53 protein-coding genes, 1 tRNA gene and 2 pseudogenes (1 of these 56 running past the window's edge) are annotated in these 57671 nt (G+C 65.9%); 43 read left to right on the top strand and 13 right to left on the bottom strand.

Going from position 1 to position 57671, the window contains the following annotated elements:
- On the top strand, positions 1–356 hold the 3' portion of the coding sequence (locus tag ACL02S_RS18990) for a serine hydrolase domain-containing protein (protein WP_412803792.1). It extends 892 nt beyond the left edge of the window; 356 of the gene's 1248 nt are visible here — the last part of the coding sequence; its start codon lies beyond the left edge, outside the window; its stop codon occupies positions 354–356.
- 26 nt (positions 357–382) lie between these two features.
- Here ACL02S_RS18990 and ilvA read toward each other — a convergent pair whose 3' ends face one another.
- Together ilvA and ACL02S_RS18980 are read right to left on the bottom strand one after the other, a co-directional pair.
- Entirely contained in the window at positions 383–1738 is a 1356-nt protein-coding gene (ilvA, locus tag ACL02S_RS18985) for a threonine ammonia-lyase IlvA (protein ID WP_412803791.1), read from the bottom strand.
- Between the two features lie 71 nt (positions 1739–1809).
- Positions 1810–2268, bottom strand: a complete 459-nt coding sequence (locus tag ACL02S_RS18980; RefSeq protein WP_412803790.1) for a nitroreductase family deazaflavin-dependent oxidoreductase — start codon at positions 2266–2268, stop codon at positions 1810–1812.
- An 87-nt stretch (positions 2269–2355) separates the two neighbouring features.
- On the opposite strand from ACL02S_RS18980, the gene ACL02S_RS18975 reads away from it, so the two are divergent.
- Positions 2356–2622, top strand: a complete 267-nt coding sequence (locus tag ACL02S_RS18975; protein ID WP_412803789.1) for a hypothetical protein — start codon at positions 2356–2358, stop codon at positions 2620–2622.
- On the opposite strand, the gene treY is transcribed toward ACL02S_RS18975, so the two are convergent.
- Together treY and glgX are read right to left on the bottom strand one after the other, a co-directional pair.
- Positions 2608–5016 (bottom strand): malto-oligosyltrehalose synthase, encoded by a 2409-nt coding sequence (gene treY / locus ACL02S_RS18970; RefSeq protein ID WP_412803788.1) that lies wholly within the window; start codon positions 5014–5016, stop codon positions 2608–2610. The genes ACL02S_RS18975 and treY overlap by 15 nt on opposite strands.
- A gap of 253 nt (positions 5017–5269) precedes the next feature.
- Positions 5270–7247 (bottom strand): annotated as a pseudogene (gene glgX / locus ACL02S_RS18965) (glycogen debranching protein GlgX); the annotation flags it as partial.
- Positions 7248–7524: 277 nt separating this feature from the next.
- On the opposite strand from glgX, the gene ACL02S_RS18960 reads away from it, so the two are divergent.
- The 4 genes from ACL02S_RS18960 to ACL02S_RS18945 all read left to right on the top strand — a co-directional run bounded on the left by ACL02S_RS18960 (position 7525) and on the right by ACL02S_RS18945 (position 12096).
- Complete coding sequence (locus tag ACL02S_RS18960; protein WP_412803787.1) at positions 7525–8793, top strand: adenosylmethionine--8-amino-7-oxononanoate transaminase; 1269 nt, start codon at positions 7525–7527, stop codon at positions 8791–8793.
- A 141-nt stretch (positions 8794–8934) separates the two neighbouring features.
- A complete protein-coding gene (locus ACL02S_RS18955) occupies positions 8935–10083 on the top strand; it encodes an 8-amino-7-oxononanoate synthase (RefSeq protein ID WP_412803786.1) in 1149 nt (382 codons plus the stop codon).
- 97 nt (positions 10084–10180) lie between these two features.
- Positions 10181–10855 carry a dethiobiotin synthase gene (gene bioD / locus ACL02S_RS18950; RefSeq protein ID WP_412803785.1) on the top strand — a complete coding sequence of 225 codons (675 nt, stop codon included), beginning with the start codon at positions 10181–10183 and terminating at the stop codon, positions 10853–10855.
- A 77-nt stretch (positions 10856–10932) separates the two neighbouring features.
- Entirely contained in the window at positions 10933–12096 is a 1164-nt protein-coding gene (locus ACL02S_RS18945; protein WP_412803784.1) for an alpha/beta fold hydrolase, read from the top strand.
- Positions 12097–12107: 11 nt separating this feature from the next.
- Here ACL02S_RS18945 and ACL02S_RS18940 read toward each other — a convergent pair whose 3' ends face one another.
- Positions 12108–12692 carry a TetR/AcrR family transcriptional regulator C-terminal domain-containing protein gene (locus tag ACL02S_RS18940; RefSeq protein ID WP_412803783.1) on the bottom strand — a complete coding sequence of 195 codons (585 nt, stop codon included), beginning with the start codon at positions 12690–12692 and terminating at the stop codon, positions 12108–12110.
- Positions 12693–12793: 101 nt separating this feature from the next.
- Between ACL02S_RS18940 and bioB the strand changes: the two genes are divergently transcribed.
- The 5 genes from bioB to ACL02S_RS18915 all read left to right on the top strand — a co-directional run bounded on the left by bioB (position 12794) and on the right by ACL02S_RS18915 (position 16108).
- On the top strand, positions 12794–13837 hold the full coding sequence (gene bioB / locus ACL02S_RS18935; RefSeq protein ID WP_412803782.1) for a biotin synthase BioB: 1044 nt from the start codon (positions 12794–12796) through the stop codon (positions 13835–13837).
- 50 nt (positions 13838–13887) lie between these two features.
- Complete coding sequence (gene bsaP / locus ACL02S_RS18930) at positions 13888–14097, top strand: biotin synthase auxiliary protein BsaP (protein WP_412803848.1); 210 nt, start codon at positions 13888–13890, stop codon at positions 14095–14097.
- On the top strand, positions 14097–14882 hold the full coding sequence (locus ACL02S_RS18925; RefSeq protein ID WP_412803781.1) for a DUF2567 domain-containing protein: 786 nt from the start codon (positions 14097–14099) through the stop codon (positions 14880–14882). The genes bsaP and ACL02S_RS18925 overlap by 1 nt, the downstream gene beginning before the upstream one ends.
- Before the next feature lie 94 nt (positions 14883–14976).
- On the top strand, positions 14977–15510 hold the full coding sequence (locus tag ACL02S_RS18920; protein ID WP_412803780.1) for a DUF1353 domain-containing protein: 534 nt from the start codon (positions 14977–14979) through the stop codon (positions 15508–15510).
- Positions 15511–15607: 97 nt separating this feature from the next.
- The gene (locus ACL02S_RS18915; protein WP_412803779.1) at positions 15608–16108 is read left to right on the top strand and encodes a hypothetical protein; all 501 of its coding nucleotides are present in this window, start codon (positions 15608–15610) and stop codon (positions 16106–16108) included.
- A gap of 120 nt (positions 16109–16228) precedes the next feature.
- Here ACL02S_RS18915 and ACL02S_RS18910 read toward each other — a convergent pair whose 3' ends face one another.
- Entirely contained in the window at positions 16229–16978 is a 750-nt protein-coding gene (locus ACL02S_RS18910) for an NUDIX hydrolase (RefSeq protein WP_412803778.1), read from the bottom strand.
- 79 nt (positions 16979–17057) lie between these two features.
- On the opposite strand from ACL02S_RS18910, the gene nadA reads away from it, so the two are divergent.
- The 10 genes from nadA to hisH all read left to right on the top strand — a co-directional run bounded on the left by nadA (position 17058) and on the right by hisH (position 28914).
- Positions 17058–18101: a quinolinate synthase NadA gene (nadA, locus tag ACL02S_RS18905; protein WP_412803777.1), complete on the top strand. Its 1044-nt coding sequence runs from the start codon at positions 17058–17060 to the stop codon at positions 18099–18101.
- 16 nt (positions 18102–18117) lie between these two features.
- The gene (locus tag ACL02S_RS18900) at positions 18118–19692 is read left to right on the top strand and encodes an L-aspartate oxidase (protein WP_412803776.1); all 1575 of its coding nucleotides are present in this window, start codon (positions 18118–18120) and stop codon (positions 19690–19692) included.
- Positions 19693–19769: 77 nt separating this feature from the next.
- Entirely contained in the window at positions 19770–20639 is an 870-nt protein-coding gene (nadC, locus tag ACL02S_RS18895) for a carboxylating nicotinate-nucleotide diphosphorylase (RefSeq protein WP_412803775.1), read from the top strand.
- A 113-nt stretch (positions 20640–20752) separates the two neighbouring features.
- Complete coding sequence (locus ACL02S_RS18890) at positions 20753–21625, top strand: arylamine N-acetyltransferase family protein (protein ID WP_412803774.1); 873 nt, start codon at positions 20753–20755, stop codon at positions 21623–21625.
- 425 nt (positions 21626–22050) lie between these two features.
- Positions 22051–23052, top strand: a complete 1002-nt coding sequence (locus ACL02S_RS18885) for an alpha/beta hydrolase family protein (protein ID WP_412803773.1) — start codon at positions 22051–22053, stop codon at positions 23050–23052.
- 302 nt (positions 23053–23354) lie between these two features.
- Complete coding sequence (locus ACL02S_RS18880; RefSeq protein ID WP_412803772.1) at positions 23355–24974, top strand: serine/threonine-protein kinase; 1620 nt, start codon at positions 23355–23357, stop codon at positions 24972–24974.
- Between the two features lie 180 nt (positions 24975–25154).
- Positions 25155–26492 carry a histidinol dehydrogenase gene (hisD, locus tag ACL02S_RS18875; RefSeq protein ID WP_412803771.1) on the top strand — a complete coding sequence of 446 codons (1338 nt, stop codon included), beginning with the start codon at positions 25155–25157 and terminating at the stop codon, positions 26490–26492.
- 8 nt (positions 26493–26500) lie between these two features.
- A complete protein-coding gene (locus tag ACL02S_RS18870; RefSeq protein ID WP_412803847.1) occupies positions 26501–27619 on the top strand; it encodes a histidinol-phosphate transaminase in 1119 nt (372 codons plus the stop codon).
- Between the two features lie 42 nt (positions 27620–27661).
- Positions 27662–28282: an imidazoleglycerol-phosphate dehydratase HisB gene (gene hisB, locus ACL02S_RS18865; protein ID WP_412803770.1), complete on the top strand. Its 621-nt coding sequence runs from the start codon at positions 27662–27664 to the stop codon at positions 28280–28282.
- Entirely contained in the window at positions 28279–28914 is a 636-nt protein-coding gene (gene hisH, locus ACL02S_RS18860) for an imidazole glycerol phosphate synthase subunit HisH (protein ID WP_412803769.1), read from the top strand. The genes hisB and hisH overlap by 4 nt, the downstream gene beginning before the upstream one ends.
- A gap of 144 nt (positions 28915–29058) precedes the next feature.
- On the opposite strand, the gene ACL02S_RS18855 is transcribed toward hisH, so the two are convergent.
- Positions 29059–29580 carry a nuclear transport factor 2 family protein gene (locus ACL02S_RS18855; protein WP_412803768.1) on the bottom strand — a complete coding sequence of 174 codons (522 nt, stop codon included), beginning with the start codon at positions 29578–29580 and terminating at the stop codon, positions 29059–29061.
- 97 nt (positions 29581–29677) lie between these two features.
- Between ACL02S_RS18855 and ACL02S_RS18850 the strand changes: the two genes are divergently transcribed.
- The 5 genes from ACL02S_RS18850 (at position 29678) to hisI (ending at position 32916) form a co-directional block, all read left to right on the top strand.
- Positions 29678–30127 (top strand): MarR family winged helix-turn-helix transcriptional regulator, encoded by a 450-nt coding sequence (locus ACL02S_RS18850; protein ID WP_412803767.1) that lies wholly within the window; start codon positions 29678–29680, stop codon positions 30125–30127.
- A gap of 74 nt (positions 30128–30201) precedes the next feature.
- Entirely contained in the window at positions 30202–30933 is a 732-nt protein-coding gene (gene priA, locus ACL02S_RS18845) for a bifunctional 1-(5-phosphoribosyl)-5-((5-phosphoribosylamino)methylideneamino)imidazole-4-carboxamide isomerase/phosphoribosylanthranilate isomerase PriA (protein ID WP_412803766.1), read from the top strand.
- Positions 30930–31745 carry an inositol monophosphatase family protein gene (locus ACL02S_RS18840; RefSeq protein ID WP_412803765.1) on the top strand — a complete coding sequence of 272 codons (816 nt, stop codon included), beginning with the start codon at positions 30930–30932 and terminating at the stop codon, positions 31743–31745. Before priA ends, ACL02S_RS18840 begins: the two co-directional genes overlap by 4 nt.
- Before the next feature lie 4 nt (positions 31746–31749).
- Positions 31750–32523: an imidazole glycerol phosphate synthase subunit HisF gene (hisF, locus tag ACL02S_RS18835; RefSeq protein ID WP_412803764.1), complete on the top strand. Its 774-nt coding sequence runs from the start codon at positions 31750–31752 to the stop codon at positions 32521–32523.
- 45 nt (positions 32524–32568) lie between these two features.
- A complete protein-coding gene (hisI, locus tag ACL02S_RS18830) occupies positions 32569–32916 on the top strand; it encodes a phosphoribosyl-AMP cyclohydrolase (RefSeq protein ID WP_412803763.1) in 348 nt (115 codons plus the stop codon).
- A gap of 9 nt (positions 32917–32925) precedes the next feature.
- Here the strand turns inward: hisI and ACL02S_RS18825 are convergent, their stop codons facing one another.
- The 3 genes from ACL02S_RS18825 to ACL02S_RS18815 form a co-directional block, all read right to left on the bottom strand.
- A complete protein-coding gene (locus ACL02S_RS18825) occupies positions 32926–33447 on the bottom strand; it encodes a MarR family winged helix-turn-helix transcriptional regulator (RefSeq protein ID WP_412803762.1) in 522 nt (173 codons plus the stop codon).
- Positions 33448–33556: 109 nt separating this feature from the next.
- Positions 33557–34126, bottom strand: coding sequence for a permease (locus ACL02S_RS18820; RefSeq protein WP_412803761.1), 570 nt, complete (start codon positions 34124–34126; stop codon positions 33557–33559).
- Positions 34127–34216: 90 nt separating this feature from the next.
- Positions 34217–34672 (bottom strand): peroxiredoxin, encoded by a 456-nt coding sequence (locus ACL02S_RS18815; RefSeq protein WP_412803846.1) that lies wholly within the window; start codon positions 34670–34672, stop codon positions 34217–34219.
- Positions 34673–34820: 148 nt separating this feature from the next.
- Between ACL02S_RS18815 and ACL02S_RS18810 the strand changes: the two genes are divergently transcribed.
- From ACL02S_RS18810 to ACL02S_RS18770, 9 genes are all read left to right on the top strand, one after another.
- On the top strand, positions 34821–36380 hold the full coding sequence (locus ACL02S_RS18810) for an anthranilate synthase component I (protein WP_412803760.1): 1560 nt from the start codon (positions 34821–34823) through the stop codon (positions 36378–36380).
- Positions 36377–37204, top strand: a complete 828-nt coding sequence (locus ACL02S_RS18805) for a TIGR02234 family membrane protein (RefSeq protein WP_412803759.1) — start codon at positions 36377–36379, stop codon at positions 37202–37204. The genes ACL02S_RS18810 and ACL02S_RS18805 overlap by 4 nt, the downstream gene beginning before the upstream one ends.
- Positions 37205–37435: 231 nt before the next feature.
- Entirely contained in the window at positions 37436–38254 is an 819-nt protein-coding gene (gene trpC / locus ACL02S_RS18800) for an indole-3-glycerol phosphate synthase TrpC (RefSeq protein WP_412803758.1), read from the top strand.
- Positions 38254–39534: a tryptophan synthase subunit beta gene (trpB, locus tag ACL02S_RS18795; protein WP_412803757.1), complete on the top strand. Its 1281-nt coding sequence runs from the start codon at positions 38254–38256 to the stop codon at positions 39532–39534. The genes trpC and trpB overlap by 1 nt, the downstream gene beginning before the upstream one ends.
- Before the next feature lie 49 nt (positions 39535–39583).
- Positions 39584–40384, top strand: coding sequence for a tryptophan synthase subunit alpha (trpA, locus tag ACL02S_RS18790; RefSeq protein WP_412803756.1), 801 nt, complete (start codon positions 39584–39586; stop codon positions 40382–40384).
- 281 nt (positions 40385–40665) lie between these two features.
- Complete coding sequence (gene lgt / locus ACL02S_RS18785) at positions 40666–41811, top strand: prolipoprotein diacylglyceryl transferase (protein ID WP_412803845.1); 1146 nt, start codon at positions 40666–40668, stop codon at positions 41809–41811.
- A gap of 232 nt (positions 41812–42043) precedes the next feature.
- On the top strand, positions 42044–42574 hold the full coding sequence (locus ACL02S_RS18780) for a TM2 domain-containing protein (protein ID WP_412803755.1): 531 nt from the start codon (positions 42044–42046) through the stop codon (positions 42572–42574).
- Positions 42575–42871: 297 nt separating this feature from the next.
- A complete protein-coding gene (gene pyk / locus ACL02S_RS18775; RefSeq protein ID WP_412803754.1) occupies positions 42872–44293 on the top strand; it encodes a pyruvate kinase in 1422 nt (473 codons plus the stop codon).
- Positions 44290–45189 (top strand): acyl-CoA thioesterase, encoded by a 900-nt coding sequence (locus ACL02S_RS18770; RefSeq protein WP_412803753.1) that lies wholly within the window; start codon positions 44290–44292, stop codon positions 45187–45189. The genes pyk and ACL02S_RS18770 overlap by 4 nt, the downstream gene beginning before the upstream one ends.
- Before the next feature lie 20 nt (positions 45190–45209).
- On the opposite strand, the gene ACL02S_RS18765 is transcribed toward ACL02S_RS18770, so the two are convergent.
- The 3 genes from ACL02S_RS18765 to ACL02S_RS18755 all read right to left on the bottom strand — a co-directional run bounded on the left by ACL02S_RS18765 (position 45210) and on the right by ACL02S_RS18755 (position 46876).
- Positions 45210–45635 (bottom strand): hypothetical protein, encoded by a 426-nt coding sequence (locus ACL02S_RS18765; RefSeq protein WP_412803752.1) that lies wholly within the window; start codon positions 45633–45635, stop codon positions 45210–45212.
- 139 nt (positions 45636–45774) lie between these two features.
- Positions 45775–46395: an arsenate reductase/protein-tyrosine-phosphatase family protein gene (locus tag ACL02S_RS18760; RefSeq protein ID WP_412803751.1), complete on the bottom strand. Its 621-nt coding sequence runs from the start codon at positions 46393–46395 to the stop codon at positions 45775–45777.
- Between the two features lie 394 nt (positions 46396–46789).
- Positions 46790–46876 (bottom strand) — tRNA-Leu (locus ACL02S_RS18755).
- Positions 46877–47098: 222 nt separating this feature from the next.
- Here ACL02S_RS18755 and ACL02S_RS18750 point away from each other — a divergent pair.
- From ACL02S_RS18750 to ACL02S_RS18720, 8 genes and pseudogenes are all read left to right on the top strand, one after another.
- The gene (locus tag ACL02S_RS18750) at positions 47099–47716 is read left to right on the top strand and encodes an ANTAR domain-containing response regulator (RefSeq protein ID WP_412803750.1); all 618 of its coding nucleotides are present in this window, start codon (positions 47099–47101) and stop codon (positions 47714–47716) included.
- 184 nt (positions 47717–47900) lie between these two features.
- The gene (locus ACL02S_RS18745; protein WP_412803749.1) at positions 47901–49142 is read left to right on the top strand and encodes a branched-chain amino acid ABC transporter substrate-binding protein; all 1242 of its coding nucleotides are present in this window, start codon (positions 47901–47903) and stop codon (positions 49140–49142) included.
- A gap of 90 nt (positions 49143–49232) precedes the next feature.
- On the top strand, positions 49233–50270 hold the full coding sequence (locus ACL02S_RS18740; protein WP_412803844.1) for a branched-chain amino acid ABC transporter permease: 1038 nt from the start codon (positions 49233–49235) through the stop codon (positions 50268–50270).
- Complete coding sequence (locus ACL02S_RS18735; RefSeq protein WP_412803748.1) at positions 50267–51706, top strand: branched-chain amino acid ABC transporter permease; 1440 nt, start codon at positions 50267–50269, stop codon at positions 51704–51706. Before ACL02S_RS18740 ends, ACL02S_RS18735 begins: the two co-directional genes overlap by 4 nt.
- Positions 51707–51747: 41 nt before the next feature.
- Positions 51748–52647, top strand: a pseudogene (locus ACL02S_RS24410) (ABC transporter ATP-binding protein); the annotation flags it as partial.
- Positions 52648–52845: 198 nt separating this feature from the next.
- Positions 52846–53559, top strand: a complete 714-nt coding sequence (locus tag ACL02S_RS24405; protein ID WP_503129066.1) for an ABC transporter ATP-binding protein — start codon at positions 52846–52848, stop codon at positions 53557–53559.
- A gap of 479 nt (positions 53560–54038) precedes the next feature.
- Positions 54039–56726, top strand: a complete 2688-nt coding sequence (polA, locus tag ACL02S_RS18725; protein ID WP_412803843.1) for a DNA polymerase I — start codon at positions 54039–54041, stop codon at positions 56724–56726.
- Between the two features lie 433 nt (positions 56727–57159).
- Positions 57160–57597 (top strand): alpha-isopropylmalate synthase regulatory domain-containing protein, encoded by a 438-nt coding sequence (locus tag ACL02S_RS18720; RefSeq protein WP_412803746.1) that lies wholly within the window; start codon positions 57160–57162, stop codon positions 57595–57597.
- Positions 57598–57671: the final 74 nt, after the last annotated feature.

Below are 57671 nucleotides of genomic sequence, written 5' to 3'. Positions count from 1 at the left end.
GTTCCCCGGACGAGTGCGGGTATCTCGGCAGCCGGACAATGAAGGCATTGCGTCGTATCGAGACCTTCCAGCTCGATCGCGCGCTGTTCTATGCGCCGATGCTATGGCGGCTCGGTTATCATTCGATCCCGATACCGGGCGCGCGGGCCGGATTCGGGCATATCGGGATCGGCGGCTCGTTCGGCTGGGCCGAACCCCGGCTCGGACTCTCGGCCGGGTTCGTGCACAACCGGTTCTCGGCCACTCAGCTCGGCTCCGACCAGTCGGCAGCGTTCTGGTTACTGCCGCTTGCCCTGAAATGCCTGCGTAACACCCGTGTGGAGGCACCACTGAGGAGAACGGCGCAGGCGGCCTGAGTGGTGGCCCGGTCCGGCCGAAGCGGTCAGGTCAGATAGCGGTAGGCCGGTGAGCCGGGCTCCAAGCGCTCGCACTGGATCGGAGAGTGCCGCATCCGTTCCAGGAGCGGCGCCAGCCCGTCCGGCGCGCCGAGTTCGATGCCGACCAGCGCCGCGCCTGTTTCCCGGTTGTTGCGCTTGACGTACTCGAACAGTGTGATGTCGTCCTCGGGGCCGAGCACTTCATCGAGAAAGCGGCGCAGGGCGCCGGGTTCCTGCGGGAAGTCCACCAGGAAGTAGTGCTTGAGACCGCGATGTACGAGCGAGCGCTCGATGATCTCCCCATAGCGGGATACATCGTTGTTGCCGCCGGATACCAGGCACACCACCGTAGCGCCCGGTTGCGGCGTGAGCTCCGCGAGTGCCGTTACGGCGAGCGCACCCGCCGGTTCGGCGATGATTCCTTCATTCTGGTACAGATCGAGCATGGCTGTGCAGAGCGCGCCCTCATCGACCTGCATCATCTGAAAAGCTCCTGCGCTACCACTGGATTCGGTGGTGGTCAGTAACGGTAGCGAGGCGTGCGAGACCACTCGGCCACCGAATCCGGACACCGCGGCGAACGGTACGGCGCCGATCCTGCGCACCGCGGCACCGTCGACGAACGGATCGATCTCCGGCAGCGTCACCGGGCCGCCGGCCACCAGCGCGGCGGTCATCGAGGCCGCGCCGGCGGGTTCCACGCCGAGAATGCCGGTGCGCGGCGACCGCGCGCGCAGATAGGTGCCGATACCAGCGAGGCAACCGCCGCCGCCCACCGGCACGATTACCAGGTCGGGGGCGGTATCGAGCTGCTCGATGAGTTCTGCGGCGATAGTGCCCTGACCGGCCGCGGTACGCGCGTCGTCGAAGGGTGGAACCATGGTCGCGCCGGTGCGCGCCACATCGGCGGCGGCGGCTGTTGCCGCGGCGTCGTAGGTCTCGCCGACGGCGATCAGTTCGACGAACTCCCCGCCGTGCGCCCGGATGCGATCACGCTTCTGTCTCGGTGTCGTGGTCGGCACGTAGATGCGGCAGGCGATCTCCATCGCCTGGCAGGCGAACGCGACGCCCTGCGCGTGATTGCCCGCACTGGCCGCTACCACGCCCGCGGCGCGCTCGGCCTCGGTCAGCTGCACTACCAGGTTGTAAGCCCCGCGCAGCTTGTAGGAGCGGACCGGGCTGAGATCTTCGCGTTTGAGATAGACGTTCGCCCCGGTCAGCGCGGACAGCCGCGGGCTGCGCTGTAGCGGGGTCGGAGCGATGACGTCGGCAATTCGCTTGTGCGCGGCATCGATCTCGTCCACGGTGAGCGTGGGACGAGAAGCGGGCAGTGCGTCGAGGACCTCGAGCGGATCGGACATCTGAAATATGCTGCCACCCGGTGTGCTGCTGCGTTGCGGCGGGTAGCGGCTATTCGGCGGCCACGTAGGTGCTACTCGGGGGCCGGTGGCGCGGGCTCTCGCGGGGTGAGGACGAAGACGGGGATCTGCCGATCGGTCCGCGTCTGATATTCGGCGTAGTCCGGCCACACCGCGACCGCGCGATCCCACCACAGCGCCTTCTCGTCACCGAAGACCTCCCTGGCGGTGTAGTCCTTGGTGACCGGGCCGTCCTGTAATTCGACGTGTGGTTCGGCCTTGATGTTGTAGTACCAGACCGGGTGCTTGGGCGCACCGGCCAGTGAGGCGACGATGGCGTAGTCACCTTCGTGTTCGACTCGAATCAATGGAGTTTTGCGCAGTTTGCCGGTTTTGGCGCCTTTGCTGGTCAACAGCACAACAGGCCGGCCCTGTATGGTGGTGCCCTCGGTGCCGCCGGAAGATTCGTATCTCTCTGCTTGTCCCCTGGCCCAGTCGGAGGTGCTCGGTGCGTACTCACCTGTCAATGGCATATCCGCGATAACACTGCACCGGGCCGATGTGTTCCCGGCGATAAAAGTTCGCTGGCCCGAACTTCGTTTTCCGAATACCCTGATGCTATGGCAGTCGGCTCTCCCTCGGCGCGCGCCGCGACACTCGATATCGCCGGTAGCGCGTGGCCGGTGTACAAACTCGACGCATTGGTCATCGGGCTGGCGACCTGCCTGGTTCTGGTATTGATCACCGGTTCACCGCAGATCGCGGTACTGGTCGCGACCGGGGCGGGTGCGGTGCGGTGGCTCATCGGGCAGGTGGCCGACGTCGGGCGTGGACCGGACGACACGGTGTGCATCGTGTCACCGCGCGAACCGTCAGCGGACCAGTAGCGCGACCGGCAACCGGGCGAACACGGTGTCGAGCCGGGTTTGCCCCTGGCAGGTGAGGCCGGTCAGCCGGTCGGTCCACATGCCCGCAGGCAAATCGAGAACGGTATCTCCCCAACCACTTTCGGCCAGGCGCAGACTGTGCCGGGTGGCGACGACGATCACCTCGGGCACCTCGCCCACCCGGCCACGCGCATAGGACACCACGTTGTTCGCCTGCGCGCCTGCGGCGAACAGCGGCAGGTAGCTGCCGCCGACGAAGCAGCCGGGACGCTCACGGCGCAGCCACAGCGCATAGGCGACGATCCACATCTTCGCGGCACCGGTGGTGTCGAGTGCCGGTGTTCCGGTGAGTGATTGGAGCATGGCGGCACGCGCGGCGAAGTCCACCGGTCGGCGATTGTCCGGGTCGACCAGAGCGTCCTCCCACAGTTCGCACCCCTGGTAGACATCAGGGATTCCTGGGCCGCACAGCTGTAACAGCTTCTGCGCCAATGCGTCCGACCACGCGTGCGGGGCGAGTTCGTGCACCAGGTCGCCGAGCTCTATACCGACGGGTCCATCGATCACCGCGTCCAGCCACGCGTGCACAGCGGTCTCGAACTCGGTGTTCGGCTCCTCCCATGAGGTCTCGGTATTCGCCTCCCGCAGCGCTTTCTCGGCGAACCCGTGTAGGCGTTCACGCAGGCCAGGCACCGATGCGGCGGGCCGCCCGTCCGCGGGCCATACGCCGAACATGTTCTGCAGCAGGAACAGCGCGGTCGCGCCATCCGGGGCCGGGGTGGTCGCCAACCAGGCTTCCACGCTGTGCGCCCAGGTCTCGGCAGCCTGGGACAACACGCCGATGCGGGCTCGTACGTCTTCGCCACGTTTGGTGTCGTGCGTCGACAGCGTCGTCATGGTTGTAGGCCAACGTAGTGCGCGCTGGCTGTTGCACAGGTGGAATTCGTTGAGCGAGTGGCCGAACCGGGCCGGGTTGCCGCCGACTTCCTGCAATGAGACCAGCCGCGCGGCCTGATAGAACATGGTGTCCTCGACCGCCTTGGCGGTGATGGCGCCGCACACCTGGCTGAACCGCGTCGCCGCGGTGCCATCGGCGGCCAGTGCTGTGACCAGTACCGACAGCGGCGCGGCCAGTTCGCTGTCGCGTTTCTCCACCTCGGCGATCACCGCGCCGGTTGTTCCGGTCAACGGGGCGTAGTCGGCTCGGTATACCGGCATGAACGCCAGTACCTCGATGGTGGCGTCGGTCAGTGCCTTGGTATCGGTGTGCTCGGCGTTCGCATCCCGTTTGATCGCCGCCACCAGCCGCCGGACTTCCGGGACCAGAATGCTTTCCGCGATCGCGCGTTTGATCCGGTGGCCGGTTTCGTCGATCCACGCCTGGTCGCTACCGTGCCCGGCGACGCGCCGGGACAGTTCGGTGAGCGCTGTAGCGCCGTTCGGATCGATCAGTACGCCGCCGAAGCAGGCCAATGCCTCGTAACCGGTGGTGCCGTCGACCGGCAGCGTCGCGTCCAGCGGTTCCCGCTCGGCCAGGACTTTCTCTATCAGCAGCAGCCTGCGTGGGCCGATGAGCCTGCGCAGCCGGGCGAGATAACCCGCGGGGTCGGACAATCCGTCCGGATGATCGACCCGTACGCCGTCGATCAAATCGTGCTCGCACCAGGCGGCGAGTTCGCGGTGGGTGATATCGAAGACCTCGGGGTCCTCCTGGCGGATCGCGGCCAGGTCACTGACCGCGAAGAACCTTCGATACGTGCACAACCCCGCGCGCCAGCTCACCAGACGGTAATGCTGCTTATCGTGGATACGCAGGGCATTGTCGCCGTCGGTGCCCGGTGCGATGGGGAACCGCAGATCATGCAGTGCCAGCATGGGCTCGGTGCCGGATCGGTCGACGGTCAACAGGGCCGGGTCGTTCTCACTGTGCAATACCGGCAGCGCCAGCCTGCCACCCGCACCGTTTCCCTGGCTCCAGTCGATATCGAAACAGTGCGCGAACCTGGATTCCCATCCGTTCCGCAGCACATCCCACCACCAGGGGTTCTGCTGCGGATCGGCGACACCGACATGATTGGGCACCAGGTCGACGATCAGTCCCATACCGCGGCTACGCACCTCGTCGGCCAGCGCTTTGAGCCCTGCGGGCCCACCGAGGGCCGCGGAGACCGTGGTCGGATCGGTGACGTCGTAGCCGTGCGTCGAACCGCGCGTCGCGGTCATGATGGGCGAGAGGTAGAGGTGTGAAATGCCGAGCTGCTGCAGATATTCCGCAATACCGCGAGCATCGGCGAAGGTTATCGAGTCCGGTCGTAACTGCAGCCGATAGGTGCTGCGGACCGCTGTCCGGCGGGCAGGCTTGCGGCGCAGGGATACCGGGTCGGTCACGTGCATTTCGGGAGAATGGGGTGGGTTCATCGGCATTCGGGTCGGGTGGCCTGGTGGAGGACGAGCAGACAACGAGCCTCGACGGTGACAGTGTCGCCGCCGCTGTAGCAGACATCGGCGTGAGCGGTCAGGCCCGGAGGAGGCAGCGGAGTGTTTCCATGGAGGGCCACGCTCGCGCGAAGGGTGGGCACAGCCGGGACGGCCGGCGTCGAGCAGTCCAGTGCTACCGACCATTCCATAGCTTCGGGGGTGTTCGGTAGCGTGAATTCGAGGGGCTCGTCGTGCGCGTTGAAGCACAGCAGGAACGAGTCGTCGGTGATCCGTTCGCCGCGCGGCCCCGGCTCGAGGATGCCTGCGCCGTCGAGGTAGACCGCCAGCGATTTGCTGAATCCACTGTCCCAGTCGGCCGCGGTCATCTCCGCTCCGGCCGGGGTGAGCCATGAGATATCGCGCGCGTGGTCGGCCGACCGGATCTGCCCGCCTGCCAGGAAGCGCCTGCGGCGGAAGACGGGGTGCGCGGCGCGCAGCGCGATCACGGTACGGGTGAATTCGAGTAAGTCGGCATTTGTTTCCCGCAGCGACCAGTCCATCCACGCCAGCGGCGAGTCCTGGCAGTAGACGTTGTTGTTCCCGTGCTGGGTGCGTCCCATCTCGTCACCGTGCGCCAGCATCGGCACACCTTGGCTGAGCACCAGCGTCGCCAGCAGATTGCGGCTCTGGCGGTCGCGTAGCGCGAGGATCTCCGGATCGTCGGTCGGCCCTTCCACACCACAGTTCCACGACCGGTTCCAGCTTTCGCCGTCACGGTTGTCCTCGCCGTTGGCCTCATTGTGTTTCTCGTTGTAGGACACCAGATCCCGCAAGGTGAATCCATCGTGCGCGGTGATGAAGTTGATACTCGCGCTCGGCCTGCGCCCAGTGGCTTCGTACAGGTCGGAGGAGCCGGTGAGCCGGGAAGCGAATTCACCGAGTGTCGCCGGTTCACCCCGCCAGTAGTCGCGCACGGTGTCGCGGTACTTGCCGTTCCACTCCGTCCACAGACCGGGGAAATTGCCGACCTGGTAGCCACCCTCGCCCACGTCCCACGGTTCGGCGATGAGCTTGACCTGGCTCACCACCGGGTCCTGTTGCACCAGATCGAAGAACGTCGACAGCCGGTCCACATCGTGCAGTTCGCGGGCCAATGTCGCGGCCAGGTCGAAGCGGAATCCGTCGACGTGCATATCCACCACCCAGTAGCGCAGTGAGTCCATGATCAGCTGCAGGGTGTGCGGGTGGCGCACATTGAGACTGTTGCCGGTGCCGGTGTAGTCCATATAGCGCGAGGGGTCCTTGTCGACCAGCCGATAGTAGGCGGCGTTGTCGATACCGCGGAAGCCGATCGTCGGGCCGAGGTGATTACCCTCGGCGGTGTGGTTGTAGACCACATCGAGGATCACCTCGATCCCCTCGGCGTGCAGGGCCCGCACCATGGCTTTGAACTCGGTGACCGCTGAGCCTGCGCGGCCGGATGCCGCGTACTCGTTGTGCGGCGCCAGGTAGCCGAAGCTGTTATAGCCCCAGTAATTCCGCAGGCCTTGATCCAGCAGCACCCGATCGTGCAGGAACTGATGGACCGGCATCAGTTCGATCGCAGTGATGCCGAGTCTCTTCAGATGGTCGATGACCGCGGGATGCGCGATACCGGAGTAGGTACCGCGCAGTTCCTCCGGCACCTCGGGGTGCGTCATCGTCATGCCCTTGACATGTGCCTCGTAGATCACTGTCTCGTGGTAGGGCCGTTTCGGCGCGCGGTCGGCGCCCCAGTCGAAATAGGGATTGATCACCACGCTGGTCATGGTGTGGCCGAGCGAGTCGAGCCCATGAGTGTGCAGCGAGGGGTGACCGTCGAAGGTGCCGTCGAATGCTTTGCCATAGGGATCGAGCAGCAGTTTGTGTGGATCGCAGCGCAGGCCACGGGCCGGATCGTAGGGCCCGTGCACCCGGAATCCATAGCGCTGGCCCGGATCGACGGAGGGAAGGTAGGCGTGCCAGACATAGCCGTCGACCTCGTCGAGTTCGATCCGGGACTCGGTGCCGTCCCTGGCGATGAGACAGAGTTCGACCGCATCGGCGACCTCGGAGAACACCGAGAAGTTGGTGCCTGCGCCATCGTAGGTCGCTCCGAGAGGGTAGGCGGCGCCGGGCCAGACATCCAGAGATGTTGTGTCGCCGGGAACTGCGTCGGGCTGAGCCATGGCAACGACAGTAGCGGGCCGCGCGGTATCTGCCATGGTCAGTGGTGGCGGCCGGGCGCATCGACGGCGGCAGGAGCCGTCCCATCGGCCGGGCGCGGGTGATGTGATCGGACACGGCGGCCACTGCCACACTATGGAACCCGGAGTATCGGTGGGTGCCGGATCATCGGATATCCGCGGCTTTCGTGCCCGGGGATGGCCGTTGCACAGTGCGAATGTTAACTTGAACAGCGTTCAAGTCGCCCCGGACGGCCGGGGCCGAGACGCGAGGATTCCTGTGGCACCGACCCTTGACGAGATCACCGCTCTCGATGCCGAGCATGTCTGGCATCCCTACGGGGGATTCCCCGCGACAACCGAGCCATTGGTGGTGGCGAGCGCCGAGGGCACCAGGCTGACTCTGGCCGACGGGCGGGAACTGGTCGACGGTATGAGCTCGTGGTGGGCCGCCATCCACGGCTACCGGCATCCGGTGCTCGACACCGCGTTGACCGCCCAGGCGCAGCGGATGAGCCACGTGATGTTCGGTGGTCTCACGCATGAGCCCGCGGTCCGGTTGGCCGAGCTGTTGGTCGAATCGTCCCCGGCCGGGCTGGACAAGGTGTTCCTGTGTGACTCCGGCTCGGTGTCGATCGAGGTCGCCGTGAAGATGTGTCTGCAGTATTGGCGTTCGCTCGGCAGACCGGATAAGCGGCGGTTGCTCACCTGGCGCGGCGGGTATCACGGCGACACATTCACCCCGATGAGTGTGTGTGATCCGGAGGGCGGCATGCACTCGCTGTGGACCGACGTCCTGGTACCGCAGGTGTTCGCGCCGGTTCCGCCGCGGGAGTACCTACCCGAATATGTCGCGCAGTTGCGCGATGTGATCAGCGCGCACGCCGATGAGCTCGCTGCGGTCATCGTGGAGCCCGTCGTACAGGGTGCGGGCGGGATGCGCTGGCACCACCCGGGCTATCTCGCCGATCTGCGCAGACTGTGTGACGAACACGGCGTACTGCTGGTCTTCGATGAGATCGCGACCGGATTCGGTCGCACCGGAACGTTTTTCGCGGCCGAGCAGGCCGCGGTGAGCCCGGATGTTCTGTGTGTGGGCAAGGCGCTGACCGGCGGCTATCTCACGCTGGCCGCCGCACTGTGCACCACGCGGATCGCCGAGACGATCAGCGCGGCGCACGGCGGTCTCATGCACGGGCCGACCTTTATGGGTAACCCGCTGGCCTGCGCGGTCGCGGTCGCATCGATCGAGTTGTTGCGCTCGCGAGACTGGCGAGGAGAGGTGCGGCGGATCGAGACCGAGCTGGAGGCAGGGCTCGCCCCGGTGCGCGGGATGCCGGGGGTGGTCGAGGCACGGGTACTCGGCGCGATCGGGGTGATCGAGCTGGATCATCCGGTGGATATGCGTGCCGCGACCGACGCTGCCATAGCGGCCGGGGTATGGCTGCGGCCATTCCGCAACCTCGTATACACCATGCCGCCGTTCATCAGCACGTCCGACGATATCGCGATGATCACCGCCGGAATGCGGGCGGCGGTCGCCGCGTAAAGCGCGGGTGCCGTCGTCGTGGCGCCGGATGCCGCGCCGACGATGCCTGCGCTGGGCACTGCGGCCATCGACGCTGATCAGCGGCACCGTTCTAGTCTGCGGCTAGCCGACCTGAACACTGTTCAAGTATGCTCCCCTGCCGTGACTACCGATCCGCTGGCCTGGCTGGATTCCCATGCCGTCGCCCGTGTTGCCGCGGGACTCCGTCGTGAACTGCGCCCGCGCACTGCCCGGAGGTCGTCGATCGACCTGGCTTCCAACGACTATCTGGGGCTGGCCCGCCATCCTGAGGTGGTCGAGGGCGCGATCGAGTCGGTGCGCCGCTGGGGTGCGGGATCGACCGGTTCACGCCTGGTCACCGGCACCACCACGGAGCACGAACTGCTGGAAAGCGAACTGGCCGAATTCGTCGGTGCCGAAGCCGGGCTGGTGTTCTCCTCCGGGTACGCGGCCAACCTCGGCGCGGTCACCGCACTCGCGGGGCGGGGCTCGCTCGTCGTCTCCGATGCGGGCAGTCACGCCTCGCTGGTCGATGCCTGCAGGCTCTCCAGGGCCAGGGTGGAGATCGCGCCACATTGTGATGTAGCCGCGGTCGACCAGCTGCTGTCGGAGCGCACCGAGGACCACGCGGTGGTGCTCACCGATTCGGTGTTCAGCGCCGACGGTGATCTGGCACCGCTGATCGAACTGCACCGGGTGACCAGAGCCAATGACGCGGTGCTTCTCGTGGACGAGGCGCACGGTCTCGGCGTGCGTGGTGCCGGTGGGCGCGGACTTGTGCACGAGCTGGGGCTGGCCGGGACACCGGACCTGGTGATCACCGCGACGCTGTCGAAATCCCTTGCCGCGCAGGGTGGTGTGGTGCTGGCCGATGCGCGGGTGCGGTCCCATCTGATCGATACCGCGCGCACCTTCATCTTCGATACCGGTCTCGCGCCTGCTGCGGTCGGCGCGGCCAGGGCCGCGCTGCGTCTACTGCGCGGCAGGCCCGAGCTGGCCGGACAGGTGCTGGAGCGTGGTGCGGATATCGCCAGGATCGCCGGTGTGCCCGCTCCGGATTCGGCAGTGGTTCCGGTGGTGCTCGGTCCCGCGCAGGTGGCTTTCGAGGCAGCGCAGGCATGCCGGGCACGCGGGCTGGAAGTGGGCTGTTTCCGTCCGCCGTCGGTTCCGGAGGGTACTTCCCGGCTGCGCCTGACTGCGCGCGCCGATCTCACCACAGCCGAAATAGATACCGTCGCAGCAGTACTCGGCGAAGTACTCGCTGAAGCAAGAGCGTTCGCAGTCGCGTAAGCGGTCAGGTCCGGAGGAGGTAGCGGAGTGTTTCCACGGAGAATCCCGCTCGCGCGAGGGTTGGGTACAGCGTGAGCGGTCGGGCTCGAGGAGATATATGACCATTCTGTTGATCACCGGAACCTCCACCGATGTCGGTAAAACTGTCGTCACCGCGGCTCTCGCTGCTATAGCGGCGGGGGAGGGGCGGTCGGTAGCGGTGTGCAAGCCGGGGCAAACCGGTGTCGAGGTCGGCGCACCCGGCGATCTCGCGGAGATCCAGCGACTGTCCGGTGTTACCCGGACGGTCGAACTCGCCCGGTATCCGGATCCGCTGGCGCCGGATACCGCCGCCAGGCGCGCCGGGCTGCCGGAGCTGACGCTGGCCGAGACCACCGCTGCCGTCGAGGCCTTGACCGACGCCGATCTCGTTCTCGTCGAGGGTGCGGGTGGGTTGTTGGTGCGCCTGGGCGACTTCACGCTGCTGGATCTCGCACAGCGACTCCGAGCGCCGGTCCTGCTGGTCACCGCGCCCTGGCTCGGTACGCTCAACCACACCGAACTGACCACTCGCGCACTGTCTTCGGCGGGTGTGCGGTGTACCGGTTTGGTATTCGGCGCATGGCCCGCCGAGCCGGATCTGGCTGCCGAGTGCAACCGGACCGACCTTCCCAGAGTCACCGGTGTCGACTTGGTCGGCGCGGTGCCGGCTGGGGCAGGTGGCTGGGATCGGGCTCGGTTCACGGCCGCTGCCCCTGGCTGGTTCAGCCCCCACTGGTCGCCTTTCGGCTGATTCCGCGCCCAGCTCGGGCGGTAGCACCGATCCCGTGGTCGTAGCGACTCCAGGCGTGGGTGCTTACAGTGGAATGGGTGTCGCCCTTGGTCGAAAGGCACCCGTCTACCGTCTCCGACTGGAATGACGCGCGGCGCCGGGCCCGGCTACGGGACACTCGCCTCGGGCACGGGTGGAAGACCTTGCGGCGCACCAGGATGACGTTGCTGCGCACCGTTGTCCTGCTGCTGGCCGGACTCGTACTGTTCGCGCAGTATTGGAAGTATGACGTTGTGCCGGAACAGGTGCGGTTGGCGCGCACTGTCCCGGCCATCCTTCCGGTCGCGCCGCCACTCGATCCGAAGAACTGGGACACCGTCGTGGTGGATCTCGTGGGGCTCGGTGGCTTGGACGCCAGTGACACCGCCGCGGCGTTGCCCGCGCTGCGCACGATGGGCATGGTGTGGGCGATCCGGTACGACAACCGCGGTATCGACACCAAGGTGATCGCCGATCTGATCATCCGAGCCGCGGAGTCGTCCGGGTTGACGAATGTGGTGTTGGTCGGGCACAGCATGGGGGGTGTGATCGCGCTGGAGGTCGCCGCGCATATCCATCTGGACAGCGATCGCAGAATGGTCGGCGTGATCCTGGATTGCACGCCGATGGACCTGGACGCGGTTCGTCCGGAGAGTCGAGGTCGTGGCGAGGAGATGCTGCGTTGGATGGGTTGGTTGCCAGGGGCGAGGGAGAGCCGCCTGTTGCGGCTGATCGTGGAGACCTCCGCGCGTCGGGACCGTTTCCTCGACCGCGGCCATGGAGTGCCCGGTATTCGGTTCGGCGTCGCGCGAGACGCGCTGGCCGAGGTGATGCGGGAGAAGATCTTCTCCACCGAGGCCGCGAGCAACGGCCTGATCGAGTCCCAATTCACCGCCATCGTCGCGGGCGGTGCCTACGACGATTTACGGGCATTGGCCGAACGCGCGGGCCGGAAGCCGCGTCCGGCCATTGTGTTCATCCGGCCACGCGATCCTGGGCGTGACCGGGTGGTCGATGTCGAGTATTCCCATCGGGTACTGATCGAGCAGTCCGGCGGGGTGAACGGCACGTTGCTGGTCGTGCTCGCGCGCAACATCGGGCACGCCAATCCGAGGCAACGGCCCGACGAGTACAACAGGCTGATCGAGCAGCAGATTCTGCCGTTCATCCAGCGTTATCAGCAGCAGGTGAGGGAGCTGGTCGTAGCGGCGCCTCCCCGCTGACCGGGGTGTGGTCAGCGGGCGCCGGTACCGAGCAGATGGCGTACCCCGGCGACGAAGACGCGCAGACCGAAGTCGAACCGTGCTGTGGCATCGGGGGTCAGTTCCAGCGGGGCCGTGGCATCGGGAAGCGCGCCTGCCGAGTCCATCTGCATTCTGGACTGCTCGTCCACGGTCTGGCCGAGGACGTAGTACAGCAGGGTGAATGCCGCGAGTTCGGCCTCCTGCCGTGGCATACCCGCACGGATCATCGCGCTCACCATGCGCTCTCGTCCCTTGTTCGTGGTGAGCCTGGAGGCGTAGGTCGCCGAGACCAGTTCGGCGCCGTCACGGTAGGTCAGCAGGCAGTCACGCAGCCGATGCGCCAATTCGGTGATCTGTCCGGACCAGTCGCTTGCCTCGATCGGGTCGGACATGGGGGCGAGAATCGTGTCCGCGACCGCGCCGAGTAATGCCTGCTTATTGGGGAAATGCCAGTACAGCGCGCCCGGCTGGACCTGAAGGGATCCGGCCAGCCTGCGCATCGTGAGGTCGGCGAGGCCGTACTGGTCCAGAATCGCGATGGCCCCGTCGATCACGTCCGCCCGGTGCAGCTGCACTGGAAACCCTTCCGCGTGTTTTGACTCACTCTGGTTGCTACCCTAGCCTGAACGGTGTTCAAGTTGCACGGCCACCTCGGCCGGACGAAGGGATGCGTGCAGTGACCCAGGCCCCAGTCGACTCCGCAGCGCCGCAGGCTCCTGTCCCGGCGCCGGACATCCTGTCGATCGCCCGCGAGCAGGTGCTGGAGCGTGGTGTCGGACTGGATCAGGACCAGACCCTCGAGGTGCTCCGGCTCGATGACGACCGGCTGGAAGAACTTCTGGCTTTGGCCCATGAGGTGCGCATGAAGTGGTGTGGCCCCGAGGTCGAGGTCGAGGGCATCATCAGCCTCAAGACCGGCGGCTGTCCCGAAGACTGCCACTTCTGCTCGCAGTCGGGTCTGTTCCAGTCACCGGTGCGCGCCGCCTGGCTGGACATCCCCAGTTTGGTCGAGGCCGCCAAGCAGACCGCGAAGACCGGTGCCACCGAATTCTGCATCGTTGCCGCCGTCCGTGGTCCGGACGAGCGGCTGATGGCCCAGGTAGCCGCCGGCGTCGAGGCGATCCGTAACGAGGTCGACATCCAGGTCGCCTGTTCGCTGGGCATGCTCACCCAGGAGCAGGTCGACCAGCTCGCCGCCATGGGTGTGCACCGCTACAACCACAATCTGGAGACCGCCCGCTCCTACTTCCCGAACGTGGTCACCACGCATTCCTGGGCCGAGCGCTGGGACACCTTGCGGATGGTCCGCGAAGCGGGCATGGAGGTGTGCTGTGGCGGCATTCTCGGTATGGGGGAAACCCTGGAGCAGCGTGCCGAGTTCGCCGCGAACCTGGCCGAGCTGGAGCCCGATGAGGTACCGCTGAACTTCCTGAACCCGCGTCCTGGCACCCCGTTCGGTGATCTCGAGGTACTGCCCGCCGCCGAGGCGCTGCGAGCTGTTGCCGCGTTCCGGCTCGCGCTGCCGCGCACTATGCTGCGTTTCGCGGGTGGCCGGGAGATCACCCTTGGCGACCTCGGTGCCGAACAAGGCATCCTCGGCGGCATCAATGCCGTTATCGTCGGGAACTACCTGACCACCCTCGGCAGGCCGGCGGAGCGGGATCTGGATCTGCTCGGTGAACTGAAGATGCCGATCAAGGCACTCAACGAAACCCTCTGACCGGGAGCGATGTGGTACACGAGGCTCCGGCCGTGAGTACTGTCATGGATATGGATGAGCGCTACAACCCGTTCACCGGCAAGCGGATCGTGCCGGGGCTCGATGACGCGGTCCCCGCGGCTGCCGCGTTGGGTCTGGAGCCGCCGCGGTTCTGCGTAGACTGCGGCCGTCGCATGATCGTGCAGGTCAGTCCGGATGGCTGGTGGGCGAAATGCTCCCGGCACGGGGTACTCGACTCGGCGCAGCTGGAACGCCGCTAGTGACTTCGGCAGCGGCGTCGCCGTCGCGGTGGGTTCGTCGAGAGGTACGTGCCGCGACGGTGGTCGCCATCGTGGTGCTGGTTGTCAGCGCGATCGCCGGTGTGGGCTGGGGTTTTCTGGCGCCGACCCAGCAACTGCTGGTGCTCCGGCCGGGACGCGGCGCCACACTGACCGGCGAGAGCCTGCATCAGTTCGATGCGTTGGCGTTGTTCGTGCTCATCGGTGCGGTGTCCGGTCTGCTCTCGGCTGTGGCGGTATGGCGGTGGCGCTCGATGCGCGGGCCACTGGTACAGCTCGGACTGTTGATCGGCTCGGGGCTGGGAGCGCTGGCGATGGCCGGAGTCGGTGAACAGGTTGCCAAGTGGTTGCATCCGCGTCCGCACAACCCGCCGGTCGGCCAGATCGTCGAGTTGCCCACCGTGGACAGTGTGATCGATCTGCCTGCGGTGATAGGCAAGGTGAGCGAACTGCGCATCGTGGACATCGTGATCGATCGGCCTGAGGTGACGGCCAAGGTGAGCGAACTGTCCACGATGGTCAGCGTGAGCGCTCTGATCGTGCAACCGCTGATCGCATCCTTCGTCATACTGTTCCTCGCCGCGTTGAGCGCATCGGAGGATCTCGGCACCGGCCGCCGAGCGTTCGGGAACGGTGGTGAATCCCGTAGCGCCACAGGTATTCTCCCGCTCTCCGGTGACACCGCGCCAGAGGGAGAACTGCCAGGGTCCGGTTACCGGCCTGTCGCCGAAGAACATTCGCTGCCGGAGTTCCGGCCACGCCCCTGACGTGGTGTCCGAACTGTTGCCGTGGCGACAGCAAAGGGCTATCCGCGCCGCCCTACCATGGGGAAACAGGTAATGGGTGGGGAAGGAACAGGCCGTGAGTTTCGTTGGTATCGGGCCGGTTGTCGAGGGCATCGACGCCGAATTCTGGCGGGTGACCGAGCCGCTGATCTATCGGGGCGCCACCGAGGAATTCGTGGTGCCCGTCGGGTTTCGCACCGACTTCGCTTCGGTGCCGCGCGCGTTGGTCTGGCTGATTCCGCGGTACGGCATCTATACGCGCGCGGCGATTCTGCACGACTATCTGTTGCGTTCACAGGTGGTGAGCGTGGCCGCCGCCGACGGTATCTTCCGGCGGAGCATGCGTGAACTCGGGGTATCGATGCCGCGTCGTTGGATGATGTGGGCGGCGGTGCGCGCGGCGCACGGATTGCGTGGCGCGAGTATCGCGGATATCGCCCGATTCGTTCTGGTGGCTGTGCCTTCGGTGCTCTTCCTCGCTGTCCCCGCGGTCGTAGTCACCGTGTTCCTCATCCTGTTCTGGATGGTGGAACTGGCGTTCTGGGCGGGCCGTAGATTGGCGCGGCGGACCGACGCGCCGCCACCTGATCCGCAGATGAACACCGCCTGATCCGGTGCCGATACACGGGCAGAGTGGTTATCGACACCGCATCTAACGCCGAAAGTCGCTGGTAGCAATGCTGTTTCATGGTCTATGTTGCTGAGTGATGAAAAATGTTTCACCGCAACGGCTCGGTGTCGATTTCGGCCGGGTCATTCAGGGCGCTGCCCTCGAACCGGGTGCCGAGGATACGACGTTCCTTTCCGGCGGCCCCGGCGAAGCGCTGCGAACTCCACCCAGTGACCATGCCTTCGATGTGCTGGCCCGGCTGGTGCCGCGCTTCGGGGACGCCTGGATCATCTCGAAGTGTGGCGAGGAGGTCGAGCGCCGCACCAGGAAATGGCTGGATTACCACGAGTTCTTCGACCGCACCGGAATTCCCCGCGACCATATCCGGTTCTGCCGTGCTCGCGCCGATAAGGCGATCCACTGCGCGGAATTGGGGATTACGCACATGATCGATGACCGCCTCGACGTTCATATCGCCCTACGCGGTCTGGTGCCACATCTGTTCTTGTTCGGTATGCAGCAACAGCCTGCCCCGGAGTGGGTTCGGCACACGATCGACTGGCTCGAGGTCGAACGATCGGTCGCCGAGACCCTGTGAGGCGGTGCGATGTGCGCCGGGCTCGCAGTATCGCCGAGGTCGGATGACGCACGGCGCCATGCGGATCGGGGCAGCCTCGACCGTGGGTACCGCATCGCAGTGCGACTGCCAACGATCGGCTCAGCTCGGCGGACGCAGCGCCGCGAATTCGTCGGTCACCCGCAGTTCGGAGTCGGTGAAGCGGTAGACCGCGGCGGGGCGGCCGCCCGCGCGTCCTGGTGCGGTCGTAGCACCGGTGGGGCTGATCACCTTGCGGCGGGTGAGAACTCGCTGCAGATTTGTCGTATCCACCTCATATCCCAATGCCGCGCAATATATTTCGCGCAATGTCGACATGGTGAACCGGTCCGGCGCCAGCGCGAAGGCGATGTTGGTGTACGACAGTTTGGAGACCAGGCGGGTGCGGGCGTGGTCGACTACCGTGCCGTGATCGAAGGACATCTCCGGCAGCGCGGAAACCGGATGCCAGGTGGTATCCGAGGGTAGTTTGGGGTCGGCGGTCAGCGGTACCAGGCCGAGATAGGCCGAGGCGATCCGGCGTGGGCTCGGTACCCGATCCGGGGCGCTGAATACCGAGAGTTGCTCGAGATGGGTCAGTTCGCGCACATCGACCTTCTCGGCGAGCTGGCGACGCGCGGAGGTATCGAGATCCTCGTCATCGCGCAACCGACCGCCGGGCAGCGACCAGGTGCCTTTCTGCGGGTCGAGCGCGCGTTCCCATAACAACACCGCGAGTTCGGTCCGCTCATCGGCCCGCCGTATCCCTTCCGTGCGTCCTTCCTGGCTTCGACCTGCGGTGATATCGACCGGGAAGTGGCGAACTTGGAACACCGCGGTGAGCGATTCGTGAATGGTGCTACCATGGGGCATAGTTTTCGATTATAAGTCGAAAACCGGATTTGGTGCGAATCGGCGGTGCAGTCGTTTCGCACGAGGAAGGGAGCCAGCCATGGCGATGACGGGTGCGAAACTGGCGCCCCCGCTGATGGGGCAGGTGTTCGACGGACCCTCCGGGTTCGCCGGGGTCGAGGCGACACCGGAATGGGCGCAGGAGGTCAAGCGACTGGCCGCACAGCGCAACGCGACCATTCTCGCGCACAACTATCAGCTACCCGCGATCCAGGACGTGGCCGATCATGTCGGCGATTCGCTCGCACTGTCCCGGATCGCGGCCGAGGCGCCGGAAGACACCATCGTGTTCTGCGGTGTGCACTTCATGGCCGAAACCGCCAAAATTCTCAGCCCGGCGAAGACGGTTCTCATTCCGGACCAGCGGGCAGGCTGTTCGCTGGCGGATTCCATTACAGCCGAGGAGTTGCGCGCCTGGAAAGCCGAGCACCCGAACGCGGTGGTCGTCTCGTATGTGAACACCACCGCCGAAGTCAAGGCGCTCACCGATATCTGCTGCACCTCCTCCAATGCGGTCGACGTGGTCGAATCGATCGATCCGGACCGCGAGGTGCTGTTCCTGCCGGACCAGTTCCTCGGCGCGCATGTCAAGCGGGTGACGGGCCGGGCGAATATGCACATCTGGGCGGGAGAATGCCATGTGCACGCGGGGATCAACGGCGATGAGCTGACCGAACAGGCGCGTACCCATCCGGATGCGGAGCTGTTCGTGCACCCCGAATGCGGCTGTGCCACTTCGGCGCTGTACCTGGCGGGTGAGGGTGCGTTCCCGGCCGAGCGGGTACACATCCTGTCCACCGGCGGCATGATCGATGCGGCCAAGGCTGCGACATCGAATCAGGTGCTGGTGGCCACCGAGGTCGGCATGCTGCATCAGCTGCGCAAGGCAGCCCCCGGTGTCGACTTCCAAGCCGTGAACGACCGGGCCTCGTGCAAGTACATGAAGATGATCACCCCGGCAGCGCTGCTTCGCTGCCTGGTCGAGGGCCGTGACGAGGTCCATGTCGATCCGGAAACCGCCGCGCTCGGACGAAATTCGGTGCAGCGGATGATCGCGATCGGCAATCCCGGCGGCGGCGAATGAGCTCCGGCGCGCATCGATGAGCACCGGAGTCTCGCCTGGTTGGGAGGCGGCAGCCGATCTGGTCGTTATCGGCGGTGGCGTGGCAGGCCTTACCGCTTCCCGCGCGGCATCGCTGCGTGGTCTGCGGGTGCTCACGCTGAGCAAGGGCGGGCCGACCGATACATCGACGCAGTACGCGCAGGGCGGTATCGCCGTTGTCGCACCGCATGGGGACTCGGTCGACTCGCATGTGCACGATACGGTGGCAGCGGGCGCCGGGCTGTGTGCGGTGGACGCCGTGCGTTCCATCGTCGAGGGCGGTCAGGCGGCGGTAGACGCGCTGACCGATCTGGGCGCGGTATTCGATCTCGGTCGCGACGGCCGGATCTCACGGACTCGTGAGGGCGGGCACAGTACTCGCCGGATCATCCACGCAGGCGGCGATGCCACCGGCGCTGAGATACAGCGGGCCCTGAACCAGGCCGGTCTGCCGGTGCTGTTCGGCGCCGCGGCCGAGCAGATCATCACCGGGCCGAAGGGCGTATGCGGTGTGGTCGTGTTGTCGGATCAGGGCATCGGCGTTATCCACGCGCCCGCGGTGCTGCTGGCCACCGGCGGGCTCGGCCAGCTGTACGCGCTCAGCACCAACCCGCCCGGAGCTACCGCCGACGGCATCGCGCTCGGGTTGTGGGCGGGTGCGACCGTCGCCGACCTCGAATTCGTGCAGTTCCACCCGACCGTGCTGTACACCCCTGGTGGTGTGGGGCGAAGGCCGCTGATCAGCGAAGCGGTGCGTGGCGAAGGCGCGATATTGCTCGACACCGAAGGCAATTCGCCGACCGAGGGGGTGCATTCCCGCGGTGATCTCGCGCCACGTGATGTGGTCTCGCGTGCCATCGCGGTGCGCATGCGGGCGTTGGGTACCGAGCATGTCTATCTGGACGCGCGCTCGATCGACGGTTTCGCGCAACGATTCCCGACGATCACCGCGTCGTGTCTGGCCGCGGGCATCGATCCGGGCACGGAACTGATCCCGGTCGCACCGGCAGCGCACTATCAGTGCGGCGGAATCGTCACCGATATACATGGTCGTACCGGGGTGCCCGGCCTGTACGCGGCGGGTGAGGTCGCTCGCACCGGCTTGCACGGGGCCAATCGGCTGGCTTCCAACAGTTTGCTAGAGGGGCTGGTGGTCGGCGAGCGCGCCGGGGTCGCCGCGGTCGAGCGGTGCGACACACCGGCCGAGGTGACCGAGATCCCGGTGCGCGGTGTCGAGCGCGCCGACCGCACGGTGGTGCAGCGCGTGATGACCGCGCATGCTTCGGTGGTCCGCGACGGCGCCGGTCTGGCAGGAGCGCTCAAACAGCTCGATGATGTCGTCTCCCCGCATGACCCGCGCGGCGCAGGCGCCCTTTCGGTCACCGAGACAGCGGATGCCGCGCTCACCCTCACCGCGCGTGTCCTGTTGCTGGCCGCCCTCGCCCGCACCGAAAGTCGCGGTTGTCATACTCGGTCGGATCATCCGGACTCCCGGCCCGAGTTCCGCCGCAGTATCCCGGTCCGCCTGAACGGTGACGGCGTCCCCGAATACGCACAACTACCCACCCCTTGAGCCAAGGCGCTGAGCCGGGCCTGTGACAGTGCCACGCGCCGTCCACCCGACAGCCCGGCCGGAGAGGAATGCTTCCGATGACTTCGATGACACTGAACGCCGGACTGGAGCGCGGCGAGGTGCTGCGGATCATCCGCGCGGCGCTGGAAGAGGACCTGCGCTACGGTCCGGATATCACCACGCTGGCCACCGTGCCCGCCGATGCGGTGGTGCGGGCCTCTGTGGTGTCGCGGCAGCAGGGGACAGTGGCAGGCCTCGACGCCGGGTTGCTGGTGCTCGACGAGGTGATCGGCGCCGAAGGCTACGAGATCCTCGACCGGGTCGCCGACGGGGCCAGGGTGGTGCCGGGACAGCCGGTGCTTACCGTGACAGCGCCGACCCGCGGCCTGCTCACCGCGGAGCGCACCATGCTCAATCTGGTCTGTCATCTGTCCGGTATCGCGACCACGACGGCCGCCTGGGTCGACGCGGTCGCGGGTACCCGCTGCCGGATCCGGGACAGCCGCAAGACCCTGCCCGGACTGCGCGCCGTGCAGAAGTACGCCGTCCGGGTCGGTGGTGGCCACAATCACCGTATGGGTCTCGGTGATGCCGCACTGATCAAGGACAACCATGTGGTTGCCGCAGGGTCGGTGGTTGCGGCCCTGCAGGCGGTCCGGGCCGCTGCTCCCGATATCACCTGCGAGGTCGAAGTCGATAGTCTCGAACAACTCGATGCCGTGCTCGCTGAGAATGTAGAACTCGTTCTGCTGGACAATTTTCCGCTCTGGCAGACCCAGGCAGCCGTGCAGCGCCGCAATGCCGTGGCCCCACAGACGAAACTGGAATCCTCCGGTGGCCTGAGCCTCGATACCGCCACCGACTACGCCCGTACCGGTGTCGACTATCTCGCCGTCGGCGCGCTCACCCACTCGGTCCGAGTCCTCGATCTCGGCTTGGACATGTAAGAGCGACCCGTAACGTCCGGCAGACAGTCGGCTCCAGGGATGGCTTGTTGACCTCGAGTGGACTTGGGGTTCGATACTGCTCTCGCGAGAAACGATGATGAAGCGAGGTAGTGATGAGCAAGCCGACCGACCCGGCCTACCACTGGGGCAGTGCGGATCTAGACCTGGACGCCTATCTGACCCGAATCGGCTTCGATGGCGAGCACGTCGCTACCGTGGCGACGCTGCACGAATTGGTACGGACGCACACCACGTCGATCCCATTCGAAAACCTGGAAATCATTCTCGGCCGCTCGATCGACCTGGATCTGGCTGCGTTGCAGGCCAAGATTGTTCGGCGCAGGCGAGGCGGCTACTGCCACGAGCATGTCGTGTTGTTCGCGGCGGCATTGGAGCGGTTGGGGTTCGGTGTCACCGGCCTCAGCGGTCGGGTGAACATGGGCGCACGCGCTGGATTACGACCTGCTACCCACGCACTACTGCGTGTGACCACTGCCGAGGACGACCGGATCTGGTTGTGTGATGTCGGTTTCGGCTCAGGCCCGCTCGTGCCGTTCGAACTGTCCTCCGACACCGGTGTGTTCGAGGCGGGAGGGTGGCAGTTCCGGCTGGAGCGTACGCTCGGGGAGCTGGACTCCGAGCTGTGGGTGTTGCACCAGTTCGGCACCGAAGGCTGGGTCGACCGCCACAGCTTCACTCTGAACCCGCAGTACCGCATCGACTTCGTCGTCGGCAATCATTTCGTGTCCACCTCGCCACGGTCGCCCTTCACCACGAGGCCGTATGTGCAGCGTTTCCATCCAGACGTGCACTATGTGCTGGACGGCACCGAGTTCGTCACGCAGTATCCCGACGGCACGAGTGAGACGCGGGAACTGCGCCCGACCGAGTTGCCCAAGATGCTCGTCGAGGTGTTCGATATCGATCTCACCGACGCTGATGCCGATGTGTTGACCGCCGCGCAGTGGTTACGCGACGAGCGATAACTCACGTCTGCATGTGTTGTCGACACCGCAACCGTGCTGTGGCGATCTTGGTTCGGCGGCGAGGGTGTACCGATCTGGTGGTGAGTTCGCGTTCCAGCGGTGCGACGAACATGGTGCGGCGCATCGCCAGCATGCGCAGCAGCAAACGGTCGTGATAGAGGGCTTGTTCGACATCCGAGGGGTGAGACCGTCGCCGCGGGCCGCGACCGAAAGGAAGACGGTGGCCGGAGCGGTCGCGTGCAGCGCCGCCGGTGATCCGGCGATCTCGGTGACCGCCGTGGACCGGTAGGGCAGCGCGAGCCGGTGCCGCACCGCCAATCGGGCCCGGCGTTCGGCCACAGTAATCGAACGCACAGGCGAACCGTAACCTGCGCGCAAACGGATCGGCCGAAGAACGCGCCTGGTGCGCATGTCATCATCCGGGGATGAGGCGCTGGTATCCGGTGATCGTGGTGTGCTGTGCCCTGGTGAGCGTATTGCTGACCACATCGGCTGTGCCGAAACAGGTTTCGGCGCAACCGGGCTGCACTGCCGGGGTGGTGGTGCGACCGGTGGCGCTGACCGTCGACGGCGAGACCGCGACCGGCCGGGTCTACGAGCCCTACCGGTGCGCCGCAGGTGATGTGACCGCGCAGGCGCTCGTGGTCGCGGTGCACGGGCATGCGGGGTCATCGGCGGACTTCGCCGAGTATCTGTCCGCGATCGCGAGCCGTACCGTCACCCCCGTGCTGGCGATGGACCTGCGCTCGGCGCACAGCGTATGGCGCACGGGAGAGTGGAACCTCTGGGCGGGCTGGCACGATATCGTCGCCGCGACCGCCTGGTACCGGGACACTCATCGCACGATCAGCCGGACGGTGCTGTGGGGCTGGAGCCAAGGCGGTATCACGAGCGGTCTCGCGGTGGCATACGGCCCGCGCGGGATGTTCGACTATTGGGTGGACACGTACGGTCCCGCCGACGATTTCACGATGTGGCTGCACGGGGCCGCTATCGATCCGGCGCTTCCAGAGCAGATCGAGCGCGATGCCGGTGGATGCCCGCCCACGGCCTGCCCTGCGGCCTACGCCGAACGCTCGCCCATGCTCTTGGCCGATCGGATGGATATGCGCCGTGCCTTCCTCATCCACGGTGTCGCCGATGAGGTGGTGCCGTACACCGCCGGTATGCGGATGCGCGCCGGGCTGCGTATCGCGGGCAAACCCACTTCGATGTACACCGTTGTCACCGGTCGGGATCTGGATGGGCGGGTGGTCCCAGGTGATCACAGCATCGGCCCGGCCTTCTTCGAAGGCGGCTGCGTCGTCGAGCGCCTGCTGCTCGGGACCGAGCCGGTGGATGGCCCGGATCGTGATTACCTCGTCGATGTCGCGCGGGGTGTCGTCACCGCACCATCCGCCCCACCGGACGCCAAATGCGCGGCGTGAGGGCACACGGTGGAGCGCCGGATATGCGCTATGTGCGCTGTGCGCCATCTGGTGCGGCGAGTGCCGCAGTGATGTACGCGGGTCGGTACCCGTGGTGCATACGGTGCCTGTGGTGTCGGTGGTGAAAATGGTGCCGTTGGTGCACCTGGTGAACGTGATGAGTATAGTGAACATTGCATGTCGCGGCTGTTTGTGTTCTGATGGCCCGTTCGGGCGAGCCGCGCTCGGCACAAGGTCCGGCTGAGGCGTGCGAACATTCCGGCGCCCGCTACACTCATCCCCGGACCGCGTGAGTAATCAATATGCGGGATGTCACGATTTCGAGAAGGTTCGGAGTAGGCGCCATCGATACCGGTCAGTTGATCGCGGAACATTACCGCCTGGTCGAGCGGATTGGTAGCGGCGGCACGGGTGTGGTCTGGCGTGCCGTCGACGAGCGCCTGCAGCGTTCCGTGGCCGTCAAGCAGATCCATATCCAGCCGAGCCTGCCCGAGTCCGAGCGCGCTATGGTGCGCCAACGTGCGATACGGGAAGCTCGCAACGCGGCCCGCTTCCAGCATCCGAACGCGATCGTTGTATTCGACATCACCGAGCATGAGGGCGATCCCTGCCTGGTGATGGAGTATTTACAGTCCAAGAGCCTCGCCGCGGTGATCGCGGCCCAGGGCACCCTGCCACTGACCCAGGTCGCACGGATCGGTGAGCAGGTCGCTTCGGCGCTGATCGCCGCGCACCAGGCCGGCATCATCCATCGTGATGTGAAACCGGGCAATGTTCTGCTCGATGATCACGGTACGGTAAAGATCACCGACTTCGGTATCTCTCGCGCGACCGGCGATGTAACGCTCACCGAGACCGGGCTGATCTGTGGTACGGCCGCCTATCTCGCGCCGGAGGTCGCCCGTGGTTCCGGCCCCTCGCCCGCGTCGGATGTATTCGCTCTCGGTGCCACGCTGTTCCACGCACTGGAGGGTGAACCACCTTACGGTGGGGGGTCCAATCCGCTCGCAGTGCTCTACGCCGCTGCCAACGGTCAGCTGAGTGAGCCACGTAACGCCGGTCCGGCGACGGATTTCCTGCTCGCTCTGCTCAGTCCCGATCCGGCGGAACGGCCGAGTATGCGTATGGCGCGTGATCAGCTCGCCGCGCTCGCCGATGCCGGTGCCGCTCCGGTCGCCGCGGGCTTCGTTCCGGCCAGCGAGGCCTTCGCCAGGCGGGGTGCGGGCAGGGCCGAATCGGCGACGCGCGCGCCGCGTCCCACTGCCGCGTCGCCCACGCCCTATCCGCCGACCGAACGGCAGCCTCGCCAGGTACCGGCCCGCTCCGCCACCGCGGCGCATCCGCGCACCATGGCGCAGCCGCGCCCGGAACCGGCGCGGCGACCGCCGGGCGGCAAACGGCGCGCGGTGCTGATCGGCGCGGCGGGTGGCGGCATCATCGCAGTGGTCGCCGGGGTCATCGCGCTGAGCTCGGGCGGGTCTCCGTCCCCTCCCGCCGCGCAGAGCGGTCCGCCTTCGGTGACCACCTCGGCGCCGAGCGGAGGCAGCACAACCACCTCCGCCCCTTCGGTGGGGCAGACAGAGAGTGTCGGCACTGTGGATGTCCGGCAGTCCATCGATCGCGTGGTGGACTTCTACAACAATCTCACCTACTTGCGGCTCGCCGATGCCTGGCGCCAGCTGACCCCGGCTGCCCAGCAGGTCTACGGCAGTCAGCAGGCATTCCAGGAGTATTGGACACAGAATCGGGTCACGGCTTTCAATACCGTGGATGTGGCCGGGGATGGTTTCGGTGCCAATTCGGATGGTTCGGTGGACGTCAGTGTGGCCAGTGTCACCTATGGCGGCCGCAGCAGGCCTGCCACGCTTCGGCTGATCAGCTCCGGCAGCGGGTCTCTGCTCATCGACAGCGATATCCGTTGACCGCGTCGGCTCCACCCCGCGCAATGCGCTGAGCAGCGTAGCGGCGAGCCGAGCCGGGGGATCCGGCCCGCGGCGCCCGAGCCGCGCTCACCACGTCGATAACCACTGGCCTCGGCCCATTAGGCTGGTAGCGCCAACTTTCCCATTGTGGAATCCGCTGGAGACAAGGACCGACACCACATGACAACCCGCATCGAGCTCGCTCGCGTCGATCTGCGCGGTCGTACTCCTTCCATTGCCGAGCTGCGTACCGCGCTGCCGCGTGGGGGAGTCGACGTGGATTCGGTGTTGCATCAGGTGCGGCCGGTGGTCGAGGCAGTCCGGGATCAGGGCGTATCGGCGGTGCTGGAGTACAGCGAGCGATTCGACGGGGTGATTCCGGCGGCGGTGCGAGTACCTGCCGCCGAATTGGAAGCCGCGCTGAACACCCTTGACCCGGCGGTGCGCGCCGCGTTGGAGGAGTCCATTGCCAGGGCCCGCACCGTGCACGCGGATCAGCGTCGCACCGATAAGACCACCGAGGTGGTTCCCGGTGGCACGGTGACCGAGCGCTGGGTGCCTGTCGATCGGGTCGGCCTGTATGTGCCTGGTGGCAACGCCGTCTACCCGTCCAGTGTCGTGATGAACGTGGTACCCGCGCAGGCCGCGGGTGTCGGCTCGCTCGTGGTGGCCTCGCCACCGCAGGCGCAGTTCGGCGGGCTGCCGCACCCGACCATCCTCGCCGCCGCGCAGCTGCTCGGGGTCGAGGAGGTGTGGGCGGTCGGTGGCGCCCAGGGCATCGCGTTGTTGTCCTACGGTGGTGTCGACACCGATGGCGCGTCGCTGGAACCGGTCGACCTGATCACCGGGCCCGGCAATATTTACGTCACCGCGGCCAAGCGGTTGTGTCGTGGCCTGGTCGGCATCGATGCCGAGGCGGGTCCTACCGAGATCGCGATCCTCGCCGACACGACCGCCGATCCGATGCACGTCGCCGCCGATCTGATCAGCCAGGCCGAGCACGATGTGCTGGCCGCCAGTGTGCTGGTCACCGACAGCCCGCGGCTGGCCGATGCGGTGGACGCGGCGCTGACCGCGCAATTGACCGTGGTCAAGCACGCCCACCGGGTGCGTGAGGCACTGAGTGGTACACAATCCGGCACGGTCCTGGTCGACGATCTCGAGCAGGGTTTGCGCGTGGTGAACGCCTATGCCGCCGAGCATCTGGAGATCCAGACCGCCGACGCGCCCGCGATCGCGGCCAGGGTGCGTAGCGCGGGCGCGGTGTTCGTCGGCGCGTACGCGCCGGTCAGTCTCGGCGACTATTGCGCGGGTTCCAATCACGTCCTGCCGACCGCGGGCTGTGCCAGGCATTCCTCGGGCCTGAGCGTGCAAACCTTCCTGCGTGGTATCCACGTCGTCGAATACACCGAGGCAGCGCTGAAGGACGTCGCGGGCCATGTGGTCGCGCTGGCGAACGCCGAAGACCTGCCCGCGCACGGCCAAGCCGTGCGGGCACGTTTCGAGGCGCTGTCGTGACGGAGGCGATGAGCGTGCCCGGCGCGCGAGTGACCCTGGACGAGCTGCCGTTGCGGACGGAACTCCGCGGCAAGAAACCCTACGGCGCACCGCAGCTGACGGTCCCGGTCCAGCTGAACACCAACGAGAACCCGCATCCGCCGAGCCGGGCCTTGATCGACGATGTGGCCGAATCGGTGCGCGCGGCCGCCGCGGACCTGCACCGCTACCCGGACCGCGACGCGGTCGCGCTACGTACCGATCTGGCGCGCTACCTATCCACCCAGACCGGTATCGCGGTGGATACCGGCAATGTCTGGGCGGCCAACGGTTCCAACGAGATCCTGCAGCAACTGCTGCAGGCGTTCGGTGGGACCGGTCGCAGCGCACTGGGTTTCGTGCCTTCGTATTCGATGCACCCGATCATCTCCGAGGGCATCGACACCGAGTGGATCGAGGCGAAACGTAGCGCCGACTTCTCTCTCGATATCGACTACGCGCTGGCCGTCATCGCCGAACGCGCTCCCGATGTGGTCTTCGTGACCAGCCCGAACAATCCCACCGGACACAGCATTCCGCCGCAGGACCTGGCGCGTATCCTCGATGCCGCGCCCGGCATCGTTGTGGTCGACGAGGCATACGGTGAGTTCTCCGCGCAGCCGAGCGCCATCGGGTTGCTCGACCGGTTCCCGGCCAAGCTCGTGGTGACCAGAACTATGAGCAAGGCGTTCGCCTTCGCTGGCGGTCGCCTCGGCTATCTGGTCGCCGCGCCCGCGGTGATCGACGCGCTGCTGCTGGTGCGGCTGCCCTATCACCTGTCGGTGGTCACCCAGGCCGCCGCCCGTGCGGCCCTGCGGCACGCCGATGAAACCCTCGGCAGTGTCGCCGAACTGGCCGCGCAGCGCGATCGAGTCGCGGTGGCCTTGCGGGAGCTGGGATTCGAGGTGATTCCCAGCGATGCCAACTTCCTGCTGTTCGGCCGCTTCACCGATGCCGCGTGTACCTGGCAGCGCTATCTGGACCGGGGTGTGCTGATCCGCGATGTCGGCATCCCCGGCTACTTGCGCACCACCATCGGCCTCGCCGCCGAGAACGACGAACTGCTGAAGGTCAGTGCCGCACTGGCAGGTACCGACCTCGTACCGTGATGAACCAGCGCCGGGAACCCCTCGGTGACAATTCGATTGGATATGAGCATGAGTAGGACCGCCAGGGTGGAGCGGGTCACCAAGGAATCCAGCATCATCGTCGAACTGGATCTGGACGGCACCGGCAAGACCCAGATCGCCACCGGCGTCCCCTTCTACGACCACATGCTGACCGCACTCGGCGCGCACGCGAGTTTCGACCTGACCGTCCGCGCCGAGGGCGATATCGAGATCGAGGCGCACCATACGGTGGAGGACACCGCGATCGTATTCGGCCAAGCGCTGGGGCAGGCGCTGGGCAGTAAGGAGGGCATCCGCCGGTTCGGCGATGCCTATATCCCGATGGACGAGACGCTGGCGCATGCCGTCGTCGACGTGTCCGGCCGCCCCTATTGTGTGCATACCGGTGAACCGGAGCACCTGCTGCACGCGGTGATTCCCGGCTCAGGGCCAGGCGCGCCGTATTCCACCGTGCTGAACCGGCATGTCTTCGAGTCGATCGCGTTGAACGCGCGGATCGCCCTGCACGTGCGGGTGCTCTACGGACGCGATCAGCATCACGTCACCGAAGCCGAATTCAAAGCGGTGGCGCGGGCTTTGCGCGCCGCGGTGGAACTCGACCCGCGGGTGCGCGGAGTGCCCTCGACGAAGGGAACCTTGTGAGCACGAAGTCCGTCGTCCTGCTCGACTACGGTTCGGGCAATCTGCATTCGGCCGAACGGGCATTGACCAGGGCGGGCGCTCGGGTCGATGTGACAGCCGATCCCGAGGCCGTACTTGCCGCCGACGGTTTGGTGGTACCAGGGGTCGGTGCCTTCGCCGCGTGCATGGCCGGGCTGCGTGCGGTGCGGGGCGAACGCCTGATCGGCCAGCGGTTGGCCGGTGGGCGCCCGGTGCTCGGCATCTGCGTCGGTATGCAGATCCTCTTCGAACGCGGCGTCGAGTTCGGCGTGGAAACCGATGGGTGTGCCGAATGGCCGGGCACCGTCGAACGTCTGCCCGCTCCGGTACTACCGCATATGGGCTGGAACATCGTGTCCCCCTCGGCCGACAGTGTCCTGTTCGCAGGCCTCGATGCCGAGACGCGCTTCTATTTCGTGCACTCCTATGCCGCGCAGACGTGGGATCTGCCGCCGAGTGAGCATTTCGCCGCGCCCAGACTGACCTGGTCCGAGCACGGAGGGCCGTTCCTGGCCGCGGTGGAGAACGGCGCGTTGTCGGCGACCCAATTCCACCCGGAGAAATCCGGTGACGCGGGGGCGCATCTGCTGCGCAACTGGGTGCACTCGCTGTAGGTCAGGTGGTCCCGCGCTCGCAGGGCGCGGGACCATTCTTCTGCGCAGCACAAAGAGATGCGGCATATCCTGCTGTTCGGCGAGTCACCGCCTGCTCATGGCGAGTCGCAGCCCGACTCGTAGCGAGTCATTGCCGAGTGGTGATCACGGCCGGGTGCCGATCGACCAGATCGGGATGCTCTGTACCCGGGACAACCGCCAGCCCTCCGGCGTGTGGACCGCGTCGAAGCGGTAGATCTCACCGAGGGTGAACTGCGGCTGTGGAGGTGCGCCTTCGGACTCCACTGGGGTGAAGGTGGCGATGAGGTTGGCCCGGACTTCCGCGGTATCGCCGTGCAGATCGATCAACACGTTGCTGATGGCGTGCTGGATGTGCAGGTCGCGGCGGGTATGTATGCGGCCTGCTTGTGCGATCAGCGCGTCGCGGCCCTCGGCGGTGCCGCCGGGTGTCGCCGCGGTGGCGTCGGATGTGTAGATCGTCAGCAGCTCGTCGAGTTGTTTCTCGTCCAGCGCGCGGCCGAGCCGGTCGACCAGCGCGGTGATCTGTTGGCGGTCCAGCAGCTCGCGTACCTCCGGCGCGGGATCCGGCACACCGGATGCGCAGGCGGCAGTGAGCGCGAGCAGCGGGAAGGACAGCAGGAGCAGGGGGAGGCGGATCATGCGCATCAGCGTTCCTCTCAGCAAAATGTTGGTATTACCAACGTTGGTTATGCCAACGTATCAAACTGTGGGTGTGACCAACAACCATTGGTAGGGTGACCGCATGGATATCGCGCAGGAGGGCGCTGCGAGCAGGCTTCGGGGTCTGCCGACCCGGCTGGTCAATCAAGCTGCGCTCGTAGCGAACCGGGTGACCGAGCGGGCCCTCGAGTCCACCGGCTCCCGCAGGCACCACTACGCCCTGCTGGCAACGCTCGCGGAGTTCGGCCCGGTCAGTCAGGCCGAATTGGGCAGGCGCACCCGTATCGATCGCAGCGATATCGTCGCCGCGGTGAACGATCTCGCCGAGCGTGGTGCGGTCGAGCGCAGCCCCGACCCGGCCGATCGGCGGCGCAATATCGTCACTCTCACCACCGAGGGTTCCCGGCACCTGGACGAACTGGACGCACGGCTGGCAGGCGCGCAGGACGAACTGCTCGCCGGTTTCTCCGTCGCGGACCGCGGGACCCTGGTCGCGTTGTTGACCCGCATCGTGGATACGCACTCGGGCTGACCTGCCGGTGATCGAGATCGCATCAGTTCCGGCCCGAGGCCGGGACATGGCCGGGTAACTACTAGGCTGCTCTCGTGAGTCTTGTGCTGCTGCCCGCCGTCGATGTCGCCAATGGGGAGGCCGTGCGCCTCGTGCAAGGGGAGGCCGGTAGCGAAACCAGCTACGGCTCACCGCGCGAGGCAGCGCTGGCCTGGCAGGAAGCGGGCGCGGAGTGGGTGCATCTGGTCGACCTCGACGCCGCTTTCGGACGCGGCTCGAACCGGGAGCTGCTCGCCCAAGTGGTGGGTGAACTCGACGTCAAGGTGGAACTGTCCGGCGGCATCCGCGACAACGAGAGCCTGGCGGCGGCGCTGGCCACCGGCTGCGCCAGAGTGAATCTCGGTACCGCGGCGCTGGAGGATCCGGTCTGGTGTGCCGAGGCCATCGCCCGCCACGGTGAGCGCATCGCGGTCGGCTTGGATGTGCGCATCGTCGATGGCGAGCATCGTCTGCGCGGTCGTGGCTGGGTCAGTGACGGCGGCGACCTGTGGGAGGTGCTCGAACGCTTGGAACGCGATGGGTGCTCGCGCTATGTGGTGACCGATGTGACCAAGGACGGCACGCTCACCGGCCCCAATCTGGATCTGCTGCGCGAGGTCTGCGCGGCCACCGACGCACCGGTCATCGCTTCCGGAGGCGTTTCCACCCTCGCGGACCTGGTCGCGATCGCCGAGCTGGTGCCGGACGGTGTCGAGGGATCCATCGTGGGTAAGGCGCTGTACGCGGGCCGGTTCACGTTGCCAGAGGCACTGGCCGCGGTGAGATGACCAAGGAGCTGTCGACACTGCTCGCGGTGGCGAGCGAGGTCCTCGACTCGGTGTCCGCGCGATTCGTCGAGGGGATCGGTGCGCCGAGTGCGGTGGCCAAGGGCCGGACCGACTTCGCAACCGAGCTCGATCTCGAATTGGAGCGCACGGTCTCCGCCGAACTGCTGCGGCGCACCGGAATCGAGGTGCACGGGGAGGAATTCGGCGGTCCACAGCTCACGTCGGGAACCACATGGGTGCTCGATCCGATCGACGGCACATTCAACTACTCGGCCGGACACCCGCTGTCGGGCATGCTGCTCGCACTGGTGCGCGATGGTGAGCCGGTGCTCGGTCTGACCTGGTTGCCGCTGCTCGACCGCCGTTATGCCGCGATGGCCGGTGGCCAGGTCCTGCTGAACGGCCGTGCGCTGCCGCCGCTGCCCCGTGGCACCTTGGCCGAGTCGATGATCGGGTTCGGGGCGTTCAACGTGGACTCGCACGGTCGCATACCAGGACAGTTCCGTTTCGATCTGCTCGGCCCGTTGAGCAGATTGTCCTCGCGGGTACGGATGCACGGATCCACGGGCATCGATCTGGCCTTCACTGCTTCCGGGGTGCTCGGTGGTGCGATCGTCTTCGGACACCATCCCTGGGACAATGCGGCGGGCGTCGCGCTGGTGCGGGCGGCGGGCGGGGTGATCACCGATCTGACAGGTGCGCCGTGGACCATCACGTCCGGATCGGTGCTGGCCGCCGCGCCTGGTGTGCACGAAGAACTGCTCGACATGATCTGCACGGTCGCCGACCCGGAGGCGGCGGAGAAAGGGTGAGGCAATGACGGTGGCAGTACGGGTGATTCCGTGCCTGGACGTCGACGCGGGCCGGGTGGTCAAGGGCGTCAACTTCGAGAACCTGCGGGATGCGGGCGATCCGGTCGAGCTGGCCGCCCTATACGACGCGCAGGGTGCCGACGAGCTGACCTTCCTCGATGTGACCGCGTCCACCGGTGACCGCGGCACGATGATCGATGTGGTGACGCGCACCGCCGAGCAGATCTTCATCCCGCTCACCGTCGGCGGCGGGGTACGCACTGTCGAGGATGTGGATCGGCTGCTGCGCGCGGGGGCCGATAAGGTCTCGGTGAACACCGCGGCGATCGCCAGGCCCGAGGTACTGCGCGAGATGTCCGAGCGATTCGGATCGCAATGCATTGTGTTGTCGGTGGATGCGCGGACAGTGCCGGACGGTAGACCGGATACCCCCTCCGGCTGGGAGGTGACCACGCACGGCGGTAAACGGGGCACCGGCATCGATGCCGTGGAGTGGGCGGTGCGCGGCGCTGAGCTCGGTGTCGGGGAAATCCTGCTCAATTCGATGGACGCCGACGGCACCAAGGCAGGCTTCGATCTGCCGATGATTCGTTCTGTCCGGGCCGCTGTCACGGTTCCGGTGATCGCCAGTGGCGGCGCGGGCGCGGTCGAGCACTTCGCCCCGGCTGTGCACGCCGGCGCCGACGCGGTGCTGGCGGCCAGTGTGTTCCACTTCGGTGAGCTGACCATCGGCCAGGTCAAGGCGGCGATGCGGGAGGAGAAGATCGTTGTCCGATAGCGTCCGATCCGCCGGGCGGCGCACCACCCTGTTATAACGGTGCTTATGAGCCTCGATCCCGCCATCGCCGCCCGTCTCAAGCGCAACGACGCCGGATTGGTATCGGCCGTCGCGCAGGAAAAGACCACCGGTGCGGTGCTGATGGTCGCGTGGATGGACGATGAGGCACTGGCGCGGACGCTGGAAACCCGTAAGGCGACGTATTATTCGCGCTCTCGGCAGCAGTACTGGGTCAAGGGGGAGACCTCCGGCCACACCCAGTACGTCCATGAGGTGCGGCTCGATTGCGATGGCGATACCATCCTGCTCGTCGTCGATCAGCAGGGCGCTGCCTGCCATACCGGCACACACACCTGCTTCGATACCGATGTGCTGCTGGCCGCTCCGGCCTGAACGGGCAGATCAGGCCTCGGACGGGCCGGGCGGGTACTGGTAGTTCTTGCCCGCCGTGGTGAGCCCGCCGCTCGGGTCGAGCGCGTCGGTGAGATGGGTGGCAAGTAGTTCGCTCAGTTCGGCGAGCCGGGCTTTCTGTCCGGTATCCAACCCATCGAAGATCAGCTGCCGTACCGCGGCCAGATAGTGCGGTGTGGCCGCGGTGAGCCTCAGGTAGCCGTCATCGGTGAGCACGGCGTGGACACCACGCCGACCGGCGGTTGCCGAGCGTTGGGCCCAGCCCATGCGCTCCAGCTTGGACACCACATGCGACAGCCGTGATAGCGATGCGTTTGCCTTATGGGCGAGCTCGTTCATTTGCAACCGGTGATCCGGTTGTTCCGACAGCAGAGTCAGCACCCAGTACTCGAAATGTGTCATTTCGGACTCACGCTGTAGTTCGGTATCCAAAGCGCCAGGTAGGCGGGTCAGTACCGCCACCATCGCACGCCATGCTCGCTGTTCGACGGGATCGAGCCACTTCGTCACCATGCGCCCTCTTTCAAGCCACGTGACGTTTTTCCGGTATGGGTACCCGTGTCAATGAGTTTGCCATGACTTCACTCAGCAGTCATAGAGATGGTCTATGACGTGATCTGCATCACATATTCTCGGAGTGGCTGGTGTCGCGGGTGGATTTCTGATCCCGCGCAGTGCGTGGATGTGTGCGGCGCCACCGGCGCAACAGGAGCAGACCGACCACGGTGAGGAACAACAGCAGCGCCATGAGTGCGCCTGCCAGGGTAGCGCCGCGGAACGCGGGCGCGTCGACATCCAGGATTCGCTCGCCCGCATGAGCGGCGCCACTGGCGCCGAGCACGATGGTCAGCGTCATCAGGTTGGGGATCGTGAACAGGATCGCGATGACCACAGCGGCACCGGCCAGGAACCGGCCCGCTGCGCGGCGCCAGATCAGCACGGCGAACAGCAGCAGGAAGAGTGTTATAGCGGTACATAATCCGCCGTAGCCCAGCCCCAAGGCGATGCCCTTGGTGAAGCTTCCGTCGACCGTCGCCCCGACGCGCTGAGCCCACCAGCGCGGGATGAACGCGGACAGGACGAAGTAGCTGATCACGAGGGCAGCGAGGACCGCGACGCCGCCGATGATCCGGACGCGCCAGACGGTGGTCGTGCCGGAGCGCTCGTCCGGTGGAACCCCGGTCGAAGTCATGGATTCAGCCTAAGCCGCGTTCCTGGTCCGCATCCGCCACCTCGATCCGGCGCGTCGCCGCGGCGATCCGGCCGCGTGGATACTGCCGGATCATCCGGTGCGCAGATACTTCAGCGCCTCGTCGGCATGAACCGTGGCGCGTAACTCGCCGGTGATGACCTTGCGGATGGTGCGGTCGGTGTCGATGACGAAGGTCTTGCGCTTCACCGGTGCCAGCGCGCCGAGCAGGCCGCGTTTCACACCGAATCGGGCAGCGACGGCGCCGTCGGTATCGCAGAGCAACGGATAGCCGAGGCGCTGTTTTTCGGCGAACCCGGCCTGGGTCCGCACATCATCGGTGCTGATACCGGCGCAGCTTGCGCCGACAGCGGCGAATTCGGCGGCAAGGTCGCGGAAGTGGCAGGCTTCGGCCGTGCATACCGGGGTGTTGGCCGCGGGATAGAAGAAGAGGACCAAGGGACCGCCGGTCAGTAAGTCGCTCAGTGAGCGGGGAGTACCGGATTGATCGGGAAGCTCGAAGTGCGGAGCGAGCTGTCCTGGTTGCATAGTCGAGCAACTTACCGGGTGCCCGGCCGCATCGGATATCCGGTCCGGCTCGGTGCGCTCGCGGCTTCGGCGCCGGGTTCCGCACCCGTGCGGTGTCGGCAGCGGCACCGCTGCCCGGCCCGCCGATCCGGCCTGGGATGATGAGTGCATGTCAGGCACGTCCACTCCCACCACCACAACCCGCGAACAGTTCCACCAGCTCGCCGCGGAGCACCGGGTGGTCCCGGTGACCAGGAAGGTACTGGCGGACTCGGAAACTCCGCTGTCGGCCTACCGCAAGCTGGCCGGTGATCGGGCGGGTACCTTCCTGTTCGAATCCGCGGAGAACGGACGCTCGTGGTCGCGGTGGTCGTTCATCGGCGCGGGCAGCCCTTCGGCGCTGACCGTCGTCGACGGCGAGGCGGCGTGGCTGGGGAATATCCCGGCCGACGCGCCCTCCGGCGGCGATCCGCTGCGCGCGCTGCACGAGACCCTGGAGCTGCTGCGTACCGAGCGCTTGCCCGGATTGCCTCCGTTGACCGGAGGCATGGTCGGATACCTCGGCTATGACGCGGTGCGCAGAATGGAGCGGCTGCCGAATCTGGCGCTGGACGATCTGGAATTGCCCGAGATGGTGCTGCTGCTGGCTACCGATCTGGCCGCGTTCGACCATCACGAGGGTGCGATCACGCTGATCGCGAACGCGGTCAACTGGAACGGCACCACCGAGCGGGCCGACGAGGCGTATGACGACGCGGTGGCTCGGCTGGATCGGATGACCGCCGCGCTCGGCGCACCGGCCGACTCCACCGTGTCGGTGTTCGACCGGCCCGAACCGCATTATCGCCGCAGACGTACCCCCGAAGAATTCGGTGCCGGAGTTCGCCGCCTGGTCAAGGAGATCGAGGCGGGTGAGGCGTTCCAGGTAGTGCTGTCGCAGCGGTTCGAGATGGATTACGCGGGCGCGCCGTTGGATGTGTACCGGATGCTGCGTGCGTCGAACCCGAGTCCGTACATGTACCTGCTGCACATCCCGGACCGGGACGGCGGGACCGCGTTCTCCATCGTCGGTTCCAGTCCGGAAGCACTGGTGACCGTGCAGGACGGTGTGGCGACGACTCATCCGATCGCGGGCACCCGCTGGCGCGGCGGTACCGAGGAAGAGGATCTGCTGCTGGAGAAGGGCCTGCTCGCCGACGAGAAGGAGAACGCGGAGCACCTCATGCTCGTCGACCTCGGCCGCAACGATCTGGGCCGAGTGTGTGAACCGGGAACCGTGCGGGTCACCGAATATCGCCACATCGAGCGCTACAGCCATGTGATGCACCTGGTATCGACGGTATCGGGACGATTGGCACCAGGCAGGATCGCGTTGGACGCGGTGCGGGCCTGCTTCCCGGCGGGCACCTTGTCCGGTGCCCCCAAGGTGCGGGCGATGGAGTTGCTCGAAGAGTTGGAGCAGACCCGGCGCGGCATCTACGGAGGTGTGGTCGGTTATCTGGACTTCGCCGGTGACGCCGATACCGCGATCGCCATCCGTACCGCGTTGCTGAAGGACGGCACAGCCTATGTGCAGGCAGGCGCTGGTGTCGTCGCGGACTCCGAGCCGGAATACGAGGAGCTGGAATCGCGCAACAAGGCGATGGCGGTATTGAAAGCGATCGCGGCCGCGGGGACGGTCCGGGCTTATGGCACCCAACCAGGTGTGCCGGACGGCGAAGCGCTGTGACGGCGCCGGGTCAGGAAGGCGAACCGAGGCAGGCTCGCGAACCCGCTCCCGCGGACGGTGTCCCGGCGGACGCGCTCCAGGTTCCCGCGGGCGGGTCGGGTGACTCCGCGCCTGCCACCGATTCCCGCCGCGGGTATCCGGTAGGGCCCGTCGTCCTGCTCGCCATCGCCGCCGCCGCGCTCTGGGGATCGTCCAGGATGACCTGGGTGACGGTCGACTCCTCCGATGGTCTCACGCAGCCGCGTACCGACCGGCTGGTCGGCGGGGTGTGGTTCGGTGCGCTGACGCCGTTGGCATTGGTGTTGCTCGCCTCGATAGCGGCTGTACTGGCCACAAGAGGCTGGCCGCGTCGCGCGGTCGGGGTGTTGCTCGCCCTGGTCGCCGCGGTGGCCGCGGTACCAGCGTTCGCGCTGTTGACCACGTCGGGCACGATCTCCGAACGGGCCGCGCAACTGGCCGAACTCCCGGCCCGCGCGCAGGTTGCGGAGGTGACTACGGCGCCGTTCCCCGCTGTTATCGCATTAGCGGGCGCGATCGCCGCCTTGGGGGCAGGCGTCCTGTTGGCGCGGATGCCCTCGGAAACAGCGCGGTTGTCCGGCAAATACGACAACCCGGTTTTCCGGCGTGCCGCGGCCACGGCGCAGGTCACCCAACGGCACACGCAGCCGGAGCGGAGCGGAGCGACCCCCCAGCTGTCCGAGCGGGTGCTCTGGGACGCGCTGGACGCGGGCACCGATCCGACCGACGAACCCGTGCGCGGACCACTGCCACCGGATGATCCGGATGCTCCGGCCCAGGATGAGGCGGGCAGGCGTGGACGCTGAAGGGCCCCTACACGGCGGTGCTGGAGGGCCTCTACGTGGTGGTGCCGAAGAGTCCCTATGGGGCGGTTGTGGTGCTTCCCACCTTGCGCTGAGCCCGTGCACATGGTTCAACTCGAGCCCCGGCGCGAACGCGCCCGGTAGGTCCATTTATTCTTTGTCAGCACCGGTGAGACAGCGCCTGGGGGGATTCTCAGGTAGCAAGTCCGTCTCCCCAGAAAGGATTCGAGCCAGATGACGGTACTCGACTCGATTCTCGACGGGGTCCGCGCGGATGTGGCCGCTCGGGAAGCCCTTCTCGATTTTCCCTCGGTCAAGGCAGCGGCGGCCGCCGCCGTCGCACCGCTGGACGCCCGCGCCGCACTGCTGGAGGATGGCATCGGCGTCATCGCCGAGGTCAAACGAGCCAGTCCTTCCAAGGGGGAACTGGCGACGATTCCGGACCCGGCGAGTTTGGCCAAGGCCTATGAGGACGGTGGCGCCCGGGTTATCAGTGTGCTCACCGAAGGTCGCAGGTTCCACGGATCGCTGGATGATCTGGACGCCGTTCGCGCCACGGTGAACATCCCGATCCTGCGCAAGGACTTCGTGATCGGTCCATATCAGATCCACGAAGCCCGTGCCCACGGCGCGGACGTCATCCTGCTGATCGTCGCCGCCCTGGAACAGGACGTACTGACCTCGTTGATCGATCGCACCGAATCGCTCGGGATGACCGCGCTGGTGGAGGTGCATACCGAGGAGGAGGCCGATCGTGCGCTCGAGGCAGGCGCCTCGGTGATCGGGGTGAACGCCCGCGACCTCAAAACGCTAGAGGTCGACCGCGATGTGTTCGCCAGGATCGCGCCGGGACTGCCTACCGAGATCATTCGGATCGCCGAGTCCGGCATCCGCGGTACCGCGGATCTGCTGGCCTACGCCGGTGCGGGCGCGGACGCCGTTCTCGTCGGTGAGGGACTGGTGACCAGTGGCGACCCCCGTTCCGCGGTATCGGAGCTGGTGACCGCGGGCACGCATCCGTCCTGTCCGAAGCCGGCCCGGCGGGGCAGGTGATGGACGTGACGACAGCACCGCAGGCCAGCGCGGGGGTAGCCCAGCGCAGCGCGCATGAGCCGGATGCGGGCGGGCATTTCGGCGTTTACGGCGGCAGGCACGTTCCCGAGGCGTTGATGGCCGTGATCGAGGAGGTCACCGCCGAATACGAGAAGTCGAGAATCGACGGGACCTTCCTCAACGAACTCGACCGGTTACAGCGTGACTACACCGGCCGCCCTTCGCCGGTGTTCGAGTGCACGCGGCTGGCCGAGCACGCGGGCGGAGCCCGCATTCTGCTCAAACGCGAGGACTTGAACCACACCGGCTCGCACAAGATCAACAATGTGCTCGGTCAGGCATTGCTCGCCAAGCGGATGGGCAAGACCAGGGTGATCGCCGAGACCGGTGCGGGCCAGCACGGTGTGGCCACGGCGACCGCCTGCGCGCTGCTCGGCCTGGACTGTGTCATCTACATGGGTGCGGTCGATACCGCTCGCCAAGCGCTGAACGTGGCGCGGATGCGGCTGCTCGGCGCCGAGGTGATCGCAGTGACCTCAGGTTCGCAGACGCTGAAGGACGCCATCAACGAGGCGCTGCGTGACTGGGTGACCAATGCCGACGACACCTACTACTGCTTCGGCACCGCCGCGGGACCGCATCCGTTCCCGCTGTTGGTGCGTGATTTCCAGCGCATCGTCGGGATGGAGGCGCGCGAGCAGGTGCAGGCAGCGACCGGTGCGTTGCCCGACGCGGTGGTCGCCTGTGTCGGTGGCGGCTCCAATGCCATCGGCATCTTCCACGCGTTTCTCGATGACGCCGACGTCCGGCTGATCGGTTACGAGGCAGCCGGTGACGGCGTGGAAACCGGCAGGCATGCGGCCACATTCACCGGTGGGACACCCGGTGCGTTCCAGGGCGCGTACTCCTATCTGCTGCAGGACGAAGACGGCCAGACCATCGAATCGCATTCGATCTCGGCTGGTTTGGACTATCCGGGCGTCGGCCCCGAGCACGCCTATCTCAAGGACACCGGTCGCGCCGAGTACCTGCCGATCACCGATACCGAGGCGATGGACGCATTGTTGCTGCTCAGCCGCAGCGAGGGCATCATCCCGGCGATCGAGTCGGCGCATGCGGTGGCGGGCGCGTTGCAGCTGGGCAAGGAGCTCGGCCCCGGTGCGATCATCCTGGTGAACCTGTCGGGCCGGGGTGATAAGGATATGGACACGGCTGCGCGGTGGTTCGGGCTGCTCGACGCCGAGCAGCAGGAGGCCGAGCAGCAGGAGACGGACCGGTGAGCGAGTCGACAGCGGGCACGGTCGCGACCGAACAGAGCGGAGCGGTGTCATGAGCCAGCAGTCCCGTCTGGCGAATACCTTCGCCGCCTGCCGCGCCGAAGGGCGTGCCGCACTGATCGGCTACCTGCCCGCGGGCTTTCCCGACCTCGCCGGTTCGATCGAGGTCGTGCGCGCGATGGTCGAATCCGGGTGCGACATCATCGAAGTCGGTGTCGCCTACTCCGACCCCGTGATGGACGGACCGACCATCCAGGCCGCCGCCGAACAGGCGCTGCGTGGTGGTGTACGGGTACATGATGTGTTCTCCGTGGTCGAGGCGATCACCGAGGCCGGTGCCAAGGCTGTGGTGATGAGTTACTGGAACCCGGTGCTCAAGTACGGTGTCGATCGCTTCGCGCGCGATCTGGCCGCCGCCGGCGGTGCGGGCATCATCACCCCCAATCTGATCCCGGAAGAGGCCGACGACTGGTTCATCGCCTCGGCCACGCACAACCTGGACCGCATCTTCCTGGTCGCGCCGTCGTCCACGGAGGAGCGGCTGGTGAAGACGCTAGAGGCCAGCCGCGGTTTCATCTACGCGGCCTCGACCATGGGTGTCACCGGCGCGCGTGATGCGGTGTCCTCGGCCGCACCCGCGCTGTGCGCGCGTATCCGGGCCCACTCCGATATCCCGATCGGGGTCGGCCTCGGCGTGCGCTCAGGGCAGCAGGCCGCCGATATCGCCGCGTACGCGGACGGGGTCATCGTCGGATCGGCGCTGGTGAGTGCCGCTGGACAGGGGCTGGACGCGGTCCACGCGCTCACCGAGGAACTCGCCGAAGGCGTACGCTCGGCGACCGTTGCCTCATAGGCCGCTCCGATACGCGGGCACCCGCAGGCCTGCGGTGTGGTGTGCGACCGTATGAGCGCATACCGGGTCGAGTGTCGCGCAGGCGGGGCGATTCCGCTGATCTCTCGCGGTGATCCTGGGGCTGGTCGCGCAGGTGTGGCCACCGCTGCGCCCGCTACCTCGACGCGGGGTACTTTCGATAGCGGATCGCGATACGGCGAGCGCAGTGCCGTGGTAACGAGGTAGGCCGATATCTCCGCTACGGTGGCCCCGTGACCTTTCGAGTGCTGGCAGACAGTGTCCTGGCCGACAGCGGTGCCGTATTGGCCTACATCCCCAGCCCGCCGCAGGGGGTGTGGCATCTCGGGCCGATTCCGCTGCGGGCCTACGCGCTGTGCATCGTTCTCGGCATCATCGTCGCGATCTGGTGGGGGGAGCGGCGCTGGCATGAGCGCGGCGGGCAGCCCGGCGCGATTCTGGATGTCGCGATGTTCGCGGTGCCGTTCGGCTTGATCGGCGGCAGGCTCTACCATGTGGCCACCGACTGGTCGAAATACTTCGGCCCGGATGGCAATCCGGGAGACTGGTGGAAGGTCTATCAGGGTGGCCTCGGTATCTGGGGCGCGGTGCTGCTCGGTGGCGTCGGCGCGTGGATCGGCTGCCGGGTGTATCGGATTCCGTTGCCCGCGCTGGGTGATGCCCTCGCTCCGCCGATCCTGCTCGCTCAGGCCATCGGCAGGCTCGGCAACTACTTCAATCAGGAGCTGTACGGCCGCGAGACCGAGGTGCCGTGGGGCCTGGAGATCTTCCGCCGGGTGGGTGAAGACGGCAGGCTCGATCCGATGAACGGTGTCTCCACCGGTGTAGTCGATAAGGTGGTACACCCCACCTTCCTGTACGAGATGCTTTGGAGCCTGCTCGTGGTGGCGCTGCTGGTGTATGTGGACAAGCGCTTCCGGCTCGGCCACGGTCGGCTGTTCGCGCTCTATGTCGCCGGTTACTGCTTCGGCCGATTCTTCGTCGAGCTGATGCGCGACGATCCGGCTACCCATATCGCAGGCATCCGGATCAACTCGTTCACCTCGGCGGTGGTGTTCCTGGCCGCGATCGCCTACTTCCTCTTCGCCACCAAGGGACGCGAGACGCCCGAACAGTTGCAGCCCGGTGCGGGCCCGCGCCCATGGCCGTGGCAGATCCGTGCGCTCCGTACGGCCGGTGCTACCGGTGCGGCTTCCGCCGCGCAGCCTTCGGATGTCGTATCCGCCGAACCGGCGACCGATGCGGTCGCTGTCGAGGTATCCGAAGGCACCGAGGTATCCACGGACGCGGCGGAATCCGGGACGGTCGAGCCGGACCGGCAGCGTGAGAGCGAGGCATCCGGATCTGCGGCTGCCGGGGGCGGTTCTGTCGAAACCGGTGTGGAGAAGGCGGATTCGGAGAAGAACTGATCCGCGCACGGAGCCTGCTCGTGCGCGGGCCGTTGCCGTCACTGTCCGGAATCCTGCTATACGGCACCGAGGTGGCGACCCGTCGCGACCACTTCTCGTACACCAGAGCCCCAGGGTGACACGTTATCCCTCTCAGTGAACAATGGCCCGGGGCCGTCGTGAGCGGAAGTTTCGACTGTCCGGTAATCCGGGGGCCGAGAAGAGGGTGCCCGCACGAATGAGGAGGACATGAGTGACCAACCCCTACCAGCAGAACTCAGGAGATGGGGGCCCGCAGTACGACCCATCCGGTACGGGACCGAAGCCGACCGAACCGTTGGACGCGCAAAGTCGACCCCGGTACGACCAGGCATCGGCCCCGTACGGTCAGCCGCAGTACGGCCAGCCTGCTGCCCCGTACGGGCAACCTCAGTACGGACAGCCCGCTGGACCGTACGGACAGCAGCCCGGTTCCTACCAGTTCGCGCCGTACGCAGCCGCCCCACCGGGTTTCAACCCGAACGACCCGGAAGCGCCTTGGGGTCGGGACCCCTTCGGCGTCCCACTCTCGGACAAGCAGAAACTCATCGCCGGGCTGCTGCAGATCTTCCTCGGTGCGTTCGGGGTCGGCCGCTTCTATCTCGGTTACACCACCCTCGGCGTCGTCCAGTTGCTGGTCACGATTTTCACTTGTGGCATAGGCAGTATCTGGGGGCTTATCGATGGCATCTTGATCCTCGTGGGCAAGGTTCCCGATCCCCAGGGCCGCCCGTTGCGTGATTGACCGCGACGGCATCGATACGATCGAGAGGCGGGCACGATGTGCTCGCCTCTCGGCGTATCGCGGCCTGTGCGATCAGCCGGTCGCGGTCAGGCGACACCGGACTCCCGATCTTCTGTCGCTCGCACTTCGGCTCAGCGCAGAGCCGCTCGGTAGCGCGGGCCGTGGGAGAGGCGTGTGCTGCGGACCTGCTCGTATCAGCTGTCGAGCTGTCGTCGGTGTGCTGCGCCGAAGTTCTTCACCAAAGCTTCACCCCGGCCACGGCGCAACTACTGCACCCGGCCGGACTACGCTCGACCCGTGATGCGACGGACGAAGATTGTGTGCACCCTCGGCCCGGCCACTGCTACCGAGGACCGTATTCGCGAACTCGTCGAGAGCGGTATGGATGTTGCTCGGCTGAACTTCAGTCATGGTGAGCACACTGATCATGCCCAGAATTACAAGAAGGTGCGTCAGGCTTCCGACCACCTCGGCCGAGCTGTCGGTATTCTCGCCGACCTGCAGGGACCGAAGATCCGCCTCGGCCGCTTCATGGAAGGCAAAACCGTCTGGGCGACGGGTGAGCAGGTCCGTATCACCGTCGACGACATCGACGGAACCCATGACCGGGTTTCCACCACATACAAGGAACTGGCCGAAGATGCCAAGCCGGGTGACCGGTTGCTGGTCGATGACGGCAAGGTCGGTCTTATCGTCACCAGCGTCGAGGGCAATGACGTGATCTGCCGGGTCACCGAAGGCGGTCCGGTCTCCAATAACAAGGGCGTCTCACTGCCTGGCATGGATGTCTCGGTGCCCGCGCTGTCGGAGAAGGACATCGAGGACCTGGAGTTCGCGCTGAAACTCGGCGTCGACTTCATCGCACTGTCGTTCGTGCGTTCCCCGTCCGATGTCGAGCTGGTACACGATGTGATGGATCGGGTCGGCCGTCGGGTGCCGGTGATCGGCAAACTGGAGAAGCCGGAGGCGATCGACAATCTGGAGGCTGTGGTCCTGGCTTTCGACGCGGTGATGGTCGCCCGTGGCGACCTCGGCGTCGAACTGCCACTGGAGCAGGTGCCGCTCGTGCAGAAACGCGCGATCCAGATGGCGAGGGAGAATGCCAAGCCGGTTATCGTCGCCACGCAGATGCTGGAGTCGATGATCGACAACTCCCGCCCGACCAGGGCAGAGGCCTCGGATGTGGCCAATGCGGTGCTCGACGGCGCCGACGCGGTGATGCTGTCGGGTGAGACCTCGGTGGGGCAATACCCGATCGAGACGGTGCGTACGATGGCTCGCATCGTGCACGCGGTGGAGACCGAATCGACCAGAGTGCCCCCGTTGACCCATGTACCGCGTACCAAACGCGGCGTGATCTCCTATGCCGCCAGGGACATCGGCGAGCGGCTCAACGCCAAGGCCCTGGTGGCGTTCACCCAGTCGGGGGATACGGTGCGCCGCTTGGCGCGCCTGCACACACCGTTGCCGCTGTTGGCGTTCACCCCGCTGCCGGAGGTCCGCAGCCAGCTGGCGCTGACCTGGGGTACGGAAACGTTCATCGTGCCGACCGTGGACACCACCGACGCGATGATCCACCAGGTGGATGTAGCACTTTTGTCGATGGGGCGATATCAGAAGGGAGATCTGGTGGTCATCGTGGCGGGTTCGCCGCCGGGGACCGTCGGTTCCACCAACCTGATCCACGTGCACCGTATCGGTGAGGAGGACCATTTGTGACTGTTTTCCCCGGAGGCAGCGTCGGCGTCGGCGCGCCACCCGCACAGTGCCCTGATGTGGCTGTGCTGCTGGGTCTGCTCGATCTGGAACAGGTGGATGCGGACGTGTTCGTCGGCCAGCACCCGGAAAAGGTGTGGAGCCGGACCTTCGGTGGTCAGCTCGTCGCGCAGGCTATTGTGGCGGCGGGCCGGACGGTCGGTGACCGTTCGGTGCACGCCGTGAACGCGCATTTCGTCCGTGGTGGCGATGTGAAGAAGCCGATCGAGTACCGGGTGGACCGGCATCGTGACGGTCGCGCATTCGCCAACCGAACGATCACCGCCAGCCAGGAAGGTCAAGAGCTGTTCGTGATGCTGGCCTCGTTCCAGGACTTGGGCCGAGGGCTCGAACACGCGCACGCGCAGCCGGAGGTGCCTGATCCGGAGACACTGCCGCGGGTGGAGGAGAGCTTCGCGGGCTTGGAAGACAAGCTGCAGATGTTCATCAGGGCGCCGCGTCCGATCGATATGCGCTACGCCGACGATCCGGCGTGGATTCTCAAGGGTACGGGGGCGCGGCGCAATCACAATCGGGTGTGGATGCGCGTGGATGGCAGGCTCCCCGATGATCCGTTGCTCCATGTGGCGACGCTCGGCTATTCATCCGACACCACGGTGCTCGACTCGATCATCACCACCCATGGGCTCTCCTGGGGCCTGGACCGGATCGTGGCGGCCACGGTCAATCACTCGATCTGGTTCCATCGCCCGTTCCGGTTCGACGAATGGGTGCTGTACGCCACGGAGTCGCCGGTGGCCGCGGGTTCTCGTGGACTGGCGACCGGGCGCTTCTATTCCCGTAGCGGTGATCTGCTCGCTACCACGGTGCAGGAGGGGGTCATCCGCCACTTCCCCTGATATGAGCGGGCCGGGCAGTGTTACCGCAGTTCGTTGGCGCGATCGAGATCGAGATCGACGGCGGTGCGCTGCCTGGCGCGAATCGAGAGCGGGATCGGTTGTTCCCGCTCGTCTCGGGTGAGGCCGGAGATCTCTCGGCGCAGGTGCTGTTCCAGTTTCGCCGTATCGTGATCGGTCCACTGGTCAGGGGTGCCGACCAGGCTGAGCGCGATCTCGTAGGTGCGTTGTTCATCCGGCGTGTCGCCGGGCCCGGCGGTACGACAGTGGCGCTCGAAGGCCAGATGGGCCGGATCGTCGGTATCGACAGGTACGGTGCAGTGCCAGGCGAACAGGTCGCGGTCGAGGAGATGGTCGTCCACTACTGCCCGCACGGTGTCGACGACGCGTTCGAGGGTTTCCGGGGTCACATAAACATGGAGCGAAACATCCGAAGTTCGCTTCGGCATGTCTGATTCCTGTCTTGTATCGAACCAGCAACGGCGGAGAACCAGCAGCGGCGAAGAATAGTGTCCGCGGGAGTGTAAACCGTCCAGGCCCGGAATGGATACAGTCAGGTGGGCCAGGGTGTCGGGGAGTTCAGGTGGGTTACCGGGAGCGTTGGGCGGCGAGAAAAGCCGCTGACGGTGTGGCCGGTGTGTCGGGGCGGATCACCAGCCCTCGGTGTGCGTCGTCGGGAGAGTGTGGTTGTTCCTCGGGAGTGAGTGCCCGCAGTAAGGGAATGAGCGCCTCGGCGATGCGGTCGCTCACCTCACAGACCGCTTCGGCGGACAAGCCGCTCGGGTCGGCGATGTTCTCCCGGCCGACCAACTGCAGGTCATTGCGCGCGTGGTGTAGTTCTGCGACGGTGCGCGCACCGGTGACGTGCGCGATGCGGGAGGCTTCCAACAGAGTGAAGATACGGGGCTTGGCATCGAAGGCCAGTTCGATCGCTTGGTCGCGGATCTGTTCGGTCATCGCGAGCACGATATCGGCCCGGTCGATCAGTTCCGGCCGTAGGCGGCGGGCCCGGAAGCCGCTCGGGTCGGCGCCGAGTCCCACCATGGCCTGCGCGGCGAGTGGTTCGATCGGAAAACCTACTAGTGCTCGGGTTCCCGCGCTTTCGGCGGTGAGGTGGGTCAGGGCGTATTCGACCGCGAGGGAACGGGTGAGTCGCTCGGCGATTGCCGAGCGGCAGACGTTGCCACTGCAGACGAACAGAACGTGCATACCGGACACGATAAACGGCCGGAAACATACCAGAGGATCGCGAATCGGTTAGCCCCAGGTATGGGAATACATATTCATCTACTCGTAGCACGCCGTATACAAAGTGCGCCGAGTTCTTCTCCCTGGCTGTTATCGGCAGCTGATCCTCTTGGTGTGGCGGGAAGCCTGTGCGCGAGGTGCCACTCTGACCGGGGTGGCGGCGTCGGTGTCTGCCGTACGCTGATCGAGCAGACGTAGGTAGTCTTCGCGGCCCGCCCGAGTGAGGACGGACAAGTGGGCCGTGCGGGGGCCGGGTCTGAGCGATAAAGCGTTTGTCCGTTGGGCAGTGAAGCCGCGTCCTCGACCGGAGCTGCGGGAGACCCCGCAGGCCTCTCTCGACAATCGGTTCTGATCTTGGTGCCGAGTGTGGGACTCGAACCCACACGTCCTTTCGGACAACGGTTTTTGAGACCGTCGCGTCTGCCAGTTCCGCCAACTCGGCGCACCGGATGGCAACTATAGCGTGTGTGCGCGCCGGAAGCGAATGCGTTGGCCGAAGCGGTGCTGGCGCGCGGTTTGCGCAGGGTATATGCGTTCTATTACGAAATGAAAGGTACTCTCTACATCACTCGGTAGCCAGATGGTCGGCCCATGGTCGTCCGGTTCGATCGCGGCCTTCTTGCGGTGCGCCGGGACAGGGCAGCAGAACCAGAGGGGTCTATCTATGAGCACAGCAGCTGGGGGCACCGGCACCAAGCGGGATGCCGGGGCGAAGCGGGTCGTCGTCGCCGAGGACGAAGCGCTCATTCGCATGGATCTGGTCGAGATGCTGACCGAAGAGGGCTATCGGGTGGTCGGTGAGGCCGGCGACGGGCAGCAGGCGGTGGACCTCGCGGTCGAGCATCGACCGGATCTGGTCATCATGGACGTGAAGATGCCGCGCAGGGACGGTATCGACGCGGCGGCCGAGATCGCGTCCAAACGTGTTGCTCCTGTAGTTATTCTGACCGCGTTCAGTCAGCGTGATCTGGTGGAGCGCGCACGTGACGCCGGTGCGATGGCCTATCTGGTCAAGCCGTTCACGAAATCGGATCTGGTGCCCGCGATCGAACTGGCGGCCAGTCGCTTCCACGAGATCACCGCCCTGGAGGGAGAGGTGGCGAATCTCGCGGAGCGGTTGGAAACACGCAAGCTGGTCGAACGCGCGAAGGGGGTCCTGATGCAGACTCAGGGTCTGTCGGAGCCGCAGGCGTTCAAGTGGATTCAGCGTACGGCGATGGATCGGCGCACCACCATGAAGGCGGTCGCGGAGGTCGTATTGGAGAATCTGACGCCGCAGTGAACCGAGTGTGGTTGCTGCGGAAGAATTTACGCGGAAGAAACGTCATCACGAAAAGAATTCGGCGATATGCCATCTACATGAGCCGAATGTGATGCAGAGGCAACGTATCGACGCTATGTTCTGACCGGGCCGAGGTAGTCGGCCTCCTCGGTGATCCGGGGAGTACGGAACGTAGAGGTGAAACGTGCTTAGTTCGACATGGCGCAGTCGTTCGACGCGGGGTGTTCTGGCCATCGGTGCCGCCGCCGCGCTGGTGCTGACCGGTTGTAGCGAAAAATCCACCGGTAGCGGTTCGGATTCCACGGAGACCGGTGCTGCGGGTGGGTTGTCCATCCAGCCGGTCATGCAGGTGGACCAAGAGGGTAAGGAGGTGAAGACGGCTGTCACGGCCGCGGCTGCCGATCCCGCGGGTGATGGTCAGGCCACCTGCGTGCCTGGTACCTCGATCGCTATGGCCGGCGCGCTGACCGGTCCGGATGCCGCGCTCGGCATCAATATCCTCAACGGCGTCAAACTCGCCGTCGAGCAGCACAATGAGGCCAACCCCGGATGTGTGATCGAGCTGAAGCAGTTCGATACCGAAGGCGATCCGCAAAAGGCTACTCAGGTGATCCCACAGATCATCAGCGACCCGACGATCCTCGGCCTGGTCGGGCCAGCGTTCTCCGGTGAGACGAAGGCGACCGGCCAGATTCTCAGCGATGCGGGCCTGGCCGCGGTCAGCGCGTCGGCGACCAATGCTTCGCTGACGCAGAATGGCTGGACCAGCTTCTTCCGTGGCTTGGCCAATGACGACGTGCAGGGTCCGTCGGTAGCGAAGTATCTGGTCAATACCGCGGGCTACGAGAAGGTCTGCGTCATCCAGGACAACACCGATTACGGCGCGGGCTTGGCGAAGACGGTCACCGAGGGGCTCGGCGCGGCCGCCGATCCGGCGTGCGCCGCGAGCATCAAGAAGGGTGACAAGGACTTCTCCGCGACGGTTACCAGGGTGGCGAGCGCTGCTCCGGACGCGGTCTTCTTCGCAGGCTACTACGCCGAGGCCGCCCCGCTGGCCCAGCAGCTGAAATCCGGTGGTGTCGAGGCGGTCTTCGTCTCCGCCGACGGTGCCAACGACCCGCAGTTCGTCGCCCAGGCCGGCAGCGCGGCCACGGGAGCGACATTGTCGTGCCCGTGCGGTCCCGCGCCCGAGGAATTCACCAAGGACTACGAGACACTCTTCGGCCAGGCACCCGGCGTCTATTCGGTCGAGGGGTACGACCTGGCCACGATTCTGGCCAAGGGCATCGATAGCGGTAAGGTCGCTCGCCCGGATCTGCTCGAGTACGTGCGGAGCTACGACGGCGCAGGCCTCGCTCGGCAGTACAAGTGGAATGCGGATGGTGAGCTGTCCAGCGCCCTGATCTGGGTGTACGAGGTCAAATAAGCCCGGATTCCGAGCACACGGCACGTACGGGGTTCGTACGAACCCCGTACGTGCCGTTGTTCAGTGGGTACATGGATGAGGGCAGAGCACATGGAATCAACGGCATTGGCCGATGGAGTACAACTCCTCGGCAGCTCGATCGGCTTCCACTACGAGGCGGTGATCGATAACTTTTGGCGGCTGACCGCCGACGGCGTGACCTACGGCGCTATCTACGCCTTGGTCGCCGTAGGCTACACCCTGGTCTACGGCGTGTTGCGGCTGATCAATTTCGCCCACTCGGAAATCTTCATGCTCGGTATGTTCGGGCAATTGGTCGGGTTGATGATCTTCAGGTTCTCCGCGAGTCCGGAGATCTATTCTCAGGGGGTCGTGCTCACCGTTATCTACCTGGGGTTGGCGATGGTGGTCGGCATGGTGGTGTCCGGCGGTGCGGCAGTCGGATTGGAACGAGCGGCCTACCGCCCGCTGCGTATGCGGGGGGCCAAACCGCTGGCCTTCCTGATCACCGCGATCGGTATGTCGTTCGTGCTCCAGGAATTGGTGCACTTCGTCCTGCCGAAGCTGCCCCCAGGCCTCGGTGGCACCAATGCGCAGCAGCCGATCCAGCTCGTCGAACCCACGGTGCAGTTCAGTTTCGGCGGTGCGCACATCACCAATATCATGCTGCTCATCGTGCTCGCGGCGGTGGCACTGGCGTTGGCCACCGAGATCTTGATCAACCGGACCTCATTCGGCCGTGGCATCCGGGCTGTGGCCCAAGACCCGGACACCGCGACGCTGATGGGTGTATCGCGGGAACGGGTCATCATGCTGACCTTCCTCATCGGCGGTGTGCTGGCCGGCGCGGCGGCAATGTTCTTCACGCTCAGGATCCCGAACGGGATCATCTACTCCGGTGGATTCATCCTCGGCATCAAGGCGTTCAGCGCCGCGGTGCTCGGCGGTATCGGCAACCTGCGCGGCGCGCTGCTCGGTGGCCTGCTACTCGGTGTGGTGGAGCAATACGGCCAGATGCTGTTCGGCGAGCAGTGGCGCGATGTAGTCGCGTTCACGGTGCTGGTCCTCGTGCTGATGGTGCGCCCGACCGGCATCCTCGGTGAGAGTCTCGGAAAGGCGCGCGCATGATCGACCTGACCAAAACAGCGCCGGACACACAAGGCACCCCGACTACTCCACCGACCGCGCGTCATGGCCTCGGTGACGCGCTCCGCACCTGGTGGGAGGGTCTGAGCAGGCCCGCCCAGTGGGGCGTTGGTGTTCCGATCCTGATCGCGCTGGCGCTGCTGCCGCTGTTCCCGCCGCCATTGCTGGATACTCCCTCCCACAGTTTCGGCCTGGTTATGGCGCAGGTGGCGATGTACGCGCTGGTGGCTATCGGTCTCAATGTGGTGGTCGGCCAGGCCGGTCTGCTCGACCTCGGCTATGTCGGTTTCTATGCGGTCGGCGCGTATACCGTCGGTTTGCTCACCAGCCCGGAAAGTCCGTGGAATCAGACCGATGGCGGTTGGCTGGATTCGAAGTGGGCGTGGTTGATGTGCCTGCCGATCGCGATCGCGGTGACCGCCTTCTCCGGCTTGATCCTCGGTTCGCCTACCCTGCGCCTGCGTGGCGACTACCTGGCGATCGTGACTCTCGGCTTCGGTGAGATCGTCCGGCTGATGGCCGACAATCTCGGTGAGATCACCAATGGCAGTCTCGGTTTGTCCGGTGTGGCCTATCCGCGTATCGGCGAATCGGAAAGCACACCGAACGGTGTGTTCTCCTCGGGTAACGGCGGGAACCCTGACAGCGCGAACATTTTCGAACGCGCCAACTACGGCACCTACTGGTACTGGTTCGGCATGGTGCTGGTGATCATCGTGCTGCTGGTGGTCGGCAATCTGGAGCGCAGCCGGGTCGGCCGCGCCTGGGTAGCCATTCGCGAGGACGAGGACGCGGCCGAGGTCATGGGTGTGCCCGCGTTCAAGTTCAAGCTGTGGGCGTTCACGATCGGTGCCGCGGTCGGCGGGATATCCGGTGCGCTTTACGCCGGGCAGGTGCAGTTCATCAACCCGACCGGGTTCAACATCATCAATTCGATGTTGTTCCTGTGCGCGGTGGTCATCGGTGGCCAGGGCAATAAGCTCGGGGTGATCTTCGGTGCGTTCCTCATCGTCTACCTACCCGCACGGTTGCAGTCGGTGAATCTGGTGAGCGATGAGGCGACCGGCTACATGCTGCTGCTGCTCGATATCGCGGTGTTCGTGATGCTGGTGGTCGTCTGGCGGCAGTGGTCCGCTCAGCTGGGTGCGTGGGTGCGGCGCGGGGTGATCACAGGTATGGCGGTGACCGGCGTGCTGGCGCTGCTGCTGCTCGGCAGTGTGCTGTTGTTCCGTCAGGGTGGTGCGCAATCGCTGGGTGACCTCAAGTATCTGTATTTCGGTATCGCGTTGGTGGTGATGATGATTCTGCGTCCGCAGGGTCTGTTCCCGGTGCGGCAGAAGCTGCTCACCTATGGCAGACAGGTCTACCACGCCGTGCGTAGACCGGCAGCGAACGAGCCGATCGGAGTGGGTCGGTGACCGGCCCCGGCGCGGGTGACGCGCTGTTCGACAACGAGGATATGGCGGCGGGCTACACGGCCGAGCCGAAGGCCGAGAACGCGGGCACGGTCGATGTGCCCGCGGTGAGCGCGGAGCTCACCGATGCCGAGGCTGTTGCGGAAACCGTTGCACCGCATCGTGATATCCATACCTCGGTCGGTGCTCCGCTGCTGCGCACCGAGGGCCTCACGATGAAATTCGGTGGTCTCACCGCCTTGGACGAGGTGAGTTTCGAGATCCGCCGTGGCGAGATCCTCGGTCTGATCGGCCCCAACGGGGCGGGAAAGACCACCTGTTTCAACGCGATCACCGGCGTATATCAGCCGACCGCCGGATCGGTGTTCTTCGACGGTAAGCCGTTGACGAAGACCAAGCGCAACCAGATCACCCGGCTCGGTATCGCGCGCACGTTCCAGAACGTGCGGCTCTTCGGCGAGATGACCGCGCTGGAGAATGTGGTGGTCGGCACCGACGCCAGGCACCGGACCTCGGTGCCAGGCGCGATATTCCGGACGCCGCGGCATCGGCGCGAGGAACGTGACGCCATCGAGCGCGGTATGGCGCTGTTGGAATTCGTCGGCATCGCGCCGCGTGCGGTGGAGAAAGCGCGCAATCTGCCCTATGGCGACCAGCGCAGGCTGGAGATCGCTCGCGCGCTGGCCACAGAGCCGAAACTGTTGTGCCTGGACGAGCCTGCGGCCGGGTTCAATCCGAGCGAGAAATCCGCGCTCATGGACCTGATCCGCAAGATCCGTGACGACGGGTACACGGTTCTGCTGATCGAGCACGATATGCGGCTGGTCATGGGGGTGACCGATCGGATCGTGGTGCTGGAGTTCGGTCGCAAGATCGCCGACGGTCTGCCCGTGGATATCCGAGAGGATCCGGCCGTGATCGAGGCGTACCTCGGTGTGCCGGATGCCGATGCGGTCGGCTCCGATCCGGTCGCCGGTTCCGATCCTGGCACAGCGGAAAGCGGTGGTTCCGGAGACGACGAGGAACCTGATCCGGTCGGGTCAGGAGTGGACGCATCACCGCCGGACATGTCCCCGGACACGCAACCGCCCACGCGGGCCGTCCTCGCCACGGATTCCACAGGCGCCAATGCGACAGCTCCATTGCTCGAAGTCGAGGATGTCGTCGTCAACTACGGCAGAATCCAGGCACTGCACGGGGTCTCACTCACTGTGGCCGAAGGTGAGCTTGTCACCTTGCTCGGCGCCAACGGCGCGGGTAAGACGACGACCATGCGCGCACTATCCGGGCTGCTGCCGTTGACCCGCGGCCGGATCTTGTTCGAGGGCCGTGACATCACCCAGATCAAGGCGCACGAACGGGTGCTGTCCGGGCTGATCCAGTCGCCGGAGGGCCGTGGTGTCTTCCCTGGTATGTCCGTGCAGGAAAACCTCGATATGGGTTGCTATGGCAGGCGTTTTCCGAATAAGGCAGAGTACGACCGGACACTGGAGTGGGTGTTCGAACTGTTCCCTCGGCTGCGTGAGCGCCGCAAGCAAGCAGGCGGTACGCTCTCCGGCGGTGAGCAGCAGATGCTGGCCATCGGTCGCGCGCTGATGGCCCGGCCCCGACTCCTGCTGCTGGATGAGCCGTCGATGGGATTGGCGCCCATGGTGATCCAGCAGATCTTCCGGATCATCACCGAGATCAACGCGCAGGGCACCACGGTGCTGCTGGTCGAGCAGAACGCCCAGCAGGCATTGGCCCGTAGCCACCGCGCTTACATTCTGGAGACCGGCGAGGTCACCAAGACCGGTCGCGGTAGCGAACTGCTCACCGATCCCGCGGTGAAGTCGGCCTATCTCGGTGTGGGGTAGTACCGCTGCCGGATAGTCGGTTTTCCGGTGCGGTGCCGGTCGAAGCAGCTGATAGGGCGTGTCCGGCGGTGGGGTTTCGTGGTGGATCGGGGACGGCGGCAAGTCGACCCGGCACCTGCGGAGTTCCGCTGCCGGATCGGTGTGGCGGCGGCTGGTGTGGCGGCGCGGTGCAGCTATCTCGCGGTGCCGTCACCCAGTGCGGTCAATGGCTTCGCCGGTCCGTATTACCCCAGGTGGAATCGGCGAAAATGTCGATTACAGCTATCTCTGATCACCGGCTGGGCCGGGTCGGGGGCAGGCTCTCGTCGGTGACCAGGCCATGCCGCGGGCACGCGGATGGATGCGCACATCCGTTTCGCGCAGCAGGGGTGGTCGGGTGTCGGCATATCACCGTGTCGGTGCCGATCCCTAGACTCTTTGGCGTGAGTTCACCCTCGACCGCTCCGCGCCCAACCGCCCCGTCCGGCTCCGATGATCCTGTGTCGGCAGACCGGCCGACATTATTGCTGCTGGATGGGCATTCGATCGCTTACCGCGCGTTCTTCGCGCTACCCGCGGAGAACTTCAAGACGGTCACCGGGCAGACCACGAACGCGGTGTACGGCTTCACCGCGATGCTGATCAATCTGCTGCGCGACGAGAAGCCGACACATGTGGCCGCGGCCTTCGATGTATCGCGCCGGACGTTTCGCACCGAGGCGTATCCCGAGTACAAGGCCAACCGCAGCGCCACACCGGACGAGTTCCGTGGCCAGGTCGAGCTCACCAAAGACGTGCTCGGGGCGCTTGGCATTCCGGTGATGGCGATCGAAGGCTTCGAGGCCGACGACATCATCGCCACGCTCACCACGCGCGCTACCGCGGAGGGTTTCCGCGTGTTCATCGTCACCGGCGATCGGGACTCCCTCCAGTTGGTCGGGGAGAACGTCACGGTGTTGTATCCCCGCAAAGGTGTTTCCGATCTGACCCGGTTCACCCCGGAAGAAGTACTGGCCAAGTACGGTCTCACCCCGAGTCAGTACCCCGATTACGCGGCCCTGCGCGGCGATCCGAGCGACAACTTGCCCGGTATCCCCGGCGTCGGGGAGAAGACCGCGGCCAAGTGGATCCGCGAGTACGGCGATCTGAACACTTTGGTCGACAAGGTCGACGAGGTGAAGGGCAAAGTCGGTGCTGCCCTGCGGGCCAATCTGAGCAGCGTGGTACTCAATCGGCAACTCACCGAGATGGTGCGGGATGTTCCGCTGCCCTACACACCGGATCAATTGGCGCAGGGGGCGTGGGATCGAGACAAGATCCATCGGCTGTTCGACGATCTCGAGTTCCGCGTACTACGCGACCGATTGTTCGAGACACTGGCCCCGCCCGCGCCGGAAGCGGAGGCGGGCTTCGAGATCAACGGTACCGCGCTGGCGGTGGGAGAAGTCGCCACCTGGCTCACCGAGCACGCGAAAGCCGGTGTACGCCATGGTGTCTCGATCGACGGGACAGGAATCCCCGCGCGTGGCGACCTGCGTGCGCTCGCTATCGCGGCGGCCGATGGTGAGAGCGGCTATATCGATGTCACCGCGCTCACTCCCGCGGATGAGGCCGCGTTGGGCGCCTGGCTCGCCGATCCGGCGGCGCCGAAGGCACTGCACGAGGCCAAGGCGGCTGTGCACGCCCTGCGCGGGCGCGGCTGGTCGCTCGGCGGGGTGACCAGTGATACGGCGCTGGCCGCCTACCTGGTTCGGCCCGGCCAGCGTACCTTCACCCTCGACGACCTCTCCCTGCGCTATCTGCGCCGGGAGCTGCGGGCCGAAGCCGACGAAACTCCACAATTGTCCTTGCTCGACGATGCCGACACCGTGGATGCCGAACTGGCCCGCACTCATATGCTGCGGGCCCGCGCCATCGCCGACCTGGCCGATGCGCTCGACGCGGAGCTGCGCACGATCGAATCCACCGAGTTGCTCGCCGATATGGAGTTGCCCTTGCTCGGTGTGCTGGCTACATCGGAGGACACGGGTATCGCGGTGGATACCGAGCAGCTGACGACACTGCAGCGGGAGTTCGCCGACCGGGTCACCGCGGCGGCGAACGCGGCTTATGAGGTGATCGGCAAGCAGATCAACCTCGGCTCGCCCAAACAGTTGCAGGTGGTGCTGTTCGACGAGCTGGACATGCCGAAGACCAAGCGCACCAAAACCGGTTACACCACCGATGCGGACGCGCTGGAGTCGCTGTTCGAGAAAACCCAGCACCCGTTCCTGGAGCATCTGCTGGCGCATCGCGACGCCACCCGCCTGAAGGTCACGGTCGACGGCCTGCTCAAGTGCGTTGCCGAGGACGGCCGCATCCACACCACCTTCAATCAGACCGTCGCCGCTACCGGCAGATTGTCCTCGACCGAGCCGAATCTGCAGAACATCCCGATCCGTACCGATACCGGAAGGAGGATCCGCGACACCTTCGTGGTCGGTTCCGGCTACCAGGCACTGATGACCGCGGACTACAGCCAGATCGAGATGCGGATCATGGCACACCTGTCCGGGGACGAGGGGCTGATCGAAGCGTTCAACTCCGGTGAGGATCTGCACAGCTTCGTCGCGTCGAAGGCTTTCGATATCCCGATCGCCGAGGTGACTCCGGAGCTGCGGCGCCGGATCAAGGCGATGTCCTACGGCCTGGCCTATGGGCTGAGCTCCTATGGCCTCTCCACGCAGCTGAAGATCAGCACTGCCGAGGCGAAAGAGCAGATGGAGGTCTATTTCGCCCGTTTCGGCCGGATTCGGGATTACCTGTACGAAGTGGTCGAGCAGGCGCGCAAGGTCGGCTACACCCAGACATTGTTCGGCCGCCGCCGCTATCTGCCCGATCTGGATTCGGGTAACCGGCAACGTCGGGAGGCAGCCGAGCGGATGGCGCTCAACGCGCCGATCCAGGGCACCGCGGCCGACATCATCAAGGTCGCGATGATCAACGTGCATCAGGCGATGCGGTCTGCCGGGCTCCGTTCCCGGATGCTGCTGCAGATCCACGACGAGTTGCTGTTCGAGGTCGCGGAGGGGGAGCAGGAGGCGCTGGAGGCACTGGTGCGTGAGCAGATGTCCGCGGCGATCGCGTTGTCGGTGCCACTCGAGGTCTCGGTGGGGGTCGGTCACAGCTGGGACGCCGCTGCGCACTGAGGCACCGCCGCACGTCGAGGCGCTATCGCACCCGGAAAAGACCCGGCAGGGACACACCGGCCCTGGCCGGTGTGTCCGTGACACCGCGGATGGTTGCTATTGCGCCGCGATGTCCTTATTCTCAGTGGCGTGCCGAATCCCGCCGATCGCTACAGCGCAGCGCTTCATGTCGCCGACCGCGACAGTGCTGGGGCATCGGCGTTGCTCTCCGGAACCTCTACGGTGATGCAGGCTACCGCCGCTGCGCCCGAGGTTCGTACCGCGTGGATTCCGCCTACCCCGAGGGTGGTGCGCTCTCCGCGCTTTCGCGTAGTAACCCGCCGTAGCGGGGTTTGATTCGGGCCGGCTCCCCTGCTGCGGGCTTTTTCGATGTACTAGTGCTGGTCCCCACTGTCAACTGAGCCACGACATTTTTCGGGAAGACCTTCGTACAATGACCACCCTGATTCTCGATATGGACACCTTCCGTGCTGCCGCCCCGAAGAGTTTGCGCGCCGAAAGCTCCGGCCTGTCCGCCGCGGAGTTCCACAGTCGCTACTGTGCGTGTACCGGCCCGATCCGCCTCGGTGACTGGTCGCCTGCGGGCAGTCACACCGCCGAATGCACCGCCACCTTGGAATTCGATGACCACCTGCGGACCGTTGTCGCCACCGGTAGCCCGGTCGCCGCGCTGACCTCGGCCCTCTACGAAGAGGGTTACCCGGTCGAGATCCTGCAGTTCCATCAGCGGCGCACCGCAGATGGTACCGCCACCTTCGTGCAGTGCGAATGCGATGGCAGGCGGGGCTGGGGAGCGGCGATCGCCGAGGACAGCGCCGAGTCGACGGTTCGCGCCATGATCGCGGGTGTCAACCTGCTCGGCGCCCTGTAACAATCATCCGGCCACCATCCGAGTGGACGGTGGGCGCAGTGCGCCCACCGTCCCCGTCGTGGCTACCACGGGCC

Source organism: Nocardia spongicola (genome assembly GCF_047200775.1).
Lineage (GTDB): Bacteria > Actinomycetota > Actinomycetes > Mycobacteriales > Mycobacteriaceae > Nocardia.
The sequence above is the reverse complement of the archived record's forward strand: the minus strand, read 5'-3'. Positions and strand labels throughout refer to the sequence as shown.

Bases quoted from the DNA above. Each gene is read 5' to 3' on its own strand.
- ACL02S_RS18890 (WP_412803774.1), top strand. From the start codon at position 20,753: ATGAGCAAGCCGACCGACCCGGCCTACCACTGGGGCAGTGCGGATCTA.
- ACL02S_RS18850 (WP_412803767.1), top strand. From the start codon at position 29,678: ATGGATATCGCGCAGGAGGGCGCTGCGAGCAGGCTTCGGGGTCTGCCG.
- ACL02S_RS18760 (WP_412803751.1), bottom strand. From the start codon at position 46,395: ATGCACGTTCTGTTCGTCTGCAGTGGCAACGTCTGCCGCTCGGCAATC.
- ACL02S_RS18915 (WP_412803779.1), top strand. From the start codon at position 15,608: ATGAAAAATGTTTCACCGCAACGGCTCGGTGTCGATTTCGGCCGGGTC.
- ACL02S_RS18975 (WP_412803789.1), top strand. From the start codon at position 2,356: ATGGCAGTCGGCTCTCCCTCGGCGCGCGCCGCGACACTCGATATCGCC.
- hisF (WP_412803764.1), top strand. From the start codon at position 31,750: ATGACGGTGGCAGTACGGGTGATTCCGTGCCTGGACGTCGACGCGGGC.
- ACL02S_RS18740 (WP_412803844.1), top strand. From the start codon at position 49,233: ATGGAATCAACGGCATTGGCCGATGGAGTACAACTCCTCGGCAGCTCG.
- ACL02S_RS18885 (WP_412803773.1), top strand. From the start codon at position 22,051: ATGAGGCGCTGGTATCCGGTGATCGTGGTGTGCTGTGCCCTGGTGAGC.
- hisB (WP_412803770.1), top strand. From the start codon at position 27,662: ATGAGCATGAGTAGGACCGCCAGGGTGGAGCGGGTCACCAAGGAATCC.
- ACL02S_RS18750 (WP_412803750.1), top strand. From the start codon at position 47,099: ATGAGCACAGCAGCTGGGGGCACCGGCACCAAGCGGGATGCCGGGGCG.
- ACL02S_RS18980 (WP_412803790.1), bottom strand. From the start codon at position 2,268: ATGCCATTGACAGGTGAGTACGCACCGAGCACCTCCGACTGGGCCAGG.
- trpC (WP_412803758.1), top strand. From the start codon at position 37,436: ATGACGGTACTCGACTCGATTCTCGACGGGGTCCGCGCGGATGTGGCC.
- ACL02S_RS18900 (WP_412803776.1), top strand. From the start codon at position 18,118: ATGAGCACCGGAGTCTCGCCTGGTTGGGAGGCGGCAGCCGATCTGGTC.
- bsaP (WP_412803848.1), top strand. From the start codon at position 13,888: ATGGATGAGCGCTACAACCCGTTCACCGGCAAGCGGATCGTGCCGGGG.
- trpB (WP_412803757.1), top strand. From the start codon at position 38,254: ATGGACGTGACGACAGCACCGCAGGCCAGCGCGGGGGTAGCCCAGCGC.
- ACL02S_RS18820 (WP_412803761.1), bottom strand. From the start codon at position 34,126: ATGACTTCGACCGGGGTTCCACCGGACGAGCGCTCCGGCACGACCACC.
- ACL02S_RS18910 (WP_412803778.1), bottom strand. From the start codon at position 16,978: ATGCCCCATGGTAGCACCATTCACGAATCGCTCACCGCGGTGTTCCAA.
- nadC (WP_412803775.1), top strand. From the start codon at position 19,770: ATGACTTCGATGACACTGAACGCCGGACTGGAGCGCGGCGAGGTGCTG.
- ACL02S_RS18840 (WP_412803765.1), top strand. From the start codon at position 30,930: ATGACCAAGGAGCTGTCGACACTGCTCGCGGTGGCGAGCGAGGTCCTC.
- ilvA (WP_412803791.1), bottom strand. From the start codon at position 1,738: ATGTCCGATCCGCTCGAGGTCCTCGACGCACTGCCCGCTTCTCGTCCC.
- ACL02S_RS18765 (WP_412803752.1), bottom strand. From the start codon at position 45,635: ATGCCGAAGCGAACTTCGGATGTTTCGCTCCATGTTTATGTGACCCCG.
- ACL02S_RS18870 (WP_412803847.1), top strand. From the start codon at position 26,501: ATGAGCGTGCCCGGCGCGCGAGTGACCCTGGACGAGCTGCCGTTGCGG.
- trpA (WP_412803756.1), top strand. From the start codon at position 39,584: ATGAGCCAGCAGTCCCGTCTGGCGAATACCTTCGCCGCCTGCCGCGCC.
- ACL02S_RS18880 (WP_412803772.1), top strand. From the start codon at position 23,355: ATGCGGGATGTCACGATTTCGAGAAGGTTCGGAGTAGGCGCCATCGAT.
- ACL02S_RS18815 (WP_412803846.1), bottom strand. From the start codon at position 34,672: ATGCAACCAGGACAGCTCGCTCCGCACTTCGAGCTTCCCGATCAATCC.
- bioD (WP_412803785.1), top strand. From the start codon at position 10,181: ATGACCATTCTGTTGATCACCGGAACCTCCACCGATGTCGGTAAAACT.
- ACL02S_RS18855 (WP_412803768.1), bottom strand. From the start codon at position 29,580: ATGCGCATGATCCGCCTCCCCCTGCTCCTGCTGTCCTTCCCGCTGCTC.
- hisI (WP_412803763.1), top strand. From the start codon at position 32,569: ATGAGCCTCGATCCCGCCATCGCCGCCCGTCTCAAGCGCAACGACGCC.
- ACL02S_RS18810 (WP_412803760.1), top strand. From the start codon at position 34,821: ATGTCAGGCACGTCCACTCCCACCACCACAACCCGCGAACAGTTCCAC.
- ACL02S_RS18720 (WP_412803746.1), top strand. From the start codon at position 57,160: ATGACCACCCTGATTCTCGATATGGACACCTTCCGTGCTGCCGCCCCG.
- ACL02S_RS18735 (WP_412803748.1), top strand. From the start codon at position 50,267: ATGATCGACCTGACCAAAACAGCGCCGGACACACAAGGCACCCCGACT.
- nadA (WP_412803777.1), top strand. From the start codon at position 17,058: ATGGCGATGACGGGTGCGAAACTGGCGCCCCCGCTGATGGGGCAGGTG.
- treY (WP_412803788.1), bottom strand. From the start codon at position 5,016: ATGCACGTGACCGACCCGGTATCCCTGCGCCGCAAGCCTGCCCGCCGG.
- hisD (WP_412803771.1), top strand. From the start codon at position 25,155: ATGACAACCCGCATCGAGCTCGCTCGCGTCGATCTGCGCGGTCGTACT.
- ACL02S_RS18825 (WP_412803762.1), bottom strand. From the start codon at position 33,447: ATGGTGACGAAGTGGCTCGATCCCGTCGAACAGCGAGCATGGCGTGCG.